Here is a 55,153-nt window from a genome sequence, read left to right as displayed (position 1 = left end):
ACCGCGGCATAGGCGTCCTCGCGCGACACGCCCGCCTGCGTCAGGGCCAGCATGACCCGTTGCGAATGCACCAACCCCCCCAGCAGGTTGAGGTTCTTCTCCATATTGGCGGGATAGACCTGCAGCCGCTCGACCACGCCGGCAAGCCGGTGCAGGGCGAAGTCCAGGTGGATCGTGGCGTCCGGGCCGATGCCCCGCTCGACCGAGGAATGGCTGATGTCCCGCTCGTGCCACAGGGCGACATTCTCCATCGCCGGAACCACCGCAGAGCGCACCAGCCGCGCCAGGCCGGTCAGGTTCTCGGTCAGGATCGGATTGCGCTTGTGCGGCATGGCCGACGAGCCCTTCTGGCCCGGATCGAACGGTTCTTCAGCCTCCAGCACCTCGGTGCGTTGCAAGTGGCGAATCTCGACCGCCAGCCGCTCGACCGAGGAAGCGACCACGCCCAGGGTCGCGAAAAAGGCCGCGTGGCGGTCGCGCGGGATGACCTGGGTCGAGACGGGCTCGACGGCCAGGCCCATCCTGTCGGCGACATAGGCCTCCACCGCCGGATCGACGTTGGCGAAGGTGCCGACGGCGCCCGAGATGGCGCAGGTGGCGATCTCTTCCCGGGCGGTCAGCAGGCGGCGTTTTGCGCGCTGGAATTCGGCGTGATAGCCGGCCAGTTTGAGCCCGAAGGTCACCGGCTCGGCGTGGATGCCGTGGCTGCGACCGACGCAAGGGGTGAGCTTGTGCTCCTTGGCCCGCTTCTCCAGCGCCGCCAGCACGCGATCGACGCCCTCGACCAACAGGTCGGCGGACCGCGCCAGCTGCACCGCGAAACAGGTGTCCAGCACGTCCGACGAGGTCATGCCCTGGTGCAGGAAGCGGGCTTCCTCACCGACGATCTCGGACACATGGGTCAGGAAGGCGATGACGTCGTGTTTGGTGGTGCGTTCAATCTCGTCGATGCGGTCGGCGTCGAACACCACATCCTTGCCCTTGGCCCAGATCGCCTCGGCGGCGCTGGCCGGGATGGTCCCCAGCTCGGCCATTTTCGTGGCGGCGTGGGCTTCGATCTCGAACCATATCCGGTACCTGGTCTCCTGGGACCAGATGGCGACGGCGGCGGGGCGGGAATAGCGGCTGATCATGGGGGCGGGGTGTCAGGCGAGGGCGCCGTCGAGTCAAGCGCCGCTTGTGCCGGACGGCCCCGAACTGATTGGCGAGCCACCCCCAAGCGCCTTATGCATGAGCGTCACCATTGTGGAGCGCGACCATGGAACTGATCATTGGACCCCGTCTGTATTCGACCTGGTCGCTGCGGCCGTGGCTGGTGCTGAAGCGGTGCAAGGCCGACTTCACCGTGCGCGAGATCGACATCTATTCGCCCGAGGGTCGGGCTGAGCTGGAACAGATTTCGCCGTCCCGCCTCGTTCCCTTGCTCAGGGTCGAGGGCGTGACCGTCTGGGATTCCATGGCCATCTCGGTTTGGTGCGCCGAACGCTACCCGGAGACGCGGCTGTGGCCCGCCGATGCTCACGCCCGCTGGCTGGCGCGGTCGGCGGCCTGCGAGATGCACGGCGGCTTCATGGATCTGCGCACCGAATGCGGCATGGGTCCCGACCATACCATGGTCGGACCGGACCGCTCTCCACCGCCCACAGGCGAGGCGATCGACCGTGACATCCGCCGCATCGTAAGCCTGTGGAAAGAGATGCGCGGCCGCTTCGGCGCCAGCGGGCCGTTTCTGTTCGGCGAATGGTCTGTGCCGGACGCCTTTTTTACCCCGGTGGCGACGCGGTTCCGGCATTTCCAGATCGACCTCGCCGCCCATGGCGACGACGGGGTGGCCGCGGCCTATTGCGACGCGTTGCTGGCCCAGCCCGACTTCCTCGAATGGTCGGCCGAGGCGCTGTCGAACCGTTAACCGACCCCCGGAACGGGGTCTTAAGACAACAGCGGTATCTCTGAGGCTTCAGGAACGCAGGAGCGTTCAGGGGTCCGCCGATGTCCATGCCCGCCGAACAACCCGGAGCACGCCGTCCCAGCCTGATGGTCTATGGTCTGATGATCGTGATCGCCTGCTGCCTGCCGGCCCTGCTGCTGGTCAGCATCACCTAGTTGGCGCTGACCGCCGAAACCGAGGCCACTTCCAGCGGCTGAGCCGGAACTGGCGGCGGCGCGACATAGTCGAGCGACAGCGGGATCGACGTCGCGCCCGAGGCCACGGCGTCCAGAGTGTGCAGCGGACGGCCGTTCATACGCTGGTAGATCCAGTAGGCCGCTACGACCTTTTCCACATACTCCCGGGCCTGCGGCACGTCGATCATCTCGATCAGGAGCAGCGGATCGGCGTCCTGGCCCAGTTTGCGCACCGCCATGACCATGGGGCCGGGACCAGCGTTGTAGGACGCCGCGGCTCGCAGCAGATCGCCGTTGATCGCCGGCAGCACCAACATCCTGTGCACATAGGCCTGACCCAGACGGGCGTTGACGTTGGGCTCAAACAGCCGCTCGGGATCGCTGACGAAGCTCCGGTCGCCGGTCAGTTCCGCGGCGGTGGTCGGCATCACCTGCATCAGGCCATAGGCGCCGGCCCCTGAACGGGCGCGGGCGTTGAAGCCGGTTTCCTTGCGGGCGATGGCGTAGACCAACGACCGCTCAACGGTGAAGCCGCCATCGGGCTCGATCACCGGCTGAGCGTAGTGAGTGGCGTCGATGCGGCGCACATCGTCGCCCGAGCCGGTGACCCTCGGGCCCAGCGCCCGGCCCAGGGCGGCCCACAGCCGGCGGCCCCGATCGGTGACGGCGGCCCGCAGGCCCGTCCGCAGTTCCTCACGCGCATCGCCGCGGCGGCCGATCTCGAAGAAGGCCACGGTGCGGCGCGCGCGGGGCTCGGAGCGGATGAATTCGTCCAGCTCGTCGGCGTCGACGCCGATGGGTTCCTCGGCCTGATAGGAGACGCGCTGCAGATTTCCCGCCGCATAGGGCGTCGGTCCCAGGTTCTCGATCGCCGGATCTTCGCCCAGCTGACGCAGGGCGATCTGACCGTAGAAGGTGGCGGGCCAGGTTCCTGCACGATGCAACAGGGGTTGCACCCGGTCCTGCTGGCCTGACCGCCCGGCTGAACGCGCGGCCCAGAAGGCGGCGCCGGAACGGACCCAGCCATCCTCGGTCGGATCGTCCAGAACCCGTTCGAAGGCGATTTTGGCGGCGGCGAATTCGCCCAGCCGGTACTGGGCCAGGCCGACCGTCCACCAGTCGCCGATCTGCTCGCCGATGGCGACAGCGCCGCCCAGGTCGTCGCGGTTCAGGGCGACCCGGGCCGCCTTCATCGGATCGTCCTCGGTATTGCCGCCGGCGGCCTCGATGCGGTTCCATTGGCGTCCGCCGCCCATCCGCGAGGGTTGCCGGGGCTCGGCCGCGCCGTCGGGGCGGCGGCGCATGGCCAGAGTCCAGGCGCGTTCGGCGCATTGCAGGTCGGAATACTCTTCAAGCCACGCGGTCAGTTCTTCGTAGGTGGCCGTGTAGTCGGCGTGAAACAGACGCTCGAATTCGACCTGCCCCAGCAGAACGCGGTCACTGGCCTGACGCGCCGAGGCCCGGGCGGCATCCAGGTCGCCACGGCGCAGGGCGTCGAAGGCGGTGGTGTAGTTGAGGCGGTCCGCGGCGCTCAGCGTGGAAGGCGCGCGGCGGTCGCCCTCTTCGGCGTGCACGGCGCCGGCCAGGGCGCACAACGCCAAGGCCAGCGTCGGCGCGAACATCGCGCGGCGGAAATCAAATCGCACTAAGGCGGCCCCCCTGAGAGCGGCGACCGACCCGTCTCGACTCGGGCCAATTCGCGCTGTTCGTTCGGTCGTCAGGCCAGAAAGGCGCCAGCGCCTCGGCCCATGTCAATATTTCACCCCTTTTTGGGGCAGTTTTGAGTCTGAAGAGTGAACGAGCTTAACCGTCGGCCTCGATCCGCGCCGCGAGTGACAGCAGATCGGCCCAGACCTCGCGCTTGGCGATGGGCTGCCGCAGCAGAAAGGCGGGGTGCAGGGTTGGCAGGGCGGGAGCGGACACGGCGCCTTCCGCCAGCCGCCATTCCCGCCACTGTCCGCGCATCCGCATGATGCCCTCGTCGGTCGCCAGCACCGACTTGGCCGAGGCCGCGCCCAGCAACAGCACCGCCTTCGGCTTCAACAAGGCGAAGGTGCGTTCGACGAAGGGCGCACAGACCGCCTGTTCCACCGCCGTCGGCGTGCGGTTGCCCGGCGGCCGCCAGAAGACGGTGTTGGTGATGAACACCCGACCCTTGAGTCCCACCTCGGCCAGCATCCGGTCCAGCAGTTTCCCGGCCTTGCCGATGAAGGGCTGGCCGCGTTCGTCCTCTTCGGCGCCGGGGCCCTCGCCGATGACCAGCACCTCGGCCTCGGGATTGCCGCGGCAATACACCGCCTGTTTCGCCCCCATGCTTCGCAACGGACAGCCCTCGAAACTCGCGATGGCCAGGCCCAGGGTCTCCAGCGTGTCCGCGCTGGCCGCCAGCCGCCGGGCCTCGGCCAGGGCGTCGCCGGTCGCAACGATGGGCGTCACCGAGGCTGTGGCCTTGGCCACCGCCTTGACGGCCGGCGGCGGCGCGACATGGGTGCGGTCCACCGGAGCGTCCTCGAAACAGGCGTCCACCCCCGCGTCGCGCCAGAAGGCGAGCAGGCTTTCGGCTTTGGCGGTGTCGAGGGAAGGAGGGCTCATGGTGCTCGGCACAGGGATAGTCCTTGACCACCCTTGCGTCACCTTCCGATAAGCGGAAAACAGCAAGATCCCACTGAGCGCGAGGACATCCACCATGGCAGAGAACGCCATCGAAGGCGGCGCAACCAACGCCTGGCAGGAAGCCGTGATCGACAAGCTGCCGCCCGCCGAGGCTCTGGCCGGGGTCGAGCGCGAAGTGATGGAGTATGACGTCGTCATCGTCGGCGGCGGCCCCGCCGGCCTGTCGGCCGCCATCCGGCTGAAGCAGCGCGCGGAGAATGACGGCAAGGAAATCACCGTCGCCGTGTTGGAAAAGAGCGCCGAGGTCGGCGGCCACATCCTGTCCGGCGCCGTGATCGACCCCAAAGCCCTGAACGAACTGTTCCCCGACTGGAAGGAACGCGGCGCCCCGCTGGAGACACCGGTGACCGAGGACCGGTTCATGATCCTCGGCCCGGCGGGACAGGCGTCCCTGCCAATGGCTCTGCTGCCGCCGATGATGCACAACGAGGGCTGCTACATCGCCTCTCTCGGCAACCTTTCCCGCTGGCTGGGCGAACAGGCCGAGGCCTTGGGCGTTGAGGTCTATCCCGGCATGGCAGCGAGCCATGTGGTCTGGGACGAGACGCCGGAGTCGGGGGGCGGCCGGGTGAAGGGCGTGGTCGCCGGCGTGTTCGGCATCGACCGCCACGGCAAGCCGACCGACGACTTCCAGCCGGGCATCGAACTGCACGGCAAATACGTCTTCATCGCCGAGGGCGTGCGCGGTTCGCTGGCGAAAACCATCATGGCCCGCCACAACCTTTGCGACGCCGCCGATCCGCAGAAATTCGGCATCGGCCTCAAGGAGTTGTGGCAGGTTCCGGCGGAAAAGCATCGCCCCGGCCTGGCTCAACACACCACCGGCTGGCCGCTGAACGAGTTCACGGGCGGCGGCAGCTTCATGTACCATTTCGGCGATCGCTACGTCGCCATCGGCTACGTCGTGCACCTGAACTACAAGAACCCCTTCCTGTCGCCGTTCGACGAGTTCCAGCGGTTCAAACATCACCCGGCGATCAGCGAGCATCTGGAGGGCGGAACCCGCATCTCCTACGGCGCGCGGGCAATCACCGAGGGCGGATTCCAGTCGGTGCCCAAGCTGTCCTTCCCCGGCGGCGTCCTGATCGGCTGTTCCGCCGGCTTCGTGAACGTCCCGCGCATCAAGGGCAGCCACAACGCCATGAAGACCGGCATGCTGGCCGCCGACGCCGCCTATGACGCGGTGCAGGCGGGCCGGTCGGGCGATCAACTGGTCGAATACCAGATCGCCTATGAGAAGAGCTGGGTCTATCGCGAGCTGAAACAGGTCCGGAACGCCAAACCCTATCTTTCGCGCTTCGGCACCTCGCTGGGCGGGGCCTTGGGCCTGTTCGACATGTGGTTCTCATCGGCCTTCCGCGTGAACTTGCCGTGGACGCTGAAGCACGGAAAAACCGATGCCGCCTCAACCGAAAAGGCCGCGAAACACAAGCCGATCGCCTATCCCAAGCCGGACGGAAAGCTGTCGTTCGACAAACTGTCGTCGGTCTTCATCTCCAATACCAACCACGCCGAGGAGCAGCCCGCGCACCTGAAGCTGCTGGACCCGTCCATCCCGATCCGGGTCAATCTGCCCGAATACGGCGAACCCGCGCGCCTCTACTGCCCGGCGGGCGTCTACGAGGTGCTGTACGACGAGGCGGGGAACAATCCGCGCTTCCAGATCAACGCCCAGAACTGCGTCCACTGCAAAACCTGCGACATCAAGGACCCGTCCCAGAACATCGTCTGGACTACGCCCGAGGGCGGCGGCGGACCGAACTATCCGAATATGTGACGCACCCAAATCTTCCTGGGGCGGGCGAGAGGCCTTGTCGCCGCCTCATAAAGCGGGAAGGTTCGCAGTCATGTGTCTTTCCCGACTATCCCTGCTCCTGACCGCGTGCGCCCTGACCGCGCTGGCCATCCCTGCCAAGGCGCAGGACGCGCCGATCATCGTCGATCCGTCGATGACCCAGCCGCCGGTCGCAACCCCAGTCCCTCAGAACGAGGCGCCCGGGCCGGGCAATATCCTGCCGCCCCTCGTGATCCCGGCGGAGCCGGCTGTGGCAGAGCCGGCCGAACCCGTCGCTGCGCCCATCCCCGCGGTCTGGGCGCCGGTGCCGGTCGATGCGGCAGGACAGTCCGCCTACGGCCTCTACCTGTCCGGTCTACTCGCCAGCCTCCGCGGCGACTACACCGAGGGCTCGGACCTGCTGGCGCAGAGCCAGAGCCTGGTCCCGGAACAGCCTCGGGTAGGGTTCGACGCCTTCCGCGCCGGCCTGATGGCCGGTGATCTCGACACCATCGTCCGGATTTCGCCCGCCCTCCGAAATGAACCGGCGCTCGCCGACGCGGGGCGACTCGCCGGGGCGGTCGATGCCCTGCAACGCGGCGATGCCCGGTCCGCATTGGCGATCCTTGAGTCGGGCGACTTTGACGAGGCGTTTGCAATGGCGGCGCGCTTCTTGCGGGCGCCGGTCGCCGCCGCGGCGAACGACTGGGACGCCGCCCTGAGGCCGGTGTCGCTGGCGCCCAGCGATCCGGCCACCCTGATATTGCTGCACCAGCACGCCCGGCTGCTGGAAAGCCGCCGCCGCTATGCCGAGGCCGAGGCTGCCTTCCAGACCCTGCTTGAGGTCCCGATCGCCACCCAGCTGTTCGCGCGGGACTACGCCGACTTCCTGAAGCGGCGCGGCCGGGACGCCGAAGCCCTTGCCTACTACCAACAGGTGCTCGATGCAGTCTCGCCAGAGGGATCGGGCACGTCGACCGAGGCCCGGAATCTGGTCCGGACCCGCCCGCCGGCAGCGCCCACGCCGACCGAACTGGCAGCCCAGGGACTCAGGTTTGCGGCCAGCTTCCTCGGTTCCAACCCCGAGGCCCGGTCGCAGGTCGTCGTCTACCTGAGGATGGCGGAGAATCTGCATCCGGACGACGAGATCGCCCTGTATCTGGGGCAGGCCCTGGCCGCCGGAACCCAACAGGCTGACGCCCGCGTGGCCTTCGCCCGGATCGGGCCGGAGAGCCCGGTCCGATACGCCGAAGCCCAGGTTGGCATGGGGGTCAGCTACGCGCGCGAAAATCGCCCTGCCGAGGCGCTCGCCGCCTTCGAGCAAGCGCGCGCGGTCTCGCCCGGCGAGCCCCAGATTATCCGATTGCTGACGGCCCAGCTGAACGACCTTGGCCGCCATGAGGAAGCTCTTGCGGCAATAGACGATCCCAGCGCGAACGCCGCGCGGGCCCATCCGGATATTCGGGAAATCCGCGGCCTGACACTGCAGGAGCTCGGCCGGATCGAGGAGGCCGAGGCCGAGTTGTGGGCAGCCCTTCAGGCCGCGCCGGACAACCCGTCCCTGCTCAACTCCCTCGGCTATATGTGGGTCGATACCGGACGGCGGGTGGAGCAGGGGGCGGAGATGCTGGCCCGGGCCCACGCCGCTGAACCCACGAACGGCAACATCCAGGACTCGCTGGGCTGGGCCCAGTTCCGTCAGGGCCAGTACGACATCGCTGTCGAAACCCTGGAGGGCGCCGTGAACAAGGAACCCGCCAATGCCGAGATCGTCGATCATCTGGGCGACGCCTACTGGCAGGTTGGCCGCCGCCGCGAGGCCGAATGGCAGTGGAACCGGGTTCTCACCCTCGACCCGGACGCCGAACGTCGCGCTGAGGTGGAGCAGAAGCTGGCCAACGGCCTGTCGGTCGCGCCGCCGGTGTCCGCCGGCCAATCCTGAGCCATGGCCGCGATCGCCCGGCTCGCGCCCGCCAAGGTCAACCTGTTCCTGCACGTCGGACCGCTTGAGGCGGACGGCTACCACCCCTTGGCCAGTCTGGTCGCCTTCGCCGACGTCGGCGACCGCCTGACGATCGAGCCGGCCGATCGTCTGTCGCTGGTCGTCACCGGACCATTCGCCGGCGCGCTCGACGCTGAGGGCGATAATCTGGTGCTGCGGGCGGCCCGCGCTCTGGGCGCTGCGGCCGGGATCGGCGAACCGGGGCTCCGGATCACCCTCGACAAGCAACTGCCTGTCGCCGCGGGTCTGGGCGGCGGTTCGTCTGACGCCGGCGCCGTGCTGAAGCTGGCGCGGGACGGTTTGGGCCTGCCGTTTGACGACGTGGCGCTGGCGGACATCGCCGCCGGCCTCGGCGCCGACGGCCCCCTGTGCCTGCACACCCGCGCCGCCTGGGCCGAGGGGCGGGGTGAGATCCTGACCTTCGAGACCCACCTGCCGCCGCTGCCGGCCCTGCTGGTCAATCCCGGCGTTCCGTCTTCGACCGGCGCCGTCTATCGCGCTTTCGACGACGGTTCTTCAGGGCGAGCGGATCGGCCCCCGCCTCCATCGGTCTGGGGTGTGGCTTCCGTCACCGCCTGGCTGTCCGTTCAGCGGAACGACCTCCAGCCGCCCGCTGTGGCCCTCGCCCCGGCCATCGAAAAGGCCCTTGCGGTGACAGCGGCTCTGCCCGGCGCGCGCCTGACCCGGATGTCGGGCTCCGGCGCTACAGTCTTCGCCCTGTTCGACACGACGGCCGCCGCCGAGGCCGCCGGACAGGCCTTGGCGGCGCTTCATCCCGACTGGTGGGTCCAACCCACCGTCCTCCGGTAGCCGACGATCAGGGCCTTAACCGTCGGCAAACCCGTGTCTGGCAGACTGGCGGGATGGAAACGCTCTCGCCCGTCCAGATCGCCGCGTTCGAAGCCATACTGAACAAGGTCCCGGTCGATGACCGCGCCCGGCTTCACGCTCTCAAGGACGCCGCCGCCGCCTCGGCCGCCGCCTCGGCCCCGCACTGGGATTTCGACCAGCCGGGCCGTCGCGCGGAGGAGGCCCTGACCGAGGCTTTCGGCGCCGCCCTGACCGACGACCACCGCCGCGCCCTCGTTGCGCTGTGGGCGCTGGAAATGCCGGCCCGGGTTCCAGCTGCTGATATGCCTCCTGCGGTTCTCGAGCTGTACCCTGAATGGATCCAGCGGCTCGCCGACTTCCTGACCGCCGCCGCCGACCCCTATGACCGCGACTTCTGGGCCAAGGACGTGCGCATCTCGCTGGTGCTCAGCGTGCCCGGCGCCCGCACCCAGATGATCGACCTGTCTTCGCCGATGGGGCCGGGCCAGGTGCTGCGTCACGCCCGCGAGGGCTGGGGCTGGTCAGTGATCCCGGCATACGCTGCCGCCCAGGCCTGGAAGCCGTGGCTGGAGGTCCATACCGAGAGCCGCGAACTGTCCGATTTCAACGAGGCCGGTTGGGACCGCGCCTGGGCCACCGCCGCCGAGATCTGCAAGCGCCGCCCGGAGATGGCGGGCATGCTGGGTTCGAGCTGGTTCTACGATCCGCCGCTGGAGCAGATCAGCCCGCGCCTCGGATACTTGCGGCTCAACCTGCTGAAGCACGGCGCCTTCATGGTGCATCAGGGTCCGGGCGAGATTCACACCCGGCGCGCCGCCACCAGCTCGCCAACCCGCGCCGCTCTGATCGAGGCGGGCGAATACACGGCCCGTTCGTGGATCGTCGCCTTCCCCCGCGCCGCCCTGATCAAATGGGCGGACGGGCGCAAGGCTGCGATGTTGAGCGAAGCGGCCTAAGCTCTTTACGCTATCATCATTCCGGGCGGAGGCTCGCCCTCGCGAGCCGCAGATCCGGAACCCAGCGGCGCCGCGACGGCGGCGAAACACCAGGGTTGGAAAGCGCGACAGGAAGGCCTGTGCTCCCGACAGGTTCGCGCTCTCGCGTGCCGCTGGGTTCCGGGTCTCCGCTACGCTTCGCCCGGAATGACGATAGCGGTTAGTGGGAGACCGCGCCCCACGCCGCCCCAATGGGCAGCACCTCCAGCCCCGCCGCCTTCGCCAGCCGCAACACCCGGTCGAGATCATTCGGCGTGCAGCCGTAATCCGTGGGCCGATCGCTCACATCGTGCCCATAGGCCGTCAGCCAGCCCTTCGACGCCGCCGCTTCCGCCATCAGGCCTTCGAGGTCGTAGCCGGGCAACCGGCGGCTCTCGAGGCCGATGCTCTTGATCAGCGCCCGGTCCTCGCGCCCGGCGTTGACGCCGTCGCGCACGCCGCGGGCCATGGCGAACCGCTCGCGAACCACCCGCTTGGCCGACAGGGTCGCATCGCCGAAAGGCCAGGCGAAGGTGGTCATGCGATAGCCGGCCAGCCGTTCCGCCACCCAGGCGGCGTTGGCGTCGAGGCTGAGCCGCAGGGCCTCCGCGTCCATGCGCAAGGCGCTGGTGTGGCCGAAGGTGTGGCATCCGACCTCGTGGCCTGCGGCGTGCAGGGCCTGGAGGTGCGAAACCTCGAACTGGTCGCGGTCCATGTTCACGCCGCCTACGAGGCCCCCGCAGACATAGTAGGTGGCCTTGACGCCATGCTGGGCGAGGATCTGTCCGGCCTCGGTCCAGGCGCTGGCGGGGATGTCGTCGAAGCTCAGCGAGAAGACGCCGCGCGCCGGCGCGATCGTCACCGCCTCGATGTCGAGATAGCGCGCGGCCCGCCGGCGCATCTGGTCGATCTGCTTCATGGCTGCGGTCATAGCGCGGCGGCGCTTAAGGAAGCGTATGGCGGGCCTTCGCCTTGCCCGCCAAGGGCCGCCCGTCTAGGGTCCGCCGCCTTCTTCCCGGACGAAAAAGCCTGACGTGACCACCGAACCGCTCGCCTTCCAGGACCTGATCCTGACGCTCCACAAATACTGGGGCGATCAAGGCTGCGCGATCCTGCAGCCCTATGACATCGAGGTCGGGGCGGGGACGCTGCACCCGGCGACGGTGCTGCGCGCGCTGGGCCCGCGCCCGTGGAAGGCCGCCTATGTCCAGCCGTCGCGGCGGCCCGGCGATGGCCGTTACGGCGAAAACCCGAACCGGCTCCAGCATTATTACCAATATCAGGTGATCCTGAAGCCGAACCCCGACGACCTGCAGGCCCTCTATCTGGGCTCGCTGAAGGCGATCGGGATCGATCCGAAACTGCACGACATCCGCTTCGTCGAGGACGACTGGGAGAACCCTACGGTCGGGGCCTGGGGCCTGGGCTGGGAGGTCTGGTGCGACGGGATGGAGGTGACGCAGTTCACCTATTTCCAGGGCGTGGGCGGCATCGAGGTCGACGTGGTCTCGGGCGAACTGACCTACGGGCTGGAGCGTCTGGCCATGTACGTCCAGGGCGTCGACAACGTCTATGATCTGAAATTCACCAAGGAGGGCCTGACCTATGGCGAGGTCTTCCTGGAGAACGAGCGCCAGCAGAGTGAGGCAAACTTCCACGGCTATGACGTCGATGGGCTGAAACGTCGGTTCGAGGATATGGTGGCCGAGGTCGGACGCTTTCTGGAAATGAAGGGGCCGCAGGATCAGGCCCTGGTGCTGCCGGCCTATGACCAGGTGCTGAAGGCCAGCCACCTGTTCAATCTGATGGACGCCCGCGGGGCCATCGCCGTCGCCGAACGCCAGAGCTACATCGGCCGCATCCGCGATCTGTGTAAGGCCTGCGCCACCGAATGGGTCGAGCAGGAAAGGGGGCGCGCGTAATGCCCCAACTCCTTGTCGAACTGTTTTCCGAAGAAATCCCCGCCCGCATGCAGGGCGGGGCGGCGCGTGATCTGGAGCGGATGGCGGCGGAGCGGCTGAAGGCCGCGGGGCTGACCTATGAGGCGCTGACCACCTTCGCGGGGCCGCGGCGCCTGACGCTGGTGGTCGAGGGGCTGCCGGCGGCGACGCCGGACCGCGAGGAAGAGGTCAAGGGCCCGCGGGCCAATGCGCCGGAACAGGCGCTGGAGGGCTTCTTGAGGAAGACCGGCCTGACGAAGGACCAGCTGGTCGAGCGCGACGGCGTGTTCTTCGCCGTCATCAGCAGTCAGGGCCAGTCCACCGCCGCCCTGATCCCGGACATGGTCGACCAGATCGTGCGGGGCTTCCCGTGGCCCAAGTCGATGCGCTGGGGCTCGGGAACGCTTCGCTGGGTGCGGCCGCTGAAGCGGATCCTGTGCCTGTTCGACGGCAAGGTCGTGCCGTTCACGGTGGCCGATGGTTCGCCTGACATCGGCGGGCGCGTTCAGGGGATCGAGACCGGCGACGCCACCGAGGGCCATCGCTTCATGGGCACCGGCCGGCCGCTGAAGATCCGCGACTTCGCCGACTATCGCCGCCAGCTGGAGGCGAACCACGTCATCCTGGACGTGGCCGACCGCAAGCTGCGGATTTTGGAGGGCGCGCGGAAGGTCTGCGCCGCCCGGGGCCTCGCCCTTGTCGATGACGACGGCCTGCTGGACGAGGTCGCCGGCTTGGCCGAATGGCCGACGCCGATCCTGGGCGACATGGACCCGGCCTTCCTCAGCCTGCCGCCCGAGGTGGTCCGGCTGTCGATGAAGGTGCACCAGAAATACTTTGCGGTGCGCCAATCTCCCCCCGCCGGGGGGAGTGCCGCTGAAGGCGGGGAGGGGGGCTTCTCCACGCCGCAGATCGCCCCGCATTTCGTGGTCGTGGCCAATGTCGAGGCGACCGACGGCGGCAAGGCCTTGGCCGCCGGCAACAGCCGCGTGCTGTCGGCCCGTCTGGATGACGCCCGCTTCTTCTGGGACGAGGACCTGAAGACCGGCTTCGACGTCTGGTCGAAGAAGCTGGAAGGCGTGACCTTCCATGCCAGGCTGGGGACGATGGCCGAACGGGTGGAGCGGATCGCGGCGCTGGCCCGAGAGATCGCGCCGCTGGTCGGGGCTGACCCGGACGAGGCAGAGGCCGCCGCACGGTTGGCGAAGGCTGATTTGGCGAGCGCCATGGTCGGAGAGTTCCCCGAACTTCAGGGCGTCATGGGCGGCTACTACGCCCGCGCGCTCCTTCAGAAGGGCTCATCGACTCCCTTCCCCCTCGACGGGGGAAGGGTTGGGGATGGGGGTGAGGGCGCGCCGCGTCAGGACCTGGCGCGTGAGGCGTCGTCGTCCGACCGCCCCAGCCCATCCGCGCCCCCCGACCGGCAGCCTGCCTCCACCCCCACCCAACCCTCCCCCGTCGAGGGGGAGGGCTATGGTGACGCCATCGCCGATGCGGTGCGCGATCACTACAAGCCGCAGGGGCCTGCGGACTCCGTGCCGACCGCGCCGCTGACGGTGGCGCTGGCGCTGGCGGACAAGCTGGACACTCTGGTCGGCTTCTTCTGGATTGATGAAAAGCCCACCGGATCAAAAGATCCTTTCGCGCTGCGACGCGCGGCGCTTGGCGTGATCAGGGCCATTCTGGGCGGCGGCATCCGGCTGCCTCTGGAGGACGCTATTGGTGCGTCGATCTGGGCTTTGGAGCTTTCGCCGACGAGCGCCAATACCCGCATGCTGGACAAGGGGGCGCTGGCCGGGGAGCTTCTCGCCTTCTTCGCCGACCGCCTGAAGGTCCTGCTCCGCGATCAGGGTAAGCGCCACGATCTGGTCGACGCCGTCTTCGCGCTGGGTGATGACGACCTCGTCCGCATCGTGCGGCGGGTGGAGGCGCTGGACGCCTTCCTCGCTACGGACGACGGGGCCAATCTGCTGGCCGGGTACAAGCGGGCGTCCAACGTCCTCAAGGCCGAGGAGAAGAAGGGGGCCGTGCCGACCGGCATGGTCGAGACCGGCCTGGCGGACCAGCCCGAGGCCGAGACCGCTTTGGCTTTCGCCGCCGCCGCCGCCGCGACCGCCGTGGACGCGGCGCTGGAGACCGAGGATTTCGCCGCCGCCATGACGGCGCTGGCGCGGTTGCGGGCGCCGGTGGACGCCTTTTTCGACGAGGTGATGGTCAACTCCGAGGTGGCCGAGGAACGCGACAACCGGCTGAAACTGCTGGGCCAGGTGCGCGCGGTCATGGGCCGGGTGGCGGACTTCGGGATGATCGCGGGGTAGTTCCGAACCCTCTCCCATGGGGAGAGGGCTTGAGCGCACGAGCGCGCAGCGATCGTTCTTGCGCGAAAGGGTGAGGGGGTCCGGTGTGAACCGGCTGCCACCGTAACCCCTCACCCGACCACGCAAGGACGACGGCCTGCGGCCGCCGTGCGCGGTCTCCCTCTCCCGCTGGGAGAGGGTTCAGCTCTTCCCCCGAAAAATCGCGAAAAGCTGTCTTCCCGACCCTGTGCGGGCGTGGGCAAGGCGCAGCTGGCCTGTGGGTTCACCGCGCCTGGGGCGGTCGCGGGTGGGTGGATTGTCAAAGACCGGCGGCGGTCCGGGGGCCGACGGGGTCTATTTTACGCGGGCCGGAACGAGCACTGAGAAGAAAAATCTCGGGGCGGGGCGAGAAGGGCGCTTTGGGGGTCAGAAGGGGACGGAGGATCGGGGGCGGGAAGGACGCTTCAACGCCCCAGAGCAGGCTGGTCCATGAAGGCGGCATCCAGCCCGGACCTTGCGAACCGCGCCAGCCGCTCGCGCAACCGGCCGTGCGCGGTCGGGTCGTCGCCGATGCGATCGGCCTCGGGCAGAAAGGCGTTCTCGGCGCGGAAGGTCCAGGCGGCGACCCCGAGGCCGGCGGCGTGGGCCTCGGCGATCAGGGCGGTCGGGGCGCCGGGGGCCGGTTCGATCAGGGCCGTGTCGACGCCGATCCAGTCGGCGTAGGTCGCGATGTCGGCGAGGCCCCGAGGCGTGGTCATGGCGGCGTAGCGGAGGTCCGGGCGGTCGAATGGGCCGCCGGACGCGGCGACCAGTTGCAGCAGGGGTGTGGCGATGCGGGCGCGGAGGCGTTGCAGGGGTCCGACCTCGAAACACTGGATCAGGACCGGAGCGTCAGCACCGGTCAGGCCGCGGCGTTCCAGCGTGGCGACGAAGACGTCCTCCATCGGCAGGTCGAGGGCGGTGAAATACGACGGGTGTTTGAGCTCGGGCGCCACGCCGACGCCCGCGACGGCGGCGATGTCGAGCACCTCCTCGAAGGTCAGGATCGGGTCCCGGCCATCGAAGGCGGTGTTGGCGGGGCGGAGGTCGGGCAGGCGTTCGCGGGCCCGCAGGGTCTTCAGCTCGGCGAGGGTGAAATCCTCGGTGAACCAGCCGGTGACGAGCTCGCCGTCGACGGTCTTGGTCACGCGTCGGGCGGAGAATTCGGGGTGCGCCGCTACGTCCGTCGTGCCGCCGATCTCGTTCTCGTGACGCACGACCAGAACGCCGTCGCGGGACATCACCAGGTCGGGCTCGATGAAATCGGCGCCTTGTTTGATCGCTCGCTCGTACGCCACGCGGGTGTGTTCGGGCCGCTCGCCCGAAGCGCCGCGGTGGGCGATGATCAGGGGCTGGTGCGTCTGGGACAGCGCGGGGCTCGTGGTGAGGATGGCGACTGTCAGCAGGATGAGCCGGAACATGGGCCGGAGATAGAGCAGAGCAATGACGCGGCGGTGACGGAGAAGGACGGCGCCGACGGCCCCGTCCCCCCGGGTCAGGCCGTGATCAGCATTCCCACTCAACGTAGTCGTAGGTGTCGCCGTAGGTCAGGTCGGGGTAGCCGTTGTAGCCGTCCCAGGTCTCGGTGCCGTTGCAACCCATATAGTTGATCGAGGCCAGCTGACCGTTGATGTAGTGGGTGTATTGATAGCCGAACGGCTGCGGTCCCCAGTGGTGAATGGTCTGCGCAGACGCCGCGCTGGCGATGGATGCGACGAGCGCTCCGAGAACGAGGATGCGTGGTAGTTTCATGGTGAGACCTCCCTTGTTCGCCTCACGGATGTGAGGTGAGGCGCAAGTTCTCCTTAGGCGAGAGATTGTCAACCTGAAAGGGCGACAACTTTCGTGTTAGGGTTACGCTCCCAGAATCCAGCCCTCTTCTTGCTCGACCCTGGCGATCAGAGCCTCGCCCGCGCCCTTCGGCGGGGCGAAGGCGGTGGACAGGGCGCCAGTCTCGTCGAGTTTGGCGAAATGCTCGGCGGTCACCCGCACCTGGGCCTGGTCCTTGAACTCGCCCTCACTGGGTTTGGCGTCGAACATCGAGGGATAGACCTCGACCACCAGGGCCGACAGCGGCTCGACATCGGCGGCGTCCAGCGCGCGCCAGCCGGTGCCGAAGGGCCAGACGGCGCCCGAGGGGCCGAGCTTTTCCAGCAAGCGGCGCACGGCCGGGACGCCGACGAGGGTCTGGCCGCCGACCGCGCCCGCGCCGTGCATCTGCCAGACCGACTTGGGCTGGAGCCGGCCCTTGCGGACCGCGTCCTGGGTCGCGCGGTATTCGGGGATGTCGGCGCCGGAACCCGCGGGGGGTTTGGTCGTGGTCAGCCAGCGCTGGGCCTGATTGGCGGGAGCGCCCCACATGGGCCACGGGCTGTCCGTCATGAGCCGGTTGATCTTGGCGGCGACCTGATAGCGGTTGTTGGTGTTGTCGGGCTTGTCGACGACGTTGGCGGCAAGGAATTTCCACATCGCCGACCACGGCGTTCCGGTCAGCTTCAGCCGTTCGGCGGTACCGGCGGGGAAGCCGAAATTGAAGTCGAAACCGACCAGCACCCGGTCGCCACGCTTGCGGTGCTCGGCCAGCAGGGAGGCCAGCAGGGCCTCGCCCTCGGCCCGCGTCGCGACGTTGTGGGTCTCGGTATAGAGGCGGAAACGCACGTCGCGTTTTGCCACCCCGAGCCACAGGGACGTATCACCGAGCTTCTTGCCCTCGGCGGCGGTCCAGTCAGCGATGATGTAGGCGTCGAACAGGCGGGCCACGGGGGCTCCTCGGGGAACTCGGTCACGGGGATGGGCGGTTCTAGCTGTCCGGGAGCGGGGGAGGAAGGGCGTGGGTCCGATTCCGTTCAGCCCCTCAGCAGAGCCTCAAGATGCGAGAGCCAGCGTCGCCCCAGGCGAAGGGCCTCGCCCGGCGAGCCAGTCTGGACCGGCAGGGTGGCGTCCCAGAGCGCCAGTTCGAACTCCGGGTGACGGGCGTCGGCGAACATCAGCCGCAGCACCACCTGTTCGGCGTCGGGGGCCAGCAGATCGAGCGCCTTGCGGGCCTCGCCACGGCGAACGCGAGCGACGACATGGCCGTCGACGATGATCTCTCCGCCCTCGATCTCCTCGAAGGCGTAGACCAGACCCGAGCCGCCGCGATTCCACAGGACGGCGACCTGGGCGCCGTCGAAGTCGAGGCCGGCGGCGCGGCCCTCGGCCGGCGACAGGGCCTCGGCCTCGGGCGTGACGCCGAGCGACTTCAGCAGGGCCCGGCGCATGCGGCGGACGGGCTCCATCCACCATGCCAGAACCAGGGCGCCCGTGGTCAGGGCCGCCGCCGCCAGGGCCACAAGCAGTATGACCCTGAGCACATCGGCCACGGCCTAGTCCTCCAGTTCGACGACGACGGGGACGTGGTCGGAGGGCTTGTCCATATCACGGGCGTCGCGATGGGTCTCGATCCCGACGAAGCGGTCGGCGGCCTGGGGCGACAGGAGGTGGAAGTCGATGCGGATGCCGTGGTCGCGCTGCCAGGCCCCGGCCTGATAGTCCCAGAAGGTGAAGGTTCCGGGCGGCTGTTTGCCCAGCGCCCCGGCCTCGGACAGGCCGAGATTGTTCAGGGCGCCGAAGGCGGCGCGGCTCTCGGGCTGGAACAGGGCGTCCGTGACCCAGGCGGCAGGGTTCCTGGCGTCGTCAGGCGTGGGGATGACGTTGTAGTCGCCACACAGGGTGAAGGCCTCTTCCTGCAGCAGCAAGTCGCGGGCGTGGGCCTGAAGCCGGTCCATCCAGGCCAGCTTGTAGTCGAATTTGGGCGTGCCGATCGGATTGCCGTTGGGCAGGTAGAGGCAGCCCACGCGCACGGGGCGCGGGCATTCGATCACGGCCTCGATATAGCGGGCCTGTTCGAACCCGGCCTCGAAGCCCGAAGCGTCGACGCCGGGCAGGCCGCGCCGCACGTCGCTGAGGGGATATTTCGAGAGCAGGGCGACGCCGTTGTAGGTCTTCTGGCCGTTGGTCTCGACATTGTAGCCGAGCGACTCAAAGGCTTCGCGGGGGAATTTTTCATCCAGGCATTTGATCTCCTGGAAGCCGACCACGTCGGGCTGGGCCGCTTCGAGCCATGCCAGCACCGTCGGCAGGCGGGCGTTGACGGAGTTCACGTTCCAAGTGGCGATGCGCATGGACCATGCTTACGGCGCATCGGGGCGGTCTGTGAAGCGGGGATCGCCCAAACGAAAACGCCCCGGAGCGAACCCCGGGGCGTTCCTGTTCAATCCAGCCCGAGGACTACTGATCGCTGGGCGGGGCCGCGTCCGGAGCCGGGACGGGCGTCATCGTGCATCCGCCGCCGATGCGCACGGCCAGGGCGCAGGGGTACACCTGACCGACCGCATCGTCCTTGACCCGGGTGACGTAGCCTTCTCCCGAGACACATTTGACCTCGATGAAGCGGCCGGTGTCGTTCTGGGCCAGGAGGTGGATCCGTGCGGGGTCGCAGTCGTCAATGGCGGTGCCGACCAGCAGCGTCTTGTAGCCGGCGACCTGTTCCGCAACCGTGGTGAACTCGCAGGTCAGGCTGGTGGCCATAATCTGTAGGCAGTCCGTGGCTTTCCAACCCTGGGCCGTCCTCTCGATGTGAAAGCCGTCCACGCCGGCGCAGCCGACCTCGTAGACGAGATTGCCTTCCGGCGTCGCCCCGAGGGCCTTGCCGGCGTCGACCTGACACGACACGCCGGCTTCGACGGCGAAGGCGGCGATGGTCGCGGCGGCGCTCTGGTTGCCGGGCAGGTTGCAGGTGGAGTTGGCGGCCACTTCGCCGCCTTCCGCGCGGATGCGGTCGGCCTGGGCGGCCAGCACCAGGCATTCGAAGGACTGCGGCGGCGAGGCCGTGGTCAGGATGTAGCCTCCGCCGCCGGCGCAGGCGACTTCATAGAGATCATCGTTGTCATTGGTCGTGCCGAGCAGGGCGGATTCGCTCACCTGGCAGGTGAGGCCCGCCGCCGTGGCTGCGGCCTGGGCCGACTGGGTGACCTGTTCGGGCGAAGGCTGACGGCCGCGGCGATCCCTGGCCCGCCGTTCGGCCGGTGTGAGGTCTCTCTCCATACGATCCCGATCCATCGTCGAGCGCCGATCCGTGTCCTGCCGTTGCGAGCCGGGCGTCTGCGTCTGCGCCTGGGCCTGATCGCCGGCGAAAGTGGACGCGATGAGCGCCGCTGCAGCGACAGCGACAAGTCTGAGAAGGGTCATTTTGAGCACCTGAACTGCATGTATGAAGCATTGATACGCGCAGGATGCGTTGAGGCCAAGGCGGCGGGTGTCTTCAGCCGCCCGTATGGCGGATCAGGCCCTGATGAGCATACTCCGTCGCCCGAAGACTCTAGGGTTCCGTACCGGGAACGACCGGCGGGGCGGCGACCTGGGTCAGGGTGCAGCCGCCGCCGATGCGCTGGGCGGTGGCGCAAGGATAGATCTGCTGGGTCGCGCCCTCGGCGTTGACGCGGGCGATGAAGCCCTGGCCCTCGGCCGCGCATTTGGCTTCGTAGAACCGGCCGTTGGCGTTCTGGCCCATCAGGCGGACGCCCGTGACGTCGCAGGCGGCGGCGTCGGTGCCGACCAGCCGGGCCTCGAAACCGTCCGCCTGCTCTTGCGCCGTGGTGAAGCGACAGGCCCCACCGGTCGAGGCGACCCGCAGACAGTCCTTGAGGTCCCAGCCGTCGGCAATCTGCTCGAGCCAATAGCCGTCCGCACCGGCGCAGCCGATCTCATAGACGATATTGTCAGCGTCGCTCTTGCCGATGGCGACGGCCTCGTCGATCGCGCAAGCCACACCCGCGCCGCGGGCCCAGCCGCCGATGATGGCAAGGCCGTTCTGGTTGGCCGGCAGGAGGCACTGCTGGCCCACGTCGGCGGCCGGATCGCGCAGGCGCGCGGTCGCCGCGGTGCCGGCCAACTCCAGGCAGTTGAAGGCCTGCGGCGGGGTGGAAGCGATCAGGATATAGCCGGGTCCGTCCGCGCAGGCCGCTTCGTAGATCGGCGTCTGCTCGGCGGTGACGCCGGGGTTGGAGGCCTCAGTGACCTGGCAGGACAGGCCGGCGGCGACGGCCTGGGCCTGGGCGGTGGTCCTGACGTCTTCCGGGGTCGGGGCGGCGGCGGGGGCTTCCTGACGCTGACGGCGATCGCGATGGGCGTCGCGGGCAAGGTTTGACGGGCCCCTTTCGCTGCCGGGGTTCGAGGCGCGGTCAGAGGCGCTCTGTCCGCCCGGGTAGTCCTGGGCCAGAGCGGGCTGGGCGGACAGCAGGGCCAGGGCGGCGACGAGAAGCTTGATCAGGGACACGGAGAACACCTGCTTTTTTGAACTGCCATCGCGTTTGACCGGCGTCCGTGGCGCGGTCAAGGCAAACCGGTGTCCGCGTCTGGACGCGACGGCCCCCTTCGGCGTATCTACGGGATGGGTTTCAATTGGAGACGGACTTGGCGGACGGCGCTGCCCCGGCGGATATGAATCAGGCGACGCGCGACGGGCGCGGCCTGACCTATCCACATCCGGTTCCGCCCGGCTTCGGCGAGGCGGTCAAGGTCGCCCCGGGCGTGCTGTGGATGCGGCTGTCCATGCCGATCGCGCTCAATCACATCAATGTCTATGCGGTCGAGGACGGCGACGGCTGGGCCCTGGTCGACACCGGGCTGAACATCCCGGATTCGCGCGACCGCTGGGCCGCCCTGCTGACGGGGCCGCTGGGCGGGCGGCCGGTGACGCGGGTGATCTGCACCCATATGCACCCGGACCACATCGGCCTGGCCGGCTGGCTGTGCGAGCGGACGGGCGCGCCGCTGGTGATGACGCGGGTGGAATATGTGACCGCGCGGATGCTGCTGGCGGATACGGGACAACCGGCGCCGGAATCCGGGGCTGACTACTATCGCGCCGCGGGCTGGGACGCCGATCAGGTCGAGACCTACCGCCGCGAATACGGCCAGTTCGGCCGGGCCGTCTCCGCCATGCCGAGCGGCTATGTGCGGATGCGGGAGGGCGACCGGTTGAGCCTCGGCGGTCAGGACTGGCGCGTGGTGGTGGGCGAGGGGCACAGTCCCGAACACGCCTGCCTCTGGCGCGAGGCCGATGGGGTGGTGTTGGGCGGGGACCAGATCCTGCCGCGGATATCGTCGAACGTGTCGGTCTGGCCGACCGAGCCCGACGCGGACCCGCTGGGCGACTGGCTGGACTCGCTGGAGCGGATGAAGGGCGTCCTGCCCCACGACGGCCTGATCCTTCCCTCGCATGGCGAGCCGTTCCATGGCGTGCACACGCGTCTGGACGCCCTGATCCGTGGCCATGAGGTGTCGCTGAAGCGGCTGGAGAAGACGTTGAAGACGCCGAAGCGGGCGGTCGATGTGTTCGGCGCCCTGTTTGCGCGGGCGGTCGGGGACGGCGTACGCGGCATGGCTACGGGTGAAGCCATCGCGCATCTGAACTATCTGCTGCATCGGGGCCGGGTCAGCCGGGTCCGTGATGCGGACGGCGTGGACTGGTGGACGATCATCAAACGGGGAGAGGCGGCGTGACCGACCACATTCAGACCGAACTGACGGGCGGCGTCCTGACCGTCACCCTGGCCCGGCCGGAGAAGAAGAACGCCATCACCCAGGCGATGTACGCCGTGCTGGCCGAGGCGACCGAGCGGGCGCGGACGGACGACGCGGTGCGGGTGCTGGTGTTCACGGGCCAGGGCGACAGCTTTTCGGCGGGCAACGACATCGCCGACTTCATCGCCCTTGGCTCGCAAGGACAGCAGCCGCTGGACATGTCGGTGTTCCGTTTCCTCAAGGCTCTGGCCGATCTGGACAAGCCGGCGGTGGCGGCGGTGCGCGGCCGGGCGGTGGGCATCGGCCTGACCCTGCTGCTGCATTGCGACATGGTGGTGGTGGCCGAGGACGCTCTGCTGTCGGTCCCGTTCATCAACCTGGCCTTGGCCCCGGAGGCCGCGTCGTCGATGCTGCTGCCGGCGGTGCTGGGTCATCAGCGGGCGTTTGAGCTGTTCGCCCTCGGTGAGCCCATCGATGGTCGGACCGCCGTGGCCTGGGGCTTGGCCAATCGGGCTGTGCCGGCGGATCAGGTCGAGGCCGTCGCCGCCGATCTGGCCGCCAAACTGGCCGCGCGGGCGCCCAACTCCATCCGCAAGACCAAGCGGCTGATGCGCGACGCCGAACGTCTGTGGGCGCTGATGCAACGCGAGGGCGAGGCTTTCGGCAGCCAGATGTCGAGCCCCGAGGCGATGGAGGCCTTCATGGCCTTCAGCCAGAAGCGCGCGCCCGATTTTTCCAAGGCCGGTTGATTCGCGGGCGCGCCGGCCCTAGTTGCGCGCCCTCATGTTCGACACCCCCGCCAGACCCGCGCCCCTGCGCATCGAGATCGAGGCCCCCGCCGACGGGGCGGCGGTCGAGGCCCTGGTGCTGGCCGCCTTCGGTCCCGGACGATTCGCCAAGACGGCGGAACGGCTGAGGGAGCAGGCGCGCATTGCGGCCGGCTTTGTGGCCCGCGAGGACGAACAGATCATAGGCTCGGTGCGCTTGTGGGCCATCAGCATCGGCGGCGAACCGGCGTTGTTTCTCGGCCCCATCGCGGTTTCGGGCTCCAGCCGCCGGGCGGGACTGGGCGGAGACCTGGTGCAGGCCTGTATCGACCACGCCGGGGACGCCGGCATCCTGCTGGTCGGCGATCTTCCCTATTTCGGCCGGTTCGGCTTTCGGTCGGCGCCGGATGTGCGGCTGTCGGGGCCGGTCGACCAGCAGCGGGTGCTGTGGCGGGGCGAGGGCGAGGCGGCGGGCGTGGTGCTGCCGGGCTGAGGCGGCGGTCGACGCCTTTCCGATCCGCCCGACGCGGCCTAAGTCTTGGCCATGGCTGAATTCGCGGACAGCAAGACCGGACTGGCGGGCGTCGCGGCGGCGGCGAAGCAGGCGCCCAATTCCGGCAAGGGGGGTCGTGGGCTGCCGCCCGTGCATCTGTGGCATCCGGCGCATTGCGGCGAGATCGACATCGTCATTCGCCGCGACGGCCTGTGGATGCACGAGGGCTCGCCGATCGGCCGGGCCGAGCTGGTACGGCTGTTCTCGACGGTGTTGCGCAAGGATGACGGCGGTTATGTGCTGGTCACGCCGGGCGAGAAACTGTCGATCCGGGTCGAGGACCTGCCGTTCCGCGCCGTCGCCGTGGAGCGGCGCGGCGAATCGCTGGTCTTCACCACCGATGTCGGGGACGAGACCGAGGCCGGGCTGGAGCATCCCATTTGCGTCGAGACTGATCCGGAGACCGGCGAGCCGTCACCGTCGGTGCATGTCCGCGCCGACCTGTGGGCGCGGATCGCGCGGGCCGTCTTCTATGAACTGGTCGAGATGGCGGGCGTCGAGGACGGGCGACTGACGGTGCGGTCTGGCGGCGTCGCCTTCGCGCTCGGTCCTGTCGGGGCGGGCGTGGAATGAGCCTGGCCACGCTGCGCGAGCGTCTGATCGGGCATCTGGAGCCGGCGGTCAGCTGGACGGCGGGTCGTGGTCCCGCGCGGTCGGACTTCGACCTTAATCCGGAGGCCGAGCGACCCGTGCGGACGCTGCGGCCCGCCGCCGTGCTGATCCCTGTGATCGCGGGGCCGGACGGGGCGACGGTGCTGATGACACGTCGGTCCGACAGCCTGGCCAGCCACACCGGTCAGATCGCCTTTCCCGGCGGGCGGCTGGACCCCGGCGAGACCGCCGTCGAGGCCGCCCTGCGCGAGGCCTTCGAGGAGGTGGCGCTGGACCCGACACTGGTCGAGGTGTTGGGGGTCGGCGACGCCTATGAGACCGGCACCGGTTTTCTGGTGACGCCGGTGGTCGGCTGGCTGAGGACGCGACCGGCGACGCAGGCGGCGCTGGACGAGGTGGCGGAGGTGTTCGACGTGCCGTGGGACTATCTGATGGATCCCGCCAACCATCGCCGGGACTCGTATGACCGTGAGGGCCAGCCGCGCCGCTGGTACTGGGCCATCACGCACGAGCAGCGTTATATCTGGGGCGTCACGGCGGGGATCGTGCGGGCGCTGCGGACGCGGCTATACGGCGAGGAAGCCGCGCCCGGCCAAGCGGCTGCGGAGGATGCAGCGTGACCGTCAGGCTCGACGACCAGCCCTGGCTGACGGCCCCGGCCACCCGGGCGGTGATGGCGGCGCTGGAGGCGGCGGGCGGCCCCGGCTGCGCCCGCTTCGTCGGCGGCTGCGTGCGCAACGCCCTGATCGGGGCGCCGGTCGCCGATATCGACATCGCCACCACGCTGAAGCCCGAAGAGACCGACTGCGCTATCCGAGCCGCCGGGCTGAAGGCTGTGCCGACGGGCCTCGCCCACGGGACGGTGACGGCGGTGTCGGAGCGCCAGCCGTTCGAGATCACCACCCTGCGCCGCGACGTCTCGACGGATGGTCGCAACGCCACCGTGGCCTTCACCGACGACTGGGCCGAGGACGCGGCGCGCCGGGATTTTCGCCTCAACGCCCTCTATGCCGACGGCGAGGGGCGGGTGTTCGACCCGACGGGCGAGGGCGTGGCCGATGCGGCGGCGGGCAGGATCGTCTTCGTCGGCGACCCTGGGACGCGCATCCGCGAGGACTATCTGCGCATTCTGCGCTTCTTCCGCTTTTTCGCCCGGTACGGCGTCGGCGATCCCGATGCGGCCGCGCTGAGCGCTTGCGGTGCGCTGGCGCCGGGCATGACGCGACTGTCGGCCGAACGGGTGTCGAAGGAGCTTATGACCCTGCTGGCCGCGCCGGACCCGCGCGTCGCCATGGCGGCCATGGCCGAGGCGGGGGTGCTGGCGCAGATCCTGCCAGAGGCTTCGACAGGGACGCTGTTCAACGCCGCCGTGGAGCTGAGCCTCGACCCGGTGGTGCGACTGATGACGCTTTTCCCGATCGACGAGCGGCTTGTGAGAGATGCGTCGAGCCGGCTTCGGTTTCCCAATTCAACACGCGACCGCCTGGCCGCGGCGGCCCGCGCCGGACCCGATGTCAGCCCGGCGATGAGCGACGCCGAGGTCCGGGCCGCCGTCTATCGCCACGGGGTCCGCGCCGTCGCTGACGCCTTGCACCGGCGGTGGGCGGAAAGCCCCGCGGATGACGCCCGCGCGCGCCGCCTGCTGGCCTTGGCCGAGGGCTGGAAACGTCCGCCGATGCCCGTGGGCGGGCGAGAACTGGCGCGGCTGGGCGTCGAACCGGGGCCGGAGACGGGTCGGCTGCTGAAGGCGTTCGAGGACGGCTGGATCGCTGACGACTTTCCGTCGGACGGCCACGCCGAACGGCTGGCGGCCTTGGTCAGTCCCCGATTCTGGACTGAAATCTGAGCCTTGTCGGACTTCGTCCGACAAGGCTCAGATTTCAGTCGGTCGCGCGAGTGATTTCGGTCACCACCGGGCGATGGTCCGAGCCGGTCGGGAGGCCGAGGCGGCGGCTGGTGAAGGCGAGGTCCGGAGAGGCGTAGACCTGGTCAATGGTAATCCCGAGGGCTGACGGCAGGTCGCTGGGCCACGTCCCGGGAAAGCCCGGCGCGGGCCGAAGGCCGATTTCGCGCCGGACCTGTTTGCCGATGCGGGCGCTGGAGACGCTGTTGAAATCGCCGGCGACCACGACCGGGCCGCTCAATCCCTCAAGCATCTCGTCCAAGGCCATCGTCTGGCTGATCTGGCCCCACGATTCCTCAAAGGGCCACGGTCGGGTAAAATGGATGCTGACGAGATTCAGCGCGCCGAGCGGTGTCGCCGCCCTTGCCCCGACCGCCTCCACCCCGGCCGGGCGCGGGAGCGCGGCGAGCGGGTAGCGCGAGGCGATCACCGACCGGACCGCGCCGTTCGGGCGATCCATCCGCGGGCTTGCAATCCGATAGGGATAGGCGCCGACCAGCGCATCCAGATGGGGCGCGATGGCGTCGCCCAGCTCGATCAGCATGACCACATCGGCGTCGGCCTGATGGATGGACCCGGCTATGGCGTCCAGATCGCGGTTCCGGACCCAGAGATTGGCGGAATAGATCCGGATCGTGGCGGCGCCGGCCTCGGGGCGTGAGGCCGTCGGAAACCATTGGGGAGACACGGCGATCAGCAGCAAGGCCGCCGGCACGAGGGCCGCGGCGGCCCACCGCCACCGTCTGACAAGCACGAGCAATAGGCCCAGCCCCACGGTGGCGAACAGGGAGGGGGCCGTGAACTGGGCCATCAGGTCGGCGTACTGGTTCCGTATCCCGGTGATCGCCACCAGCGCCACGACCGTCGGCGGCGCGATCAAGCCCGCCAGTGCGAGCCGGACGACCCAAGCAAGTCCTTTTGCGAAGGATCCTTGCCTTTCCGGGTGAACGGGGTTCGTCATCGCGCGTTACGGTCTCGCTTGAGGAGGGCAGACATGGCCAGACGGTCCGTCGCGGATATCGAGAAGATCTGGTCCAATGTCGAGGGCGTCAAGAAGCTGTCCGACCGGGCGCTGGGCATTGGCCCTTTCGGTATCGGCTTGGACGGCCTGCTGACCTGGATACCGGTGGTGGGCACGGTCTACAGCGTCGGGGCCGCCGGGTGGCTGCTGGCACAGGCGGCAAAGGCGAATGCCGCTCCGGGCACGCTGTTGCGGATGGCCGGCTATCTGGGTCTGGACAGCACGGCCACGGTCGTGGGCGAGGTGATCCCGTTCGCGCCGGATGTCGTCGACATGCTGTTCCCGGGCCACCTGATGGCGGCCAAGGCGCTGCAGAAAGACATCGAGAGCACTCACTGGGTCGAGGACAATGAGCGCGAAGCGCGGGCCTCGGGCGCTCACGAGGGCCATGTCGCCGACATGCGCCGCAATCCGAAGCTGCGGCGGATCGTCTATCTGCATGACTGAATGGCTTGACGAACTCCCGCCGCCGCCGCCAATTCAATCCATGCTTTGCCGGACCTCTGAATGAGCGCGATCCTGACCCGAGACGAACTGGCCCAGGCGCTCGGCCGCGCGGGCGAAGGGGACCGCGCCGCCTTCCGCCGCGTCTATGATGCGACCTCGGCGAAGCTATTGGGCGTGACCCTGCGTATCTTGGCTGACCGACAGCTCGCCGAGGACGTTTTGCAGGACACCTATCTGACCGTATGGAGGAAGGCCGGGAGTTTTGATGCGTCCCGTGCGAGCCCCATTACCTGGCTGGTGACCATCGCCCGCAACCGGGCGATCGACCGGCTGAGGTCAAGCGCGTCCATGCGCAAATCGACGCCGATCGACGAAGCCGCCACCGTTATCGCCGACGACGCCCCGTCGCCGGCCCAGGCGCTGGAGACCGGCGACGATGTGCGCCGCCTCAACGATTGCCTCGGCCAGCTGGATGAAAAGACCGGGGGCGCCATCCGCACCGCCTTTATCGAGGGGGTGACCTATGACGCCCTGGCGGCGCGCGAGAATGTGCCGCTGGGCACAATGAAGAGCTGGATCCGGCGCGGATTGATGCGGCTGAGAATGTGTCTCGAATCATGACCGATCCCACCAACATCGGCGGCATGGATGAGGACCTGGCTCTCGCCGGGGAACTGGCCCTGCGCATCCTCTCGCCGGAAGACGAGGCCGCCGCCCGCGCCCGTGAGGCCGCTGACCCCGCCTTCGCCGCCCATGTAGGCGACTGGAACGAGCGGCTCGGCGGTCTGGCCGACGGGATCGTGTCGGTCGAACCCTCGCCCTGGGTCTGGCCGAGTGTCGAGGCGGCGCTGACGCCGCCGGCCGCCGCCAATGACAACAGCGTCGTCTTCTGGCGCCGTTGGGCCGTCGGCTCGACAGGCCTGCTGGCGGCCAGTCTGGCGGCGGTGGTCGTGCTCCTGGCCCAGCCGGCGCCCGTGCCGATCGCCGCGCCGGCTCCGCCGCCCGCGGTCATCCGGGTCGCGACCTTGACGCTGGAGAACGGTGCGGCGGCGATGACGCTGGCCTATGACGCCGGCACGGGGGAACTCTACCTGGCGCCCACGACAGAGATGGCAGGCGACACGCGGGTGCCGCACCTGTGGCTGGTCATGCCCGAGGGCGGGGTCCAGCTGGTCGGCGCCATCGACGGTTCAGCCACCTCGCGGCATCATCTGGGTCAGGCCCTGTTCAACCCGGCCGGAACGGCCAGCGCGGTCGCGGTCTCGATGGAAGCTCCCGGACATACACCAGCCCCGAACAAGCCGGACGGCCCGGTCGTCGCCCAGGGTGCGTTCCAGCGGCTGTAGTCTGCATCCGCCGTCAAACCGCCACCGTAGCTGTCCTGACGGGTACGATCGCGGCGCCGCGCAAGCGGGCCGCTTGGTCCTGACAGCCTGCGGGCCCGTCGGCGGGGAGGTCGTTCAGCCCTTCCAACTACGGTCTCCCCGCTACCTTTTCACCGATTGCCAGCATATTCCGGCGCGCCAGACCGTTGATGTTGCGGCATTTTGTGTCGCCTACAGCGTCATCAGCCCACCTGAGGAAGCCGCCCCGTCAGACTGATCTCCGACATGATTTCGGAGATTTCCATGAGCGACGATCACAGCGCGCGGCTGGCCCTGCCATATCTGGCGGCCGGGCAGATGCAGAAGCACGTCACCTTGAACGAGGCCCTGACCCGGCTGGACGCCCTGGTCCAGACCGTCGTGGTCAGCCGCACGACCACGGCCCAACCCGCCGCGCCGGTCGACGGCAGCCTCTGGATAATGCCGGCCGGCGCGACGGGCATCGACTGGAGCTCGCGCCCGGTTGGCACGCTGATGCGGGCGGAGGGCGGCGGCTGGGCGGTCGTTGAGACCGGCGATGGTCTGATCGCCCTGGTGGAGGATGCCGACGCGGTCGTCGTGCGGCATGGCGGCGACTGGGCTCCGCTGGGCGCGCGGCTGGGTGTGGCGCAGGCGCTGACCCGGCTGGGGGTCGGGACCACGGCGGACGGGGCCAATCCGTTCGCCGCGCGGCTGAACTCGGCCCTGTGGACGGCGCTGGAGGCGTGGGCCGGAGGCACGGGCGATCTGCGGCTGACCTTGAACAAGGAGGCCCCCGGCGACGTGCTGTCGCTGCTGTTCCAAAGCGGTTGGAGCGGTCGTGCGGAGCTGGGGCTGGTCGGCGATGACGACCTCAGACTCAAGGTCAGCGCCGACGGTGCGAGTTGGCACGACGCCTTCGCCGTCGATCGCGCCACGGGTCGGACGACGTTTGCGCAGGGTGCCGGCCGGCGAACTGTGACCACCTTCACCGCCGATGGAAGCTATGCCGTGCCGACCTGGGCCCGCAGCGTCGAGGCCGTGATGGTGGGCGGCGGAGGCGGAGGTGGAGCCGGAAGCTTCGGCGCTTCGGGCTCGCGCTTCGGCGGAGGCGGGGGTGGGGCGGGCGGGATCAGCCGGGGGCAGTGGCCCGCCGAACTGCTGGGCGGAACGCTTGATGTCGTCGTTGGGATCGGTGGCCTTGGCGGCAACACTGCGGCGGGTTCGGACGGGAGCGGCGGCGCCGTGTCCATGGGCGGGACCACCCTGCTTGTCGCGAGTGGTGGCGGTGGCGGCGGGCTGGGCGGCAGCACTGACGGCGAGGGAGGGTCGGCGGGCGAGGGCGCGCCTCGCTCCAACGCCGGCGGTGCGTCCAGCGTCACGACTGGTGGTGCGGCGGGCCGGAGCCTTGACCGGCCGGATGCACCGGGCGGCGGCGGAGCGGGCGGCGGACTGGATGGTGCGGGCGTCGCGCGGGTGGGCGGAGCCGGCGGGGACGGCGGCGCCTTGGCGGTCAAGGCTCTGGGCGGGGCGGGTGGATTGGGCGCAGCGGGATCGCCGGGGACGGCGGCTCCCCAGCCCACGCTGTATTGGGCAGGCGGCGGCGGGGGAGGCGGCGGCGCGGCGACCTCCGGGTCGGGCCATGCGGGCGCTTCGGGCGGCTCGGTTGGCGGCGGTGGCGGTGGCGGCGGGGCGGGGGTCTCGGTGGGCGGCGTCGGCGGCGCCGGGGGACCGGGCGTCGTCCGGCTGACGGCGGTCGGATGAGCCGCGCCATGACCCTGTCCGATGATCGCGTCGATCCCTGGCTGCTGGATGAGGAGGTCTGGGACACGCCCGGCCGTCTGACCGCCGCCGATCTGTTCGCCCACGCCAGTCCAGGATGGCGGCGAGGCGACGCCCCCCTCGATGATCCGGAGGATGACCGATGACCGCCTCTTCGACACCCGGCGCGCCGGCGTTGGCCGAGGGCCGGTGGCTGTGGCGCAGGCTGTATGTGTTCGCCACCAGCGGTGCGGCGTGGCTGCTGCTCGACCGTTTGATCGCGGGGACGCCGCCAGATGCCGCGCCGCGGTTAGCGCAGGCCCTGATGGCGCTGCTGGCGTTGATTCTCGTTCTCTATCTGGTGGCGCCGACGGCCCAGCAACTGATCGCGACGCTGGCGGTGCTGCGGCCCCCGTTGGGCGGGGAGGACCGGCCATGAGCTTTCGTCTGTCGGAACGATCGCTCAAGCGGCTGGCCGGGGTTCACCCCAGGCTGGTCGCGCTGGTGCGGGAGGCCGCGGCGCTGAGCCCGGTGGAGTTCATGGTGACGGAGGGCCTGCGTACGCCCGAACGTCAGGCGGCGCTGGTCCGGGCCGGAGCCAGCCGGACGAGGCGGTCGCGCCACCTGACCGGCCACGCGGTGGACGTCGCGGCTCTTGTCGACGGACAGGTGCGTTGGGACTGGCCGCTTTATCCCCGCATCGCGGCGGCGTTCAAGGCGGCCGCCGCGCGTCAGGGGACGGCGATGGTCTGGGGCGGCGACTGGACCAGCCTCAGGGACGGTCCGCATTTCGAGCTGGACCGGAAGGTGTTCCCGTGAGGGCGTCGGTGCTGTTCCGGACCCTGACGCCACGCGGGTGGACGGTGGTCACGGCGGGGCTTCTGGGTGCGGCCCTGATCGGTCTGAATGCGATGGGCTTTCGCTGGGATCCGCTGGGGCTGGCCGAGCGCCGGCTGCGGGCGGCCGAGGCCAGGGTCTCGGACGCCGCCGCGGCCGCCGTCGCGCGTCGCCTGGAGGTCGAGGGCGCTGTGGACCAGGCCCGGCGTCTCGACGAGCTTCATCAACAGACGGTGGCGGTCGCGCGGACGACCGTGCGCGCCGCAACAAAGGCCAGGAGCGCCCATGATGCTGAAACCCCGCTGGACCCGGATCGTGTTGCTCGCCTTGCCGGGCATGACCGCGAGCTGTGCCGCCTCGCTCCCGCCGTCTGCGGAGCCGCCGCGCCTGACCCTGCCCCGGGCGGCGACGACGTCCTGCGTATTGGGACGGTTGCCCGAAGCGCCGACCCAGGCCGATCTTGAGGTCGCCTACGTCGAACGGGGCGCGCGTCTGGTCGCCTGTGAGAACGCCCGGGCGACGGCGGTCGAGACGCTGACGGCCGAACGGGCGCTGCAGGATCGGTGGCGGCGTGAAACCGCCGCCCGGCGCAGGCCGGCGATCTGGCCCTGGTAGAAAACGTGCTCCGCTGGGCGCGGAGGCGGATCTCGCGGAACGCCGCCCGACATTCCTTTACAGGAACGACCTGCCGACCACCCGGCAGAACATGCCTGGCCCTGGCAGGTTTTGCCGGAAGAGACGCGCCTGGCTAGATAAATTAGTTCATAAAATCAATGACCAGAGGTCATGATCTGGTCGTCGATTTGTGGCTCCGTCCTTGCTCAAGGTGGCTCCGAGCAGAACGCTCCTGACCGCCAAAATGGCGTCGGACATGTCGAAGACAAAGGACAGGCCAAAATGGCTAACAGCATCAATACGAACGTCGGCGCCCTCGTTGCGCTGCAAAACCTGAACGCGACCGGCCGTGAGCTGAATGTCGCGCAAAACCGCGTCAACACCGGGCTGAAGGTTTCTTCCGCCAAGGACAACGGCGCCATCTTTGCGATCGCCTCCGGTCTGCGGGCCGAGCAGGGCGCTCTGGATTCGGTCAAGAACTCCATCCAGCGCGGTCAGTCGGTCATCGACGTGGCTTTGGCGGCCGGAGACACGATCCAGAAGGCCCTGGAAGAGCAAAAGGGTCTGGCGGTCGCCATCCAGTCGTCCGTTGCAGGTTCCGCCGCCGAAACGGCCTATCTCGCCGACTTCAACGCCCTGGGCACCGAGATCACGGCTGCGCTGGCAGGCGCGAGCTTTGACGGCGTCAATCTGTTCTCGGCCGGGTCGGCCACCAACAACCTGGTGGTTCAGACGGGCACCAGCACGACCTATACGGTGCATGCTGTGGCCGGCGCCGCAACGACCGTCGCGACGGCCACCGGCGCTATCGCCCGGGCCGGCGCCACAGCCGCCGCCGTCGAGACCGCCAGCGCGACGTTTGCGGCCAAGCTCGGTACGTTGGGCAGCAACTCCAAGTCCTTGGAGCGGCAGTTGACCTTCACCAGCAAGATTCAGGACGCTCTCGAGGCCGGCGTCGGCAACCTCATCGATGCGGATCTGGCCAAGGAAAGCGCACGGCTGACCGCTCTGCAGACCAAGCAGCAGCTGGGTGTGCAGGCCCTCGGCATCGCCAACCAGTCGGGTTCCATCCTGCTCGGCCTGTTCCGCTAAACCCTCCTGCTTCAGGTCGCGTAAACCTGGGCTCTGCAGGGGCCCTGCGGCATCCCGAAGCGAAATTTCAGCCTTGGCGGACCCAGTCCGTCAAGGCTGATTTCGTTTGGGAGCCTGACCATCGCTTCCCGGCCTGATCGAGTGAGGCGACGCCGAACGGCGCTGCCTCGCTGCCCGCCGCGTTCAGTGACTATCGCCGCCCATCCGCTCGGCTAGCGACCATTGGGCCCGGCGGCGAGCTTTTTCGGGTGCCTCGGACGGACAAGTCCAGAATGAGGGCCCGACGCCGACGGACAGACAATCCCCAACCGGGTGGATGGTGATCCTGGCCGGGGCGGGACGAGCGCCTTGGTCGAACCTAACCCTGCAGGGGCGCCGGCACGTACCCCGGTGGGGCCGACCCCGGCACGAGGTGCCGACCACCCGGCAAATCCTGCCCCCAGCCCGGCAGATTGTTCCGGGTCGGGATTGTGGTGAACAAGAACTAACGCAATAAAAACAACGACCGTTGAGTTGGCATGGGGGGCCAGGGGGTGGCTTCGTCCTTGCTTCGACCCCATCGGGCAGAACGCCCCCGACAGCCAAAACGGCGTCGGTCATGTCGAAGACAAAGGACAGCCAAAATGGCTAACAGCATCAACACGAACGCCGGCGCCCTCGTTGCGCTGCAGAGCCTGAACGCGACCAGCCGCGAGCTGGACACCGTTCAGAACCGCGTCAATACCGGGCTGAAGGTTGCCAGCGCCAAGGACAACGGGGCCATCTTCGCGATCGCTTCCGGCCTGCGTGCTGAACAAGGCGCCCTCAACTCGGTCAAGAACTCCATCCAGCGCGGTCAATCGGTCATCGACGTCGCCCTGGCGGCCGGGGACACGATCACCAAGGCCCTCGAAGAGCAAAAGGGTCTGGCGGTCGCCATCCAGTCGTCCGTTGCGGGTTCCGCCGCCGAAACGGCCTATCTCGCTGACTTCAACGCTCTGGGCACCGAGATCACGGCTGCTCTGGCGGGTGCGAATTTCGACGGGATCAATCTGTTCTCCGCCGGATCGGCCACCAACAATCTGGTGGTTCAGACGGGCACCGCCAGTACCTATACGGTGCATGGCGCGGCCGCCGCCGCTACGACCGTGTCGACCGCCACCACCGCTACGCGGACCACTGCAACCGCAGCCAACGTCGAGACCGCCAATACGGCGTTCGCGGCCAAGCTCGGTACGCTTGGCAGCAACTCCAAGTCCCTGGAACGGCAGCTGACCTTCACCAGCAAGATCCAGGACGCCCTTGAAGCCGGCGTGGGCAACCTCGTCGACGCCGATCTGGCCAAGGAAAGCGCCCGACTGACCGCTCTGCAGACCAAGCAACAGCTGGGTGTGCAGGCGCTGTCGATCGCCAACCAGTCGAGTTCGATCCTGCTCGGCCTGTTCCGCTAAGGAATGGGGAACGGAGGCGGAGCCGCTCGCGGTTCCGCCTCTGCTTCCGAGCGTTCGTGACCGGGAGACGTTGGCTTAGTCGCCGACGTTCAGGAGATGAATGCAGAACAATCAATACGGGCGGTGCCGGCTGTTGTAGCCGAACCATCGCTGCAGTCCGGAGCTGACCACGAAGCCAATTCCAGAGCCGCCGCAGACGCCGAACGCCTGGCCCGTTACCGGCTGGTGATCGAGCAAGGATCCCGTGCGGGATCCTTTGTCTACAAGACTCTGGACCGGGAGACCGGTGAGGTCGTCCGGCAGCTGCCGAGCGAGGAAGTCCTCAAGATGAGGCAGCAAGACGACTACGGCGTCGGGGCGGTGATCAACACCACCGCCTGAAACGTCGTGCAGACCTGACTGTCCCCGGGCCGCGGCTGCGCGCCCGGACATCTCGCGTTAACCATACGCATACGACTCGCCCCATAGGCTTTCCCTGAACCAGTCCAGGGCGAGAACCATGTCCAACAGCGTCCACTCCAATCCTTCCGCGCTCGTCGCGCTGCAAAATCTCAACCAGATCAACGACCGGATGTCGGCGGTGCAGAACCGTATCAGCACGGGCCTGAAGGTCGGGGGGGCCAAGGACAATTCGGCGGTATGGGCGATCGCGCAGAACCAGCGGGCTGATCTGGGCGCTCTGACTGCCGTGAAGACCAGCCTGGACCGCGCTACCTCGCTGGCGGACGTATCTCTGGCAGCCGGGGAGTCGATCGCCGATCTGATCATCCAGATGCGCCAGAAGGCCGTGGCTGCGTCCGACCTATCCCAAACAGCCCAATCCCGGGCGGCCTATGACAACGACTTCCAGAGTCTGGTTCGGTCTGTCCAACAGTTCGCCGACAGCGCCTCGTTCGACGGGGTCAACCTGCTGGACAACTCTCTCACAGCGCCGATCAACTTTCTCGCCAATGTCAACGCCGTCGATACCATCTCGATCAATCCGCAGGACTTTACAGGCGCCGGCCTGGGACTCAGTACGCAGAACCTGCTTCTGCCAGCCAGTGCAGCAACGGCGCTCGCCGCCATTGATACGGCCCTGGCGACGGCCACTTCCGCGCTGGCGACACTTGGGGCGCAAGCCAAGCAGATCGAGACGCACAACATCTTCGTCTCAAAGCTGATGGATTCGCTTGAAACCGGGATCGGGAAGCTGGTTGACGCTGATCTGGCGAAGGAAAGCGCTAGCCTTCAAGCGCTGCAGGTGCAGCAGCAGCTCGGCGCGCAGTCATTGTCGATCGCGAATCAGGCGCCGCAAATCATCCTGTCGCTGTTCCGGAACTAGGCCGGTCGGCGTATGCCGGCGGGGCCGATCTGGATGGCCGCAGGGCGTCGCCGCGTTCCGATCCCGTACAGGGAAAGCAATGTTTTCAAGGCGTTGACGAAGGCGATCTTCACAGCGTCATCCTCATCCAGCGCGCCGATAACGGACGCACTGGGACATTGTTCCCTGAGTCGCGGTCGAAGTCCCTCCGGAACCGGACGTTAAGCGGTCGTTACGGTTGAGCCGCCATAGTCGTGGGTGGGAGTTCGCCGTGATCAACAACAGCTACCTACTCGGTTTGTACGGAGTCTCCGCGGGCGACACGACAACTGCCGGCGTCACGTCCGGGGCGAGGCCCGTGCGGACCCAGCCGACTCCCCCTTGGGAGGTCAGCACCAAGGCTTCCAAACAGGACTCCGTGGTCCGGACAGCGCTCGCCGCCCGACAGCTGATCAACGTCGATACCGGTCGCCTCGATCTGCCTGGAGCGTCGCCCGACTACCGGAAACTGTTCGCGCTCTATCAGGGTCTGACCTCACTGACCGCCCTCGCCACAAGGGTGGACCAGAGCGGCGTCGGCGAGACCGAGGCCGCCCGGATCCGGCAGCGCTTTGCTTCCGGGATTTCGGAAGTCGGCGCCTATCTTCAGACGGCCGGTTTCGAAGACATCCGTATGGTCCAGGGCGTGTCATCGACGAGCGCGAAGACGTCGGCAGGCGTGGCGCGCGACGCGACGCGAATCGTGACCCGGCCGGTCCATGATGGCGACCTGGCGTCTTCCGTGCCGAACCTCGAGGGTCCCGTCGTGTTCGACATCACGATCGGAACCGTCGGTGGCAACGTCCCTGTGCCAATCGACCTCGCCGGGATGGGCGCCCAGACCCGCACGCTCGACAACGTCATCACCTTCATCAATGGCAAGCTGGCCGGCGCCGGGGTCGCTACGCGGCTGGGCCGCGAAAAGGTCAACGGCGCGCCCCGCACCCTCCAGCTCGGCGCCAAGACCATCACCCTGCCGCCACAGGCGGATCAATGGGCGCTGGTTCTGCAGGGCGCCAGCGCAGAATCGGTGCGGTTCACCGCGCCTCAGACCTCAGACGCTGTCTATGTCGTCCAGGCCGCCGGCGTCGCCGGCGGAAACGAACTTCTAAAATTCCAGAGCGACGGCGGCACCGCGCCGGCGCCCCTGCAACCGTCCGGGCAGACAGGCTGGGTGGCCGGTCGGGCCTCGCAAACGGCCTTGCCCAAGGGCGTCGAGACGGTTCGGGCGAGCGCCGTCGCCTCCGATGGGTCGCTGTGGATCGTCGCCGACATTGAGGCGGCCCCGGGCTCGCAGCCGCTCAAGGGCGAGCGCGATGTGGCGCTGATGAAGTTCGATCCGTCCGGACGGGTTGTGGCCACGCGCATGCTGGGGGCCTCTAACCAGGCGAACGGTTATGCGATTGCTATCGCCGCTGACGGAAGAGTAGCCGTGGCAGGATCGGTGACCGGCGCGCTCGAACCGGGCGCACGGGTCGTGGATGCCAATCTGTCTGACAGTTTCGTCACCGTGTTCAATGGGGCGGGAGAGGAGCTGTGGAGGCAGCGGCGCGGCGCCCGAGCGGCGGACGAGGCTACGGCCGTGTCGTTCGGGATCGACGGCAGGATCTATGTCGCAGGGCGTTCCAGGTCAGCGATGCCGGGCGCGTCGGGGCTTGGGGGATGGGACGGCTATCTGCAGGGCTTTTCGGCGACCCAGGCTCACAGCCTGGCGCCATTCATCGCGGCGCCGGTGTCAATCAGCCAGTTCGGAACCGTCGGCGATGACAGCGTCAAGGCCATGACCGTCGATGGCTTGTCAATCTACACAGCCGGGGTCGAGAGCGGCCGGGTCGTCGTGCGTCACTATACGCCGGGTGCCGACGGAACCCCCAGCCTGTCCGCGGTCCGGGATCTGGGAGCCGCCAGCGGCGACGTGACCGGGATCGCGGTGTCCGCCGGTCGGGTCGTCCTGACCGGAACGACCCGCAATCCCGCCCTGGATATTGCGACGGTGAACAGGGCCCACTCGGGCAGCTCAGACGCCTATGTCGCGGTACTGGGGGCCGATCTCTTGCCAGCCGCCGCGGATCGGCTGACCTATGTCGGCGCCGCCGGCGATGACAGTGTCGCGGATATGAAGGTGCATGGCGGAAAGGTCTGGATCACGGGCATCGCCGATCGTCCGCCCGGGGCTCCGGCGGCTGATCCCAGACAGGGCTATCTCACCCGCCTCGACCCGCTGACCGGCGCGGTCGAATGGACCCGAACCTGGCCAGGGGCGGACCAGCAGGCATCGCCCCTGAGCCTCGCCGTCGCGAGCGGGGGCGCCAGTGTGCTGGACCGTCTGGGTCTGCCCCAAGGGCTGGTTTCGGTAGGGGATTCCAAGACCCTGACGGCGGCGACAGCGTTGCGGCCGGGCGACCGCTTCTATGTGTCGCCCGCTGATGGGAGCCGCCGCCGGGCGGTCACTATCGACGCCGGGGACACGCTGCAGACCCTCGCGCGGAAAATCGAGCAGGCCGCCTCCGGGCAGCTGAAGGTTACCGTCGCCCCCGATGCCCTCAAGCCCGGAGAAACCGATGCCCTGAACAGCGGACGGCTGCAGAGGCTGTCCATTGTGCCGCGGGACGGGCGGGCCGGCGCGATCCTGACCAGTGGCGAGACGGGCCGGGACGCCCTCGCCGCCCTCGGCCTGTCTCCCGGGATCGTCAGTCCCAAACCGGCGGCCGGCGATATCAAAACTTTTGCGATGGCGCTGCCGCCGACCCTGTCACTGACCGGGGCGGTCCAGATCAAATCCACGGTCGAGACCCTCAGGGCCGCCGTCCGGGTGGTCAGGGACGCCTACAAGGCGCTCGCGCCCGGAGCCTCCCGGCCGCCCATCACGGGAGCGCCCCCCGCATACCAGAGCGCGCAGCTCGCCAATTATCAGGCCGCACTCGCCCGCCTCGGCGGTTAGGCCTCTTCCGACGAAGATCGTTGACGCGGAAGGGCCAGGCGGGGTTATTGGAGCCTCCATCCGCGCGAGCCTTTCATGCCTCAGGACAATCGTCTTCTCATCGCCATCGGCGCCGGCCTGGCGGTCGTCGCGGCCGTGATCATCGCGCTGATTTTCAGCGGCGGTCGGGACCGGAATCCGGCGCCTCCGCCCGCCGCGCAGGGCGGGCTGACCGTCGACGTCGCCGACGCCCCTGAGCTGAACACCACGCGCGAGCTGCGCTGCTTCGTCGATGGCCAGTACATCGGCCTGGCGACCCTGTCCGACTGCGCGCGGCGCAACGGCGTGGCCACGGACGCGCTCGACGTCGGCATCGACGAGACCGGCGCCCTGGCCGCTGCTCCGACCGCCGCCTTCGCCCCGCCGCCCAGCGCGCCGCCCATTGAATTGACTGAAGCGGAGCAACCGCCGCTCACGGATCAACAGCTGGATGAGCCCTCCGTCCAGCCGGCGTCCGGCGCCACCTGCCTGCGCCACACGGGGTCGGACTGGCGTTCGCTGTCGTCCAACATGAGTCTGAACGCCTGCGTCCAGGCGCTGTATTCGGGTACCTGCGTACGGCCGGGCGAGGCGCTCTACGGCCGTTGGGGCGACATGACGCTCCGGCTCGTGCCCCGCCGGGTCGAGCAATCGCCCGACAACAGCCGATTCCGCACGCTGGCCGAGCAGGACCGAAGCTGCACATTCCCGGGGCTGCGCTGATGAAATACGCCGCATTGACAGCCATCGCCGTCGGCGGCCTGGCCCTCGCAGCCTGCGAAAAGGCCATTGAGGCTCCATTCGACCCGGGCGTCTGTTACGCCGTCGAAGCCGGAGCCGAGGGCGAGGCGCCGCGGTTCAACAAGGTGGCGGACAACCAGCCGCAGATCGAGTTCTGTGCGGCGCGGCTGGAAGAAGTTCGCCTGCGGTTCCTGCGCATGGGAGGCTCGCGGCAGGAGATCACGGGCTCCTACCAAGGTCAGTTCATCTTCATCGACCGCGGCGGCGTATGGCTTTCGAAGACGCTGGACGGCGGGCGGTTCAACGCCATGGCCCGAACGGGCGACGGTCGTCTGGCCATGCCGGGGGCAATCCAGCGGGCGATCGACGGCACCCCGATCGCCGTATCGGCCAACCCCAAGCCGGATCCGACCGCGCCCCCGACGCCCTAGACGAAACAGAACAAACGTGGAACAACGCGTTCCTGTGGATGGTGGCGACAAACCCGACCCGCAGGGGCCGAAAGCGCGCTAGGCCCGGACAACAGACAATCGGCTCCGAACAGCGCGAAGCGCGGCGGGCCAGAACGAAGAAGGAGCTCGGCGATGGCGGGCAGCGTCAACAAGGTTATTCTGGTCGGCAATCTGGGCAAGGATCCGGAAATCCGCACCCTCAACTCGGGTGAGCGGGTGGCCAACCTGTCCCTCGCCACCTCGGAACAATGGCGCGACAAGGCTACCGGCGAGCGCAAGGAGAAGACCGAGTGGCACCGGGTGGTCATCTTCAACGAGAACATCGTCAAGGTGGCCGAGAACTATCTGAAGAAGGGCTCGACCGTTTACATCGAGGGCTCGATCCAAACCCGCAAATACGAGCAGGCCGGGGTCGAGAAATACACCACCGAGATCGTGCTGCAGAAATTCCGCGGCGAGCTGACCATGCTGGGCGGACGGAACGATAGCGCCGGCGGCGGGGCCTCGCGTGGCGGTGACGACGATTATTCCTCGGGCTTCTCGACGGGCGGGGCCAACAAGCCCAGCGGTCCCAAGGAAAGCTACGACCTGAACGACGACATTCCGTTCTAGGCCGGGGCGGCTTTCCACGCTCCGAACTGCCGGGGAGCGTCGCCGCCTCGGGGGCGTGCCACACTCCGAAATGCAAAGTGTCGCCGTGCGCGCTCGCACACGGCGCCGGCGCGCGTTAAGCCGAGCGGGTGACCACACCTGACAAGCCGCACAGCCCCCTCTCGCCGGTCGAGATCCTCGCCATCGTCGCGGTGGTGGTGATCTGGGGCGTCAACAATGCGGCCGCCAAATTCGGCACCGAGACGCTGCCGCCGCTGCTGATGGCGGCGCTGAGGTTCGCCATCGCGGCAGCCTGTCTGATCCCGTTCGTGCGGCCGCCGTTCCCCAACTGGAAGAGTCTGTTGATCATCGTCGGACTGGGCGGGCCGATCCACTACGGCCTGATCTACCTCGCCTTCTGGCTGGCGAACGACGTCAGTCCGGTATCGGTCGCGGCCCAGCTGTGGATCCCGTTCACCGCGCTGTTCGCCTTCCTGTTGCTGGGCGAGCGGCTGTCGCGGCTCGCCTTGGCCGGCATGGGTGTCGCCTTCCTCGGCGTCGCCTGGATGACGCTGGATCCCCACGCCCTCGCCGACTGGAAGGGAATCCTGGTCGGCATCGCCGCCGCCGGGGCCTGGGCCCTGACCACGGTCGTGGCGCGGCGGACGACCTCAATCCCGCCGTTGAAGATGCAGGGTCTGCTATCGCTGGTCGCCCTGCCGTCACTGGCCTTCGCTTCGGCCCTGTTTGAACGGGGGCAGTGGGAGGCCGTGCAGCGGGCCGACGCCCTTGTCTGGGCCTGCGTGATCTGGGCAGGACTGGTGTCGTCGGTGTTGGCCACGACCCTCCTGTTCTGGCTGGTGCAGAAACGCGAGGCGGGGCGGGTGACGCCTTATCTGCTGGCCACGCCGGTGGTCTCCATCCTGATCGGCTGGGGGCTGATGGGTGATGTACTGACGCCGCAAATCCTGGTGGGCGCGGCCCTGACCATGGGCGGCGTCGCCATTGTCGCCTTGGCCGAGCGCGGTCTCAGGGCGGGAGCCGCCAAGGCCTGATCCTGAAACAAAAAGGCCCGGCTGCTTTCGCGGCCGGGTCCCTTCGTGGGGTGGATTGAACCCTAGAGGCCCGGAAGTTTGAAGCCCGTGTCGCGGCGCGGCGTGATGGAGATGCCGGCGCGGCCCCCGGTCAGGGCCTGGACGCGGGCGAATTCGCTCGCCGCGTCGACGTTCACAGCGCCTTCAGAGGTCTGGACGGCGGTGGCGGTCTGGGTCGCGGCATCGTCGCGGCGCCAGAACATGATGCGGTTGGCCCAGCTCTCTTCCTTGTGCGCCAGGTCGCCGAACTCATCGTCCACGACATAGCGGGCCAGAGGATCGGCGCGGTCGCCGCCGGCCTGGGCGACCAGTTGCTGTTCACCTTCCGACCGGGTCACGGCCTGACGCTGGCCGAGCAGGATCTGGCGGGCGGCGGATTCGGGGGCGAGTTCCTGGGGTCGCGGCTGGCCCGGCGCCGGCGGGCGAAGGCCGTACTCCGGCGGAACGGTCAGCGGGGCGGTCGAGACGGTGAGAAACTCGTCCGGCGTGATCCTGTTCAGGCCCCCGCCTGAACGCAGACCGGCGCAGGCGCCCAGGGCGAACAGGGAGGTGGTGAGGGTCAGAACGGCGACGGTGCGGAGACGCATGTTTGTTATCTCGGTGCGGGGCGCCGGAAACGGCGCGCGCGGAAACCCTGTAGGAAGCGGCTGATTACGACTTTTCGGCGGCGAGGCCAACCTTGGCTTCCCGCTCCGCCCGAACGCTGTCGAGGATCAGCAGGATGACGCCGATGCAGATAGCGCTGTCGGCGACGTTGAAGATCCATGGGAAGTTGATCTTCATCGAACCGAGGAAGAAGTGGGGGCCGGAAAAATCCAGGAAATCGACGACATAGCCGAAGCGGATGCGGTCGATCACATTGCCGAGCGCCCCGCCCATGATCAGGCCGATGGCGGTGATCAGCATGCGGCGGTCGGCCTTCGCCGCCCACCAACCAAGGATGCCCGCCACGGCGATCGAGAAGGCGCTTAGCATCCATCGCGCCGAGCCGTCGCCGAACAGGCCGAAGCTGACGCCTTCATTGGCGACAAAAGTCAACTTAAAGACCGATCCGATGACCTCAACTGACCGTGTGTACCAAAGTTCGCGGTCGATCAGTGCCCCGCTTGCGTCGAACATCCGCAGGGCGTCCAGGATCCAGGCTTTGGTCAACTGGTCGAGGACGATGATGATGAGGGCGAAGCCGTAGGCGGCGTAGGCGATGCGGGGGATTTTCATTCGGGTCGCTGAAAAAGTGAAGGGCGTTCGGTTAGCAGCCCAGGCCCTGCGCGCGAAGGGGCAATCGTGTCACGGGGCGAACGGTCGGCCGCATGGCCGAAGAAAAGGCCGCCGCCGTGAATCCGGCGACGGCCTGATCTGTGAGGCGATGACCAGTGTCAGAGGACGCCGATCATTGAAGCCACGAGCGGATGCCGGACGATATCCTGCTCGGCCAGACGCACCACGGCGATGTCGGGCACAGGCGCGAGGCGTTCCGCGACGTCGGTCAGGCCGGAAATTCCGGGCAGCAGGTCGGACTGCTGCGGATCGCCGGTGACCACCATGGTCGAATGCCAGCCCAAACGGGTCAGCAGCATCTTGAGCTGCACATAGGTGCAGTTCTGGGCCTCGTCGACGACGATGAAGGCGTTGTTCAGGGTCCGACCCCGCATATAGCCGATGGGGGCGATCTCGATCAGGCCCTCGGCCATCAGCGCCTTGACCCGTTTCATGCTGAGCCGATCCGAGAGGGCGTCGTAGAGGGGGCGCAGATAGGGCGCGAGCTTGTCCTCCATATCCCCGGGGAGGAAGCCGATCGACTCGCCCGCCTCGACCGCGGGGCGGCTGAGCACGATTCGCCCGATCTTGCCGGCTTCCAGCGCCTCGACCGCCTTGGCGACGGCGAGGTAGGTCTTGCCGGTGCCTGCCGGACCCAGGGCCAGCACGAGGTTGTGGTGGTCGATCGCCGTCATCATTTCGGCCTGGCCATCCGACTTGGGCTTCAACGTCTTCACATAGGCCTGGTCGCGGTCGTCATTCGAGGGATGAGGCGACCAGCCCGCGTGGGTGGGAAGGCGACGGACTTTGGAATCCTCCATGAACTGACGGGAATCGAGAACCCCGTGGTCACGGGATGTCTCGCGGGTCTGACGCTTGATGGCCGCACGCTTGGTCATGGACGCCTCCAGGGCATGGAAGACGGCGACGCAGAAATCGCATCGCCGCGGGGCATGAAAAAAGGCGATGCCGGAAAAGCATCGCCTCGAACGAAGGTGGGAAGAGAGAAGAGGACGCAACGCGTCCGCCCGGGTCGGAAGAAGGATCAACTTCCAGCGGAATCATCCGCCGAACCGAGCGCACCACGCACGTTCCCCGAGGCCTGACCGGACCGGGCTTGATCCGGCTTCCAATCCGGGGCCGAAATGGCGGCCTCGAATCGCATCTACACTATGAGCCTAGCGTGGTTTACGAGAGCTTAAAGCCCTCGATTTATTGAGAAATGGCGGTGTTCGGATGAATGTTTACAGTCTCGGTGACAAGAAACCGCAGCTTCCGCCTGAGGGCGAATACTGGCTGGCGCCGAATGCAACCCTGATAGGAGACGTGATTCTCAAACCGGGCGCCAGCGTTTGGTTTGGGGCCGTCCTGCGCGGGGACAACGACCCCATCACAATCGGACGGGACACCAATATCCAGGACGGCAGCGTCCTGCATTCAGATCCCGGCGAGCCCCTGACCATCGGCGACGGCGTGACCGTGGGCCATATGGTCATGCTGCACAGCTGCGAGATCGGCGACAACAGCCTGATCGGCATTGGCGCGGTAGTGCTGGGCCGGGCGAAGATCGGAAAGAACTGTCTGATCGGGGCCAACACCCTGATCACCGAGGGAAAGGTCATTCCCGACGGGTCGCTGGTCATGGGCCAGCCGGGCAAGGTGGTGCGGGAGCTGGAGCCGGGGCAGATCGAGGCGCTGAAGGCCTCGGCCGCGCACTATGTGCAGAACTGGCAGCGGTATCGGCGGGATCTGAAGGTCTGAGAGAGCCGGTTCAGGCGATGCGACGGCCACCGACGACGGCGAGCGCCAGGGCGGGGCGGGCGGGTTCGCCTACGCCGATCGAGACCCGGGCGGTGAGCAGTCGAGGTTCATCGGTGGCGAAGCTCAGCGTGGCCATAGGCGCGTAGAGACCCAGAATTCGGTCCACGGCGCCGGTCGGCCCGCGCAGGGGGACCAGCGCGATCTCGATCTGCGCCGACAGGAACCCCGCAAGGGCGGCGATCACGACAGGCCGGGCTTCGCGGACTGTCTGGGTCATGGCTGCGGCCACCAGTGGCCGGGAGGCGGTGCGCCAGACGGACAACAGGGCATGGTCCTTCAGCGGTGCGCCGTGGAAACCCTCGACCCAGGTCCCGGCCAGGCGGATGACGGCGTCCTCGCCGTTGCGTTCGGCGATGAAGGCGCGCGGCAGGCGCAGGCCGAGGGCATCCGGCTCCAGCGCGGCGCGATCGGGAATCCCGGCGCGCACGGCTCCCTGGCGGGACAACCCGGTCCAATGGTCGATCAGGAACTGCGTGTCAGGATGAAACATCGCTCTGGCCTCCGGCCGCAACGACGCAAGACCCGCGCCCGTAAAGCGACCGGGCAAAAGGCAACGGAAATGAAATGCTTTTGGGGTTCAGATGGACGCTGAAGCGACCTGCGCCCGACGCAGAGCGCATGGACTTAACGGGAGGTCGGCCCATGCGGGTGCGGATCATGACATGGCTGCCGGCGCTGGCGGGCTTCTTCGCCCTGACGCTGTTCGCCGACAATGCGGCGGCCCAATGCGGCCCGGTGTGCCCTCCGCCACCCCCGCCGTGCTGCGAACCCCCGCCTCCGCCTCCGCCGCCACCTCCCCCGCCGCCTCCGTGCTGCGAGAATCCACCTCCGCCCCCCTGCTGCGGCGGCGGCGGCAATCTGAACGTCAACGTGAACGTCAACGCCAACGCTAACGCCAACGCCGGCGCGCGGGCGGGCCTGAACGCCCGCGCGGGCGGCAGCGTCTTCGTCGGCGGCGGCGGTTCGGCCTATGTGACGGTGGACCAACCCTATCCGACCACGATCAACGGCCTGATGGTCGAGGGTGCACGGGTCCGGCAGGTCATCCGCGTGCCCTATGAGGCCCGCCGGCGGTGGGAGAAGCGGGTGGTCATCCGCGCCTTCTGCATCGACGACCGCAATGTGCCACATCCGGCCTCACAGGTGCGTCCCGACAGAGACGTGGACGGCGACTATGAGGGCGAGCTGTACCGCTGCCTGGCCGGCACCTGGCTGCAGATCACCTGGGCGGAATATACGGGCGACGCCGACTTCGGTCATGGCGAGACGATGGACTGCCGCAAGGGCGAGGCCCTGTGGCACGGTCGCGGCGGCCGGATCGAGTGCAAGCCGCAGCGGGCCGAACGCGAGTGCAATGAACGCTCCCTGCTGCGCCGCTACGGCGCCGGCGTGAAGATCCTGATCTGGGTCCGCGAGGAGACCTACACCGAATACCGCGAGGAAGTGGTCGAGCAGGCCGGTTACGCCGTGCAGGGCGCGACGATCACCCTGGACGGCGGCGTCGGCGGCCGGGTTTTCTGACGCTGGAGTGAACACCGGCGTTCAGCCGCGCGTCAGTCGCGGCGGCCCAGAGTGCGACTGTCGGCTTCGTCGACGATCCTGAGAAGCAAACTGGCCCCGATCCGCAAGGACCGGGGCCTTTTTTTCGCTATTGAGCCGCCGGGGCGTTGGACGAGACCACCACGGCCTTCCAGGCCGTGTCGGAGCGCAGATACTGGCGCGCCAGGGTCTGGATGTCGGCCGGGGTGATGGCCTCCAGGTCCGTGATGTGGGTCAGGATCTGCTCGATGTCGCCCGGCTGGTCGACCACTTCGCCGAGTTGGCCCAGCCAGTATTCGTTGCTGGCCTGGCTGCGGTGCAGCGATTCGATGACCGGGAGGCGGGCGCGGTTCAGCTCGTCCTCGGTGACGGGTGTATCGCGGAGCGACACGGTGATCGCCTCGACCGCTGCATAGAAGGCGTCCAGCTTGTCCGCCGCCGTCTCGGCCGTGATCGAGATCGAGCCGTAGTCCTCATAGACGTCTGAAGCGCTGGCGCGGACCCCCGGCGAATAGGCCAAGGCCTGACGCTCACGGATTTCCTCGAGCACGCGCAGTTTGAGCACTTCGGACAGGATCGAGGCGCGGCGGGCGTCCGTGCGGTCGCCGACGGCGTCGGTGGTCGGCCAGGCGATATAGGCCAAGGCCTGCTCGGCCGGGCCGTTGTGGGTCAGGCGGACAGGCTCAGCCGTCGGCGCCGGGAAGCGCAGCACGGCGGCGCCGGCGGCCGGCTGGGCGTCCGGTCCGCGGGCGGCCAGGGCACCGAAGGTCGGGCCCACGGCGGCGATGGCGTCCTCGACGGTCAGGTCGCCGACCACGATCACGTCAATCGGGCCGCTGGCCAGGCCGGTGGTGACGCCTGCGCGCAGGTCGTCAATAGTCCAGGCCGCGATCTCCTCGGCCGTCGGCAGGGATTCCCGCTTGTCGCCGCTGGCCAGCAGGCCGGAGCCCTGAATCTGGAAGGCGCCGCCGGGGGTGGCCATCAGCTGGACGATCTGCTGCGGGAAGATCGACTTGATCAGCTGCATCGGCGCGGGTCGCAGGCCGGGATCGGTCAGATAGGCGGCCAGTACCTGCATCTGCAGCGCCAAGTCCTCGGGACGCGTCGCGCCCTGAAGCTGGTAGCTGTCGCCGCCGACCTGGAAGCCGGCCGAATAGATGCGGCCGTTCAGGGTTCGGCTCAGCTCGTCGAAGGTCAGTCGGCCCAGACCGCCCGGGGGCACGATGGCGGCGGCCAGCAGTTGCGGGTCGGCGCGGCTGGGGCTCATGCCCTGCTCGCCGATGCCGGTGCGGACGCTGACCAGGATCTGCTCGTCGCGGAAGGCCGTCGGCTTGACCGTCAGGCGCACGCCGTTGGTGAAGGTGACGACCGTGGCACCGACCTCGGCGATCTCGCGGCGATCCTGCACGGTGCCGGCCGCGCCGAAGTTGGCGTAGGGCCAGTCCATCTGGGTCTGGGCGGCCGGGGCCGAGACCGGGACGAGACGTGAGGCCTCAAGCGCGGCGGTGACGGCGGCTTCGCCGCCTTCGATCTCGACCGGCGTGATGACCAGGGCCAGCGGGCCCTCGCCGGTGAAGACCGGCCTGATCGCCTCATTGATCCGGGCGGCGGTGACGCCCTCAACGGCGGCGTTGAACAGGTCGAGGTTGGTCTGGGGCGAGGAGAAGACGTCGCGTGCGTTGACCGCATTGGTCAGTCCGCCCGCCAGTTGGGGCGTGCGGCGGGTTGCGGCGCCGGCGACGGCGTTCTCGAGGCTGGCGCGGATGTCGATGATCTCACGCTGGAGTTCGGCGTCCGAGACGCCGTATTGCGAGAGCCGGCGTTGCTCCTGTTCGATCGCTTCCAGCGCCCGCTTCCATTCGCCGGGCGCGAACTGGGCCGAGACCGAGGCGATGTCGAGGCTTTCGACCAGATTGCCTTCGCCGCCGCCCGCGCTTGCGAAGGGCGGATCGTCGGTGCGGGCGATCTCGCCAAGGCGACGGTTCAGGACGGAGACGCCGAGGTTGCGCAGCAGGTCCTCGCGACGCTCGGCGACGGTGTCGGGGTCGCGATCGGGGTTGCGGATCCAGTTGAGCTGGATCGAGGACTGGACGCCGGGCTCGACAAGGATGCGGGTTTCCGGCTGGCGCGGCGCGACCGTGCCCAGGTCGGGCTCGGGACCGTCGGCGGCGCTGGGCTCCCAGCTTTCAAAGGCGCCGCGGATCTTGGCTTCCATCGCATCGACGTCGAAGTCGCCGACGGCGACGAAGGTCGCGCGCGAGGGGCGGTAATAGGCGTCGTAGAATTCCACGAACCGCTCGCGCGGCGCATTGCGGATGATGTTCAAGTCGCCGATCGGCAGGCGTTGCGAGACGCGCTGGCCGGGCGCGAGCAGGGCCAGCTGGGCCTTGATCGAGCGCAGGCCCGGAGTGTTGCGCAGACGTTCCTCGCCCTCGATGACCCCGCGTTCGGCGTCCACGGCGTCGGCGGCCATCAGGGCCTCGGACACCTGTTCACGCATGATCCGCAGGCTGGCGTCGACGGTCTCGTCGTTCGTGCGCGGCAGCTCTAGCATATAGACGGTTTGGTCGAAACCAGTCGAGGCGTTGGTGTCGGCGCCGAAGGCCAGACCCAGTCGCTCAAGGATACGCAGCAGGTCGTTCTCGGGAATGTTGGTCGTGCCGTTGAAGGCCATATGCTCCATGAAGTGAGCCAGACCCAGCTGGTTCTCGTTCTCCATCAGCGAGCCGGCGTCCAGCCGCAGGCGGAACGAGGCCTGTCCGGGCGGGGTGGCGTTCCTGAGGATGGCGTACTGCATGCCGTTGGGCAGGATGCCGAAGCGGACGTTGGCATCCACCGGAATGTCGCTGGTCGCCTGGGCCCATGGATCGGATGGCTGGACCTGCGCGAGGGCAGGAGTGGCGGCGGTCAGGACGGCCACGGAGGCCGCGGCGAGCAGGAACAGACGGGCGGAACGCATTCTCGGTCTCTTTCCGGAGGGCGCGAGAGCTCCCGTTTCGGGGCCGCGCCGGACAATTGGCCAGGACCGCAATACAGCTTATCGCCGACGCCCCGCGCAACCCTTCGGCGACTTGGCGGCACGGCTCAAGTTACCGAATGTTAATTTCCCGGTCGCGAGACGTAGAAGCTGGCTGAGTTTCCTACCGCATTGGCCCCGGTGATCACCGAACGGTTGGAACCCGCGACGGTTGTATTAGCGACCGCCGACACATCGCCGGAGTTGGTCTGGGTGTTGCCGGCCTCCAGATAGCCTTCGCATTCCGAGCAGGCATAGCCGGTGACGCTGTTGCCGACGGCGTCGGCCCCGACCGAGACGTCATAGCCGTTCGTCCCCGAGAAGGTGGAGATCACGTCCACGCCGCCGGTGTTGAACTGGGTGTTGTCGATCTCGACATAGATGTCGTTGTTGCCGACCGACAGTTCGTTCGCCGCGCCGCGAGCATAGGCTTCGGCGCGACCGTAGTCATAGGCGGTGGTCAGGGCCGAGGCACGGACGAAACTTGAATTCCTCTGATCCGACGCGTTCACGACCGAGCCGCCCTCATTATAGAGCACGGCCTGGTTGGCGGTGGCGCGGGCGCGGGCGGCGAGATCCCAGGCGTTGCCGGCGTTGGCGCTGGCCTCGGCTTCGATGAAGCTGCCGAACGAGCGCTGTGCAATGCTGAGGTCCTGGCCGGAGGTGTTGTCGCTGTTGACAGCGATGGCGTTGACGATGGCCTGGCTGGTCACGCTGGCCTCGTCCGGGATGTACTGGCTCTGGATCCGACCGAAGGAGCGGACGATGGAAGATGACGACTGGTCGATCGTCCCGCTGACAAGCGAGGTCTGGCCGTAGACGGCCACGGTGTTGGAGATGGCCGAGGCGCCCACGGTGGCGCCGGCATGCAGGCGGGCGCTGCTGTCGCCGATCTCTGTGGTGGCGCTGATCAGGCCGTCGTCCGTCGTCTGGGTGGCGTCCAGCGTCAGGGTCGCGTCATAGGCGCTGACGGCCAGATAGTTGCCGCCGGCCTGGGTAGTGGCGTTGACCTCGCCATAGGTGTCGCCGCCGAGGGTGATGTCGGTGGTCGCCACCGCGTCGCCCCGCATGGTCTGGTCGGACTGGACCGTGATCGAGCCGTTATAGACCGCGCCCGAGGCGCTGTTGCCCTGGGCCGAGGTCTCGGCCGTCACTTGATCCTGCGAATCCACGACGTTCAGCGTCTGGCCGGCAAACACGTCGCCCAGTTGCAGTTGTTGGTTCAGGACGATCGTGCCGTCCTGCGCCGCGGCCTCAGTAGCGGCTGCGGCGCACAGCACCGTCGCGGCGATCGTGCCAGCGAGACGGATCCGCGCGGGTTTCGCCATTGTTCGTGTCCGTGTTGGGGTAGGCGGCATAGTAGCCGCCGGTGGGGCCGACCGTACCGCCCAAGGGGTCGGGGCCGGCGTTGAGGCAGACCTCGGGTCCCGGGGCACCATAGAGATTGGCCATAAACTCGACCGTCGCGCGTTCGATCAGGGCGCGCACGGCCAACTGGACCGGTTCCAGCCCGCCTTCGCCGGCCGAAATATCGAAGACATTGCCGTTCAGGAAGTCGAAGACTCCGGCCGAGATTTCCCGGCCAATGATCTGCTTCTGATAGGAGACGACGTCGACGACCTCCAGCGTGGTGGTCTGGATCAGTCGCAGGTCGATGCCGATGTTCATGACATAGGCCTTGGCCGCGAATGCCGTCGACAAGGGCGTCTGGCTGGCCGCCTGGCCGGCGGAGGCATCGAAGCCGCCCGAGCGGATGTTGTAGTTCACCTCGGTGATGCCGCCGATGATGTAAAAGTCCGTGCCAGGCACCGAGCCCGCAATAATGCGCCGATACTGGACATCGTCGGCGCCGGCGGGGCCGTCATCGCCGATCAGACGGTTGTTGGCGTAGCGCAGCTCCATCTCGGAGACGGAGGTGTCATAGCGCTCAACCATCCGCGCGCCCGACTTCGCCAGGGCGGTCATGGCCATCAGCGAGGCGCCGCCGGTGATCTGGCGGCCGCCATCGGCCGAGACCGTGCCGGTGTAGTCGGCGATACGCCCCACGGCGATGCGCGGGGAGGGCAGGTTGTAGCGCCGGGCGTAGTCCGCCATGCAATAGAGGGCGGCGGAGTAGGGGGTCGGGTTGGCCGTAACCGGCGCATTGCCGATGGGTGTGGCGTAGAGGCCCTGCGGGCCGGCCGAAGACGAGATGCAGCCGCTCAGCAGCGCCGCCGTCGCACAGGCGACGCCCGCCGTCCTCAGCCGCCGTGAGATGGAGCCAGCGATCATGGAAGCCTCAGGGTGCCGTTCAGGCTGGTTCCGGCGGTGACCGCGCCGTTGTTGACCTGGGTCGAATTGACGATGACCGTGTTATGATTGCCCTGGACCACGACGTTCAGGCTGTTGCCGATGGCGGTGGATCCGCCGATGGCCGTTCCACCCGCGCCGCCGGCCCCCGAAAAGCTGGAAGACACGCCGCCGGTAGCGCTCGAATAGGTGCTGGCGCCGGCCTGGATGATTCCATCCACGATCAGCCGATTGCCGTTTGCGTCCCGCGTCGAGCCCGACTGGGGGCGGGCGGTGGAGTAGCGCGCCCCGCCATAGCCGGCCGTGTAGCCGCTCATGCTCGACGATCCCGCCAACTGCGCCGCAGCCACGGCCGGCAGGGCCAGCAGCGCCACGGCGGCGGCAACGAGGGCTGGCAGGGCCTTTTTCCGAACGGTCATGACGGGCGGCTCCACGCAAACATGGTTTACGGGCCGGCAAGGACCCTGCGTGCCAATCTGGGTCATGGTTATTAAGAAGCGCTTGCCATGTTGACGTTTGGCGCCAGACAGGACGACCGCACCTTCCACTGGAGACCGATCTGACCCAACCGCCCGCCGAACGGATTCTGAACGCGCCGGCGGTGGCGATGTTGGTCGCCGCATCAATGCCGGCGCTCTACCTGATTCAGGAGCGTCTGCCCGATGCGGGGTTGTCCTTGGGCTTCCGGCCGTCGTCCCTGTGGACGGGGCAGTGGTGGCCGGGACTCCTGACCTCGATGTTCGTGCACGGGGGCTGGGCACATGTGGCGATGAACGCCGTCGCGGCCCTGGCTTTCGGTCCGCCTGTGGCTCGTCTGATGGGGGGTGCAAAGGGCGCCGCCAGCTTTCTGTTGTTCTATGTTGCGTGCGGACTGGCCGCCACGGCGGGCTATGGATTGGTCCACCCCGCCAGTTATGATTCGCTCGTTGGGGCGTCAGGCGCGGTCTTCGGCCTGATGGGCGGCGCTCTCCGGCTGCTGGGCCGACCGGACCACAGCCTGCGGCGGCTTCGGGATCGTCGCTTCCTGACGACCGCGGCCGTGATCATGGCTGTGAATGCCGCAGCTGGTCTGATCGGGCTCGCGCCGGGGATGGAGGGGGCCCAGGTCGCCTGGGAGGCGCACGCCTTCGGTTTTGTTTGCGGGGCCCTGTTGATCGGCCCGTGGGCGAGGGCTTTCGAACCACGGCGCGACCCATTTGCTTCCCCGCCCGATCTGCGCGACCCTGACGTCTGAAGCGGGCCGTCCGCGGCCGCGCTCTATATAGAGAGGGAGGAGCCGCGATGCTGGTCGCCGAAATTCTCAAGGACAAAGGCGACGCGGTCTACGCCATCGGGCCGGATCTGCCGCTGGGCGATGCCTGCGGCGAACTGGACCGGCTGCGTGTCGGGGCTCTGATGGTCTGTGACAATGACAAGGTGGTCGGCGTGCTGTCCGAAAGGGACGTGGTCAAGGCCGTGGCCCGTGACGGCCAGCCGGCCCTGGCCCGCCCTGTGTCCGACTATATGACCCGTGAAGTCATCTTCGCCGCGCCCGGAGAGACGGTGGCGATTCTCATGGGCCGGATGACCGACCGCCGGATCCGGCACCTCCCGGTGCTGCGCGACGGACGCCTGGCCGGGGTGATCTCGATCGGCGACGTGGTCAAATGCCAGATCGCCGAGGCCACCCAGGAAGCGGAATCCCTGCGCACATATATAGCGGGCTGAGGCCGGGCAGGGCGGTCTCTGCGCGCCGCCCGGAAAAGGCCCCGATCCGGCGACCGTGAATCCGCGAGAAAGTTCGCGAAACTGTCGGAATCCGGTTGCGGACAAAACGACCGCTGCGTATATCGCCGCCTCGCTCGGAAACGGGCCGGCCGCCGGGGCCACGGAGACGAAAGTCTCCCGGGTTCCTCGGGAAGAAAGTCGCGAAAGCGGGTTGCTTCCTTAAGGGTGTTCGGTTAGGTTCCGCGCTCCAATCGAATCGTCGGTAACGAAACAGAGGCAAGCCTCTCGGGCTGTCCAGACGGTTTTTTGCGGCCTGAAGTCTCCGGATTTCGATCCCCGCGAAATGGCTGAAAAGCCCGGTTGACACGGAGAATGGCTCTCTCTAGACAGCCGCCTCCGCCGCCCTCCGGGGCGGGTTCGTAGACAGCGGTTCTTCTTTAATAAGAACCACTTGACGCGGAAAAATGAGACGCTAAACAGCGCCTCCCTCGCCTCCGGGCGGGGCTACTGGAAAGAGGGTGTTCTTCGGAATAACCGCTTGACACGGAATAGCGAGGCGACTACATCGCCGCCTCCGCCGCTACCGGGCGTTAAACGGTGGGGCCGGTCAGCCGGCTTCTACGGTCTTTGAAATCGTTGATCTGGAAAGAGAAACGCAGGCGGCGGTGTCCTAGCGATAGTCCTTCGGGGCTGTCTATCGACACTGACATCTGCGGTCTTTTTGAAAAGACACCATGACGTCGCTCTTCGGAGAGGCGTTCGTGGGATCTCGTCAATAATACGTAGAACTAATGCCAAATCGGATTTCGATCCGATCTGCTTAGGTCAGAAGTCAACTCAACCTGAGAGTTTGATCCTGGCTCAGAGCGAACGCTGGCGGCAGGCCTAACACATGCAAGTCGAACGGACCCTTCGGGGTTAGTGGCGGACGGGTGAGTAACACGTGGGAACGTGCCTTTAGGTTCGGAATAGCTCCTGGAAACGGGTGGTAATGCCGAATGTGCCCTTCGGGGGAAAGATTTATCGCCTTTAGAGCGGCCCGCGTCTGATTAGCTTGTTGGTGGGGTAATGGCCCACCAAGGCTACGATCAGTAGCTGGTCTGAGAGGATGACCAGCCACATTGGGACTGAGACACGGCCCAAACTCCTACGGGAGGCAGCAGTGGGGAATCTTGCGCAATGGGCGAAAGCCTGACGCAGCCATGCCGCGTGTATGATGAAGGTCTTAGGATTGTAAAATACTTTCACCGGTGAAGATAATGACTGTAGCCGGAGAAGAAGCCCCGGCTAACTTCGTGCCAGCAGCCGCGGTAATACGAAGGGGGCTAGCGTTGCTCGGAATTACTGGGCGTAAAGGGAGCGTAGGCGGACATTTAAGTCAGAGGTGAAATCCCGGAGCTTAACTTCGGAACTGCCTTTGATACTGGGTGTCTTGAGTGTGAGAGAGGTATGTGGAACTCCGAGTGTAGAGGTGAAATTCGTAGATATTCGGAAGAACACCAGTGGCGAAGGCGACATACTGGCTCATTACTGACGCTGAGGCTCGAAAGCGTGGGGAGCAAACAGGATTAGATACCCTGGTAGTCCACGCCGTAAACGATGATTGCTAGTTGTCGGGAAGCTTGCTTCTCGGTGACGCAGCTAACGCATTAAGCAATCCGCCTGGGGAGTACGGTCGCAAGATTAAAACTCAAAGGAATTGACGGGGGCCCGCACAAGCGGTGGAGCATGTGGTTTAATTCGA

54 protein-coding genes and 1 rRNA gene (1 of these 55 cut by a window edge) are annotated in these 55,153 nt (G+C 67.8%); 35 read left to right on the top strand and 20 right to left on the bottom strand.

Going from position 1 to position 55,153, the window contains the following annotated elements; translation table 11 throughout:
• Positions 1 to 1,133: the 5' portion of an adenylosuccinate lyase gene (purB, locus tag Q8K49_RS11710; protein WP_305306260.1), read on the bottom strand. Its footprint begins 169 nt before the window's first position; only the first 1,133 of its 1,302 coding nucleotides appear in the window; it begins with the start codon at positions 1,131 to 1,133; the stop codon falls past the left edge of the window.
• 125 nt (positions 1,134 to 1,258) lie between these two features.
• Here purB and Q8K49_RS11705 point away from each other — a divergent pair, with 125 nt between their 5' ends.
• On the top strand, positions 1,259 to 1,909 hold the full coding sequence (locus Q8K49_RS11705; RefSeq protein WP_305306259.1) for a glutathione S-transferase: 651 nt from the start codon (positions 1,259 to 1,261) through the stop codon (positions 1,907 to 1,909).
• Positions 1,910 to 2,099: 190 nt separating this feature from the next.
• Here the strand turns inward: Q8K49_RS11705 and Q8K49_RS11700 are convergent, their stop codons facing one another.
• Together Q8K49_RS11700 and Q8K49_RS11695 are read right to left on the bottom strand one after the other, a co-directional pair.
• Positions 2,100 to 3,770, bottom strand: a complete 1,671-nt coding sequence (locus Q8K49_RS11700; protein ID WP_305306258.1) for a lytic transglycosylase domain-containing protein — start codon at positions 3,768 to 3,770, stop codon at positions 2,100 to 2,102.
• 157 nt (positions 3,771 to 3,927) lie between these two features.
• On the bottom strand, positions 3,928 to 4,716 hold the full coding sequence (locus Q8K49_RS11695; protein WP_305306257.1) for a uracil-DNA glycosylase family protein: 789 nt from the start codon (positions 4,714 to 4,716) through the stop codon (positions 3,928 to 3,930).
• Between the two features lie 199 nt (positions 4,717 to 4,915).
• Between Q8K49_RS11695 and Q8K49_RS11690 the strand changes: the two genes are divergently transcribed.
• From Q8K49_RS11690 to Q8K49_RS11675, 4 genes are all read left to right on the top strand, one after another.
• The gene (locus tag Q8K49_RS11690; RefSeq protein ID WP_305306445.1) at positions 4,916 to 6,574 is read left to right on the top strand and encodes an electron transfer flavoprotein-ubiquinone oxidoreductase; all 1,659 of its coding nucleotides are present in this window, start codon (positions 4,916 to 4,918) and stop codon (positions 6,572 to 6,574) included.
• Between the two features lie 70 nt (positions 6,575 to 6,644).
• Entirely contained in the window at positions 6,645 to 8,513 is a 1,869-nt protein-coding gene (locus tag Q8K49_RS11685) for a tetratricopeptide repeat protein (RefSeq protein WP_305306256.1), read from the top strand.
• 3 nt (positions 8,514 to 8,516) lie between these two features.
• Positions 8,517 to 9,383, top strand: coding sequence for a 4-(cytidine 5'-diphospho)-2-C-methyl-D-erythritol kinase (locus tag Q8K49_RS11680; protein WP_305306255.1), 867 nt, complete (start codon positions 8,517 to 8,519; stop codon positions 9,381 to 9,383).
• A 53-nt stretch (positions 9,384 to 9,436) separates the two neighbouring features.
• A complete protein-coding gene (locus tag Q8K49_RS11675) occupies positions 9,437 to 10,360 on the top strand; it encodes a hypothetical protein (protein WP_305306254.1) in 924 nt (307 codons plus the stop codon).
• A 199-nt stretch (positions 10,361 to 10,559) separates the two neighbouring features.
• On the opposite strand, the gene Q8K49_RS11670 is transcribed toward Q8K49_RS11675, so the two are convergent.
• The gene (locus tag Q8K49_RS11670) at positions 10,560 to 11,297 is read right to left on the bottom strand and encodes a polysaccharide deacetylase family protein (protein ID WP_305306253.1); all 738 of its coding nucleotides are present in this window, start codon (positions 11,295 to 11,297) and stop codon (positions 10,560 to 10,562) included.
• A 115-nt stretch (positions 11,298 to 11,412) separates the two neighbouring features.
• Between Q8K49_RS11670 and Q8K49_RS11665 the strand changes: the two genes are divergently transcribed.
• Complete coding sequence (locus Q8K49_RS11665) at positions 11,413 to 12,300, top strand: glycine--tRNA ligase subunit alpha (protein WP_305306252.1); 888 nt, start codon at positions 11,413 to 11,415, stop codon at positions 12,298 to 12,300.
• Positions 12,300 to 14,636: a glycine--tRNA ligase subunit beta gene (gene glyS / locus Q8K49_RS11660; RefSeq protein ID WP_305306251.1), complete on the top strand. Its 2,337-nt coding sequence runs from the start codon at positions 12,300 to 12,302 to the stop codon at positions 14,634 to 14,636. Before Q8K49_RS11665 ends, glyS begins: the two co-directional genes overlap by 1 nt.
• 443 nt (positions 14,637 to 15,079) lie before the next feature.
• Here the strand turns inward: glyS and Q8K49_RS11655 are convergent, their stop codons facing one another.
• The 7 genes from Q8K49_RS11655 to Q8K49_RS11625 all read right to left on the bottom strand — a co-directional run bounded on the left by Q8K49_RS11655 (position 15,080) and on the right by Q8K49_RS11625 (position 20,970).
• Complete coding sequence (locus Q8K49_RS11655; RefSeq protein WP_305306250.1) at positions 15,080 to 16,075, bottom strand: glycerophosphodiester phosphodiesterase family protein; 996 nt, start codon at positions 16,073 to 16,075, stop codon at positions 15,080 to 15,082.
• A gap of 85 nt (positions 16,076 to 16,160) precedes the next feature.
• Positions 16,161 to 16,406 (bottom strand): hypothetical protein, encoded by a 246-nt coding sequence (locus tag Q8K49_RS11650; RefSeq protein WP_305306249.1) that lies wholly within the window; start codon positions 16,404 to 16,406, stop codon positions 16,161 to 16,163.
• Between the two features lie 102 nt (positions 16,407 to 16,508).
• Positions 16,509 to 17,414, bottom strand: coding sequence for a cobalamin biosynthesis protein CbiG (locus Q8K49_RS11645; RefSeq protein WP_305306248.1), 906 nt, complete (start codon positions 17,412 to 17,414; stop codon positions 16,509 to 16,511).
• Positions 17,415 to 17,500: 86 nt separating this feature from the next.
• On the bottom strand, positions 17,501 to 18,016 hold the full coding sequence (locus tag Q8K49_RS11640) for a hypothetical protein (protein ID WP_305306247.1): 516 nt from the start codon (positions 18,014 to 18,016) through the stop codon (positions 17,501 to 17,503).
• 3 nt (positions 18,017 to 18,019) lie between these two features.
• Positions 18,020 to 18,817, bottom strand: coding sequence for an exodeoxyribonuclease III (gene xth, locus Q8K49_RS11635; RefSeq protein ID WP_305306246.1), 798 nt, complete (start codon positions 18,815 to 18,817; stop codon positions 18,020 to 18,022).
• A 106-nt stretch (positions 18,818 to 18,923) separates the two neighbouring features.
• Complete coding sequence (locus Q8K49_RS11630; protein ID WP_305306245.1) at positions 18,924 to 19,883, bottom strand: hypothetical protein; 960 nt, start codon at positions 19,881 to 19,883, stop codon at positions 18,924 to 18,926.
• Between the two features lie 130 nt (positions 19,884 to 20,013).
• Positions 20,014 to 20,970, bottom strand: coding sequence for a hypothetical protein (locus Q8K49_RS11625; protein WP_305306244.1), 957 nt, complete (start codon positions 20,968 to 20,970; stop codon positions 20,014 to 20,016).
• Between the two features lie 137 nt (positions 20,971 to 21,107).
• Between Q8K49_RS11625 and Q8K49_RS11620 the strand changes: the two genes are divergently transcribed.
• Genes Q8K49_RS11620 through Q8K49_RS11595 form a run of 6 tightly spaced genes read left to right on the top strand, consistent with a single transcriptional unit; the run spans position 21,108 to position 25,998 of the window.
• Positions 21,108 to 22,199: an MBL fold metallo-hydrolase gene (locus Q8K49_RS11620; RefSeq protein WP_305306243.1), complete on the top strand. Its 1,092-nt coding sequence runs from the start codon at positions 21,108 to 21,110 to the stop codon at positions 22,197 to 22,199.
• The gene (locus Q8K49_RS11615; protein ID WP_305306242.1) at positions 22,196 to 22,969 is read left to right on the top strand and encodes an enoyl-CoA hydratase; all 774 of its coding nucleotides are present in this window, start codon (positions 22,196 to 22,198) and stop codon (positions 22,967 to 22,969) included. Before Q8K49_RS11620 ends, Q8K49_RS11615 begins: the two co-directional genes overlap by 4 nt.
• A gap of 34 nt (positions 22,970 to 23,003) precedes the next feature.
• On the top strand, positions 23,004 to 23,480 hold the full coding sequence (locus Q8K49_RS11610) for a GNAT family N-acetyltransferase (protein ID WP_305306241.1): 477 nt from the start codon (positions 23,004 to 23,006) through the stop codon (positions 23,478 to 23,480).
• Between the two features lie 51 nt (positions 23,481 to 23,531).
• Positions 23,532 to 24,113 carry a DUF1285 domain-containing protein gene (locus tag Q8K49_RS11605; RefSeq protein ID WP_305306240.1) on the top strand — a complete coding sequence of 194 codons (582 nt, stop codon included), beginning with the start codon at positions 23,532 to 23,534 and terminating at the stop codon, positions 24,111 to 24,113.
• Positions 24,110 to 24,772: a CoA pyrophosphatase gene (locus Q8K49_RS11600; RefSeq protein WP_305306239.1), complete on the top strand. Its 663-nt coding sequence runs from the start codon at positions 24,110 to 24,112 to the stop codon at positions 24,770 to 24,772. The genes Q8K49_RS11605 and Q8K49_RS11600 overlap by 4 nt, the downstream gene beginning before the upstream one ends.
• Positions 24,769 to 25,998, top strand: a complete 1,230-nt coding sequence (locus tag Q8K49_RS11595; protein WP_305306238.1) for a CCA tRNA nucleotidyltransferase — start codon at positions 24,769 to 24,771, stop codon at positions 25,996 to 25,998. The genes Q8K49_RS11600 and Q8K49_RS11595 overlap by 4 nt, the downstream gene beginning before the upstream one ends.
• Positions 25,999 to 26,032: 34 nt before the next feature.
• Here the strand turns inward: Q8K49_RS11595 and Q8K49_RS11590 are convergent, their stop codons facing one another.
• On the bottom strand, positions 26,033 to 26,935 hold the full coding sequence (locus Q8K49_RS11590; RefSeq protein WP_305306237.1) for an endonuclease/exonuclease/phosphatase family protein: 903 nt from the start codon (positions 26,933 to 26,935) through the stop codon (positions 26,033 to 26,035).
• A 114-nt stretch (positions 26,936 to 27,049) separates the two neighbouring features.
• Between Q8K49_RS11590 and Q8K49_RS11585 the strand changes: the two genes are divergently transcribed.
• From Q8K49_RS11585 to Q8K49_RS11505, 17 genes are all read left to right on the top strand, one after another.
• Positions 27,050 to 27,523, top strand: coding sequence for a DUF4112 domain-containing protein (locus Q8K49_RS11585; RefSeq protein WP_305306236.1), 474 nt, complete (start codon positions 27,050 to 27,052; stop codon positions 27,521 to 27,523).
• Positions 27,524 to 27,583: 60 nt separating this feature from the next.
• Entirely contained in the window at positions 27,584 to 28,144 is a 561-nt protein-coding gene (locus tag Q8K49_RS11580; RefSeq protein ID WP_305306235.1) for a sigma-70 family RNA polymerase sigma factor, read from the top strand.
• Positions 28,141 to 28,869 carry an anti-sigma factor domain-containing protein gene (locus Q8K49_RS11575; protein WP_305306234.1) on the top strand — a complete coding sequence of 243 codons (729 nt, stop codon included), beginning with the start codon at positions 28,141 to 28,143 and terminating at the stop codon, positions 28,867 to 28,869. The genes Q8K49_RS11580 and Q8K49_RS11575 overlap by 4 nt, the downstream gene beginning before the upstream one ends.
• Before the next feature lie 282 nt (positions 28,870 to 29,151).
• Positions 29,152 to 30,630: a DUF2793 domain-containing protein gene (locus Q8K49_RS11570; RefSeq protein WP_305306233.1), complete on the top strand. Its 1,479-nt coding sequence runs from the start codon at positions 29,152 to 29,154 to the stop codon at positions 30,628 to 30,630.
• Between the two features lie 8 nt (positions 30,631 to 30,638).
• A complete protein-coding gene (locus Q8K49_RS11565) occupies positions 30,639 to 30,794 on the top strand; it encodes a hypothetical protein (protein ID WP_305306232.1) in 156 nt (51 codons plus the stop codon).
• Positions 30,791 to 31,066 (top strand): hypothetical protein, encoded by a 276-nt coding sequence (locus Q8K49_RS11560; RefSeq protein ID WP_305306231.1) that lies wholly within the window; start codon positions 30,791 to 30,793, stop codon positions 31,064 to 31,066. Before Q8K49_RS11565 ends, Q8K49_RS11560 begins: the two co-directional genes overlap by 4 nt.
• Complete coding sequence (locus Q8K49_RS11555; RefSeq protein WP_305306230.1) at positions 31,063 to 31,446, top strand: M15 family metallopeptidase; 384 nt, start codon at positions 31,063 to 31,065, stop codon at positions 31,444 to 31,446. Before Q8K49_RS11560 ends, Q8K49_RS11555 begins: the two co-directional genes overlap by 4 nt.
• Positions 31,447 to 31,749: 303 nt before the next feature.
• The gene (locus Q8K49_RS11550) at positions 31,750 to 32,079 is read left to right on the top strand and encodes a hypothetical protein (RefSeq protein WP_305306229.1); all 330 of its coding nucleotides are present in this window, start codon (positions 31,750 to 31,752) and stop codon (positions 32,077 to 32,079) included.
• A 282-nt stretch (positions 32,080 to 32,361) separates the two neighbouring features.
• Positions 32,362 to 33,171: a flagellin gene (locus Q8K49_RS11545; RefSeq protein WP_305306444.1), complete on the top strand. Its 810-nt coding sequence runs from the start codon at positions 32,362 to 32,364 to the stop codon at positions 33,169 to 33,171.
• A 623-nt stretch (positions 33,172 to 33,794) separates the two neighbouring features.
• On the top strand, positions 33,795 to 34,601 hold the full coding sequence (locus Q8K49_RS11540) for a flagellin (RefSeq protein WP_305306228.1): 807 nt from the start codon (positions 33,795 to 33,797) through the stop codon (positions 34,599 to 34,601).
• Between the two features lie 96 nt (positions 34,602 to 34,697).
• The gene (locus Q8K49_RS11535) at positions 34,698 to 34,982 is read left to right on the top strand and encodes a flagellar protein FlaG (RefSeq protein WP_305306227.1); all 285 of its coding nucleotides are present in this window, start codon (positions 34,698 to 34,700) and stop codon (positions 34,980 to 34,982) included.
• Between the two features lie 118 nt (positions 34,983 to 35,100).
• Positions 35,101 to 35,925: a flagellin gene (locus Q8K49_RS11530; RefSeq protein WP_305306226.1), complete on the top strand. Its 825-nt coding sequence runs from the start codon at positions 35,101 to 35,103 to the stop codon at positions 35,923 to 35,925.
• 337 nt (positions 35,926 to 36,262) lie between these two features.
• Positions 36,263 to 38,884: a transcriptional regulator gene (locus Q8K49_RS11525; RefSeq protein ID WP_305306225.1), complete on the top strand. Its 2,622-nt coding sequence runs from the start codon at positions 36,263 to 36,265 to the stop codon at positions 38,882 to 38,884.
• A gap of 75 nt (positions 38,885 to 38,959) precedes the next feature.
• Positions 38,960 to 39,625, top strand: coding sequence for a hypothetical protein (locus Q8K49_RS11520; RefSeq protein ID WP_305306224.1), 666 nt, complete (start codon positions 38,960 to 38,962; stop codon positions 39,623 to 39,625).
• Positions 39,625 to 40,074, top strand: coding sequence for a hypothetical protein (locus tag Q8K49_RS11515; protein ID WP_305306223.1), 450 nt, complete (start codon positions 39,625 to 39,627; stop codon positions 40,072 to 40,074). The genes Q8K49_RS11520 and Q8K49_RS11515 overlap by 1 nt, the downstream gene beginning before the upstream one ends.
• A gap of 153 nt (positions 40,075 to 40,227) precedes the next feature.
• A complete protein-coding gene (gene ssb, locus Q8K49_RS11510; RefSeq protein WP_305306222.1) occupies positions 40,228 to 40,707 on the top strand; it encodes a single-stranded DNA-binding protein in 480 nt (159 codons plus the stop codon).
• A gap of 128 nt (positions 40,708 to 40,835) precedes the next feature.
• Positions 40,836 to 41,741, top strand: a complete 906-nt coding sequence (locus Q8K49_RS11505; RefSeq protein WP_305306221.1) for a DMT family transporter — start codon at positions 40,836 to 40,838, stop codon at positions 41,739 to 41,741.
• Between the two features lie 62 nt (positions 41,742 to 41,803).
• Here Q8K49_RS11505 and Q8K49_RS11500 read toward each other — a convergent pair whose 3' ends face one another.
• The 3 genes from Q8K49_RS11500 to Q8K49_RS11490 all read right to left on the bottom strand — a co-directional run bounded on the left by Q8K49_RS11500 (position 41,804) and on the right by Q8K49_RS11490 (position 43,948).
• Positions 41,804 to 42,367 carry a DUF3035 domain-containing protein gene (locus Q8K49_RS11500; RefSeq protein WP_305306220.1) on the bottom strand — a complete coding sequence of 188 codons (564 nt, stop codon included), beginning with the start codon at positions 42,365 to 42,367 and terminating at the stop codon, positions 41,804 to 41,806.
• Between the two features lie 64 nt (positions 42,368 to 42,431).
• The gene (gene lspA, locus Q8K49_RS11495; protein WP_305306219.1) at positions 42,432 to 42,998 is read right to left on the bottom strand and encodes a signal peptidase II; all 567 of its coding nucleotides are present in this window, start codon (positions 42,996 to 42,998) and stop codon (positions 42,432 to 42,434) included.
• A 158-nt stretch (positions 42,999 to 43,156) separates the two neighbouring features.
• Positions 43,157 to 43,948, bottom strand: coding sequence for a PhoH family protein (locus tag Q8K49_RS11490; protein WP_305306443.1), 792 nt, complete (start codon positions 43,946 to 43,948; stop codon positions 43,157 to 43,159).
• Between the two features lie 325 nt (positions 43,949 to 44,273).
• Here Q8K49_RS11490 and Q8K49_RS11485 point away from each other — a divergent pair, with 325 nt between their 5' ends.
• Positions 44,274 to 44,798: a gamma carbonic anhydrase family protein gene (locus tag Q8K49_RS11485; RefSeq protein WP_305306218.1), complete on the top strand. Its 525-nt coding sequence runs from the start codon at positions 44,274 to 44,276 to the stop codon at positions 44,796 to 44,798.
• Positions 44,799 to 44,808: 10 nt separating this feature from the next.
• Here the strand turns inward: Q8K49_RS11485 and Q8K49_RS11480 are convergent, their stop codons facing one another.
• Complete coding sequence (locus Q8K49_RS11480; RefSeq protein ID WP_305306217.1) at positions 44,809 to 45,348, bottom strand: PAS domain-containing protein; 540 nt, start codon at positions 45,346 to 45,348, stop codon at positions 44,809 to 44,811.
• Positions 45,349 to 45,728: 380 nt separating this feature from the next.
• On the opposite strand from Q8K49_RS11480, the gene Q8K49_RS11475 reads away from it, so the two are divergent.
• Positions 45,729 to 46,379 (top strand): hypothetical protein, encoded by a 651-nt coding sequence (locus Q8K49_RS11475; RefSeq protein WP_305306216.1) that lies wholly within the window; start codon positions 45,729 to 45,731, stop codon positions 46,377 to 46,379.
• A 127-nt stretch (positions 46,380 to 46,506) separates the two neighbouring features.
• Here Q8K49_RS11475 and Q8K49_RS11470 read toward each other — a convergent pair whose 3' ends face one another.
• The 4 genes from Q8K49_RS11470 to hfaA form a co-directional block, all read right to left on the bottom strand.
• Positions 46,507 to 49,356 (bottom strand): pitrilysin family protein, encoded by a 2,850-nt coding sequence (locus Q8K49_RS11470; RefSeq protein ID WP_305306215.1) that lies wholly within the window; start codon positions 49,354 to 49,356, stop codon positions 46,507 to 46,509.
• A 140-nt stretch (positions 49,357 to 49,496) separates the two neighbouring features.
• Positions 49,497 to 50,741: a holdfast anchor protein HfaD gene (gene hfaD, locus Q8K49_RS11465; RefSeq protein ID WP_305306214.1), complete on the bottom strand. Its 1,245-nt coding sequence runs from the start codon at positions 50,739 to 50,741 to the stop codon at positions 49,497 to 49,499.
• Complete coding sequence (gene hfaB, locus Q8K49_RS11460) at positions 50,668 to 51,684, bottom strand: holdfast anchoring protein HfaB (protein ID WP_305306213.1); 1,017 nt, start codon at positions 51,682 to 51,684, stop codon at positions 50,668 to 50,670. The genes hfaD and hfaB overlap by 74 nt, the downstream gene beginning before the upstream one ends.
• The gene (hfaA, locus tag Q8K49_RS11455; RefSeq protein WP_305306212.1) at positions 51,681 to 52,121 is read right to left on the bottom strand and encodes a holdfast anchoring protein HfaA; all 441 of its coding nucleotides are present in this window, start codon (positions 52,119 to 52,121) and stop codon (positions 51,681 to 51,683) included. Before hfaA ends, hfaB begins: the two co-directional genes overlap by 4 nt.
• A 188-nt stretch (positions 52,122 to 52,309) precedes the next feature.
• On the opposite strand from hfaA, the gene Q8K49_RS11450 reads away from it, so the two are divergent.
• From Q8K49_RS11450 to Q8K49_RS11440, 3 genes are all read left to right on the top strand, one after another.
• On the top strand, positions 52,310 to 52,936 hold the full coding sequence (locus Q8K49_RS11450) for a rhomboid family intramembrane serine protease (protein WP_305306211.1): 627 nt from the start codon (positions 52,310 to 52,312) through the stop codon (positions 52,934 to 52,936).
• 47 nt (positions 52,937 to 52,983) lie between these two features.
• A complete protein-coding gene (locus tag Q8K49_RS11445) occupies positions 52,984 to 53,409 on the top strand; it encodes a CBS domain-containing protein (protein ID WP_305306210.1) in 426 nt (141 codons plus the stop codon).
• An 838-nt stretch (positions 53,410 to 54,247) separates the two neighbouring features.
• A 16S ribosomal RNA gene (locus Q8K49_RS11440) occupies positions 54,248 to 55,153 on the top strand; the annotation flags it as partial.

Source organism: Brevundimonas sp. (assembly GCF_030682035.1).
GTDB lineage: Bacteria > Pseudomonadota > Alphaproteobacteria > Caulobacterales > Caulobacteraceae > Brevundimonas.
The sequence above is the reverse complement of the archived record's forward strand: the minus strand, read 5'-3'. Positions and strand labels throughout refer to the sequence as shown.

Excerpts from the sequence above, each read along its gene's own strand:
- Q8K49_RS11630 (WP_305306245.1), bottom strand. The coding sequence starts at position 19,883 with ATGACCCTTCTCAGACTTGTCGCTGTCGCTGCAGCGGCGCTCATCGCG.
- Q8K49_RS11535 (WP_305306227.1), top strand. The coding sequence starts at position 34,698 with ATGAATGCAGAACAATCAATACGGGCGGTGCCGGCTGTTGTAGCCGAA.
- Q8K49_RS11445 (WP_305306210.1), top strand. The coding sequence starts at position 52,984 with ATGCTGGTCGCCGAAATTCTCAAGGACAAAGGCGACGCGGTCTACGCC.
- Q8K49_RS11690 (WP_305306445.1), top strand. The coding sequence starts at position 4,916 with ATGGAGTATGACGTCGTCATCGTCGGCGGCGGCCCCGCCGGCCTGTCG.
- Q8K49_RS11570 (WP_305306233.1), top strand. The coding sequence starts at position 29,152 with ATGAGCGACGATCACAGCGCGCGGCTGGCCCTGCCATATCTGGCGGCC.
- xth (WP_305306246.1), bottom strand. The coding sequence starts at position 18,817 with ATGCGCATCGCCACTTGGAACGTGAACTCCGTCAACGCCCGCCTGCCG.
- Q8K49_RS11520 (WP_305306224.1), top strand. The coding sequence starts at position 38,960 with ATGCCTCAGGACAATCGTCTTCTCATCGCCATCGGCGCCGGCCTGGCG.
- Q8K49_RS11545 (WP_305306444.1), top strand. The coding sequence starts at position 32,362 with ATGGCTAACAGCATCAATACGAACGTCGGCGCCCTCGTTGCGCTGCAA.
- Q8K49_RS11675 (WP_305306254.1), top strand. The coding sequence starts at position 9,437 with ATGGAAACGCTCTCGCCCGTCCAGATCGCCGCGTTCGAAGCCATACTG.
- Q8K49_RS11655 (WP_305306250.1), bottom strand. The coding sequence starts at position 16,075 with ATGTTCCGGCTCATCCTGCTGACAGTCGCCATCCTCACCACGAGCCCC.
- Q8K49_RS11470 (WP_305306215.1), bottom strand. The coding sequence starts at position 49,356 with ATGCGTTCCGCCCGTCTGTTCCTGCTCGCCGCGGCCTCCGTGGCCGTC.
- Q8K49_RS11485 (WP_305306218.1), top strand. The coding sequence starts at position 44,274 with ATGAATGTTTACAGTCTCGGTGACAAGAAACCGCAGCTTCCGCCTGAG.
- Q8K49_RS11575 (WP_305306234.1), top strand. The coding sequence starts at position 28,141 with ATGACCGATCCCACCAACATCGGCGGCATGGATGAGGACCTGGCTCTC.
- Q8K49_RS11600 (WP_305306239.1), top strand. The coding sequence starts at position 24,110 with ATGAGCCTGGCCACGCTGCGCGAGCGTCTGATCGGGCATCTGGAGCCG.
- Q8K49_RS11685 (WP_305306256.1), top strand. The coding sequence starts at position 6,645 with ATGTGTCTTTCCCGACTATCCCTGCTCCTGACCGCGTGCGCCCTGACC.
- Q8K49_RS11530 (WP_305306226.1), top strand. The coding sequence starts at position 35,101 with ATGTCCAACAGCGTCCACTCCAATCCTTCCGCGCTCGTCGCGCTGCAA.
- Q8K49_RS11450 (WP_305306211.1), top strand. The coding sequence starts at position 52,310 with ATGTTGGTCGCCGCATCAATGCCGGCGCTCTACCTGATTCAGGAGCGT.
- Q8K49_RS11650 (WP_305306249.1), bottom strand. The coding sequence starts at position 16,406 with ATGAAACTACCACGCATCCTCGTTCTCGGAGCGCTCGTCGCATCCATC.
- Q8K49_RS11480 (WP_305306217.1), bottom strand. The coding sequence starts at position 45,348 with ATGTTTCATCCTGACACGCAGTTCCTGATCGACCATTGGACCGGGTTG.
- Q8K49_RS11550 (WP_305306229.1), top strand. The coding sequence starts at position 31,750 with ATGATGCTGAAACCCCGCTGGACCCGGATCGTGTTGCTCGCCTTGCCG.
- Q8K49_RS11580 (WP_305306235.1), top strand. The coding sequence starts at position 27,584 with ATGAGCGCGATCCTGACCCGAGACGAACTGGCCCAGGCGCTCGGCCGC.
- Q8K49_RS11565 (WP_305306232.1), top strand. The coding sequence starts at position 30,639 with ATGACCCTGTCCGATGATCGCGTCGATCCCTGGCTGCTGGATGAGGAG.
- Q8K49_RS11610 (WP_305306241.1), top strand. The coding sequence starts at position 23,004 with ATGTTCGACACCCCCGCCAGACCCGCGCCCCTGCGCATCGAGATCGAG.
- hfaA (WP_305306212.1), bottom strand. The coding sequence starts at position 52,121 with ATGACCGTTCGGAAAAAGGCCCTGCCAGCCCTCGTTGCCGCCGCCGTG.
- Q8K49_RS11605 (WP_305306240.1), top strand. The coding sequence starts at position 23,532 with ATGGCTGAATTCGCGGACAGCAAGACCGGACTGGCGGGCGTCGCGGCG.
- Q8K49_RS11680 (WP_305306255.1), top strand. The coding sequence starts at position 8,517 with ATGGCCGCGATCGCCCGGCTCGCGCCCGCCAAGGTCAACCTGTTCCTG.
- Q8K49_RS11515 (WP_305306223.1), top strand. The coding sequence starts at position 39,625 with ATGAAATACGCCGCATTGACAGCCATCGCCGTCGGCGGCCTGGCCCTC.
- lspA (WP_305306219.1), bottom strand. The coding sequence starts at position 42,998 with ATGAAAATCCCCCGCATCGCCTACGCCGCCTACGGCTTCGCCCTCATC.
- Q8K49_RS11705 (WP_305306259.1), top strand. The coding sequence starts at position 1,259 with ATGGAACTGATCATTGGACCCCGTCTGTATTCGACCTGGTCGCTGCGG.
- hfaD (WP_305306214.1), bottom strand. The coding sequence starts at position 50,741 with ATGGCGAAACCCGCGCGGATCCGTCTCGCTGGCACGATCGCCGCGACG.
- Q8K49_RS11585 (WP_305306236.1), top strand. The coding sequence starts at position 27,050 with ATGGCCAGACGGTCCGTCGCGGATATCGAGAAGATCTGGTCCAATGTC.
- ssb (WP_305306222.1), top strand. The coding sequence starts at position 40,228 with ATGGCGGGCAGCGTCAACAAGGTTATTCTGGTCGGCAATCTGGGCAAG.
- Q8K49_RS11670 (WP_305306253.1), bottom strand. The coding sequence starts at position 11,297 with ATGAAGCAGATCGACCAGATGCGCCGGCGGGCCGCGCGCTATCTCGAC.
- Q8K49_RS11540 (WP_305306228.1), top strand. The coding sequence starts at position 33,795 with ATGGCTAACAGCATCAACACGAACGCCGGCGCCCTCGTTGCGCTGCAG.
- Q8K49_RS11695 (WP_305306257.1), bottom strand. The coding sequence starts at position 4,716 with ATGAGCCCTCCTTCCCTCGACACCGCCAAAGCCGAAAGCCTGCTCGCC.
- Q8K49_RS11560 (WP_305306231.1), top strand. The coding sequence starts at position 30,791 with ATGACCGCCTCTTCGACACCCGGCGCGCCGGCGTTGGCCGAGGGCCGG.
- glyS (WP_305306251.1), top strand. The coding sequence starts at position 12,300 with ATGCCCCAACTCCTTGTCGAACTGTTTTCCGAAGAAATCCCCGCCCGC.
- Q8K49_RS11500 (WP_305306220.1), bottom strand. The coding sequence starts at position 42,367 with ATGCGTCTCCGCACCGTCGCCGTTCTGACCCTCACCACCTCCCTGTTC.
- hfaB (WP_305306213.1), bottom strand. The coding sequence starts at position 51,684 with ATGATCGCTGGCTCCATCTCACGGCGGCTGAGGACGGCGGGCGTCGCC.
- Q8K49_RS11555 (WP_305306230.1), top strand. The coding sequence starts at position 31,063 with ATGAGCTTTCGTCTGTCGGAACGATCGCTCAAGCGGCTGGCCGGGGTT.